This is a genomic window from Trichococcus sp. (genome assembly GCF_055118575.1).
Genome location: NZ_JBSQPW010000005.1, coordinates 1 through 57,671 on the forward strand (window position 1 = coordinate 1; position 57,671 = coordinate 57,671).

Below are 57,671 nucleotides of genomic sequence, written 5' to 3' on the forward strand. Positions count from 1 at the left end.
ACACCCTTGTCATTCGCTAACAGTTCCTACTGCAAAGCCTGTAGTGGACTTTCACCACCAAGTTATCACCCATGCCGGGCGCACATCAAAAAAAGCGGGGATGCATCCCCGCTTTTTTTACAGTTCTAAATTTCCTTAAGTAAATGAAATTGGACAAAAGTCCCAAACCTTATCCTCATCTTTGGCAACCTGCGTGAATGCGCATTACCGGACAGATTCGTCCGATGTCAGTTCGATGGTTTCCCATCCTCTGGTTGCACCATAACGGATATTGAAGTTTTTGACGCGGTTATTGACAGCAAAAATCTGCGTCCGCCACAGCGTAGGGATGACAGGCGCTTCCTCGAAAAGCAACGCTTGCCATTCTTGATAGAGCTGCGTCCGCGCATTTTCGTCCAAGGCAACCGCAGCGTTGAGCTGACCCAACAAAGCATCATTCTTTTCGCTTGTCCAACGGGTATAATTGAGCGCACTGGTGCGGCTGAACATTTTGGTCGGATTGGGATCCATGCCTATCACCCAAGTTGCCTGATAAACATCAACAACAGGACTGTCTGATGCAATCAAGTCATGAAACTTCTGGTATTCAATCAGTCTTCCCGTAGCGAGCGAGACATCCAAACCGATTTTTTGCCATTGTTGGATATAATATGCGACAACCGTCTCAGCCGCGTCTCCCCCCGCAACTGCCGCAAAGCTGATTTCAAGCGGCTCTCCGTTCGGCATTTCCCGAAAACCATCGCCGTCATTGTCCAGATAGCCAGCCTCATCCAGCAAAGCTGCGGCCTTGACAGGATCGTAACTGAAGCTGACCGCCTCATCATCACTGAAGCCTTCGAACACGGGTGGAATCATACCGTTCGCCGGCTGCCGCAGCCCGTCGAATAGGACCATAGCGACAAATTCGTTGTCCAATGCATAAGCCATCGCTTGCCGTAATGCTGCATCCGCCATTTTTGAACTCAGGTTAAGCGCATTATCGCCAGATTCAGCGTCCCGGGATCCTAATTTGAACCCGATATAGGTTGTCGCCAATTCTTCTCTTCCCAATAAGGTTATATTGTCGAAATCTTTATAGTTTTCGTAGGAACTTGTCGGCATGACAGCGACGTCGTAGTTTCCCGCTTCCATTTCGGCTACGATCGTTTCCGAACCGACAACCTCCACAAGGATGTTATCCAGTTTCGGTTTCCCTTTCCAATAATATTCATTGGCTTCAAAAAGGGCTGACTCGCCCGGAACAATCGCCTTGAGCCGAAACGGTCCTGTCCCGACAGGTTGTTCACGCAGTTGGGATGAATGTACCATTTCCGATACAGGGATGCTTTCCAGTTGGTGTCTAGGCAGCGGTTGGTTCCATAAGGCACCTCCCGCCTGCAAGATGGATGGATTCAATTCTTTGAAAGCGATCGTGAGATGCGTATCATCCAGAACCTCGATACCGGCAATTGAAGCGGCAGTGCCTTCATGGTATTCGGTCATGCCCACGACATTCGCAAAAGCCTCTCCATAAAGGGAGCCGGAATAGTCCGGATGGCCGATTACTTCATAGGCATACAGAATATCATCCACCGTAAGCGCAGCTCCGTCCGACCACTTCAGGTTATCCAGCAAAGTAATCGAAACCGTTTTTAAATCGTCATTTCGCACAAAAGTGGCCATTCCATCCTGGGTAAGCTGAAAATTCTCATCATAGGAAAAAATGGGTTCATGAGAAAAAGCCATGAGTTCCTCGTCATAGTCATCTTCAGAAAAAACCGGGCTGAAGATGCCCTGGAAAGAAGATTCGGCAACCAGTGCATATTTCAACATTCCACCGGCGATGGCAGGAGCATCGCTGTTCATGACAGTGTCAAACTCTTGTATGACAGCGGATGTATCAGACAGGTTATCGCCCGATCCCGACAGGACATCCTCGTTTCCGCAACCGGCCAAAAGCACAGCCGACACGAACGAAACAATCATTTTATTCAGCATACTCATCCTCCTTGTTATCCTTGCGTTTGTTTAGCATCTGCCGCACGCCTCAAAGCCTGACCGACATAAATGATGCACAACAAGACTGAAAAGATGAGTGTGGATGCTGGTAACCATACCCATACATAGTTCTCAAAGACGGTCGGGGAAATGGCATAGCGCAGCAGATTGCCTATACTCGGAACGGTGGGTGGTAACCCAAAGCCCAGAAAGCTCAACCCTGTTTCCATCCCGATATTTCTCGCCAATGACATAGTCGTGTTGATGATGACCAGCGAGCTGAAATTAGGCAAGATTTCACGGACCATTATCAGCAAGTCGTTTGTCCCTGCTGTTTTGGAAGCCCGCACATAATCACGTTTTGCCTCCAAACGCGTCCGGTTCCGAAAAACTTTTGATTTTCCCGCCCAACTGAATGCGCTCATAAGCAAAATGAACGTTAAGAGATTGTATTCCGATACGATGGCCATCAGTACGAGAACCAACACGCTTGCCGGAAGTACCATTATGAAATCAATGGAGCGCATAAGCAATCTATCCAGGAAACCACCGTAATAGCCGGACAGCAGACCCAAGCCGATGCCGATGAATCCAGTCAAGACTGTCACAGCGGTCCCGGCCATCAGCGACGTGCGCGCTCCCAGCAACAACTGGCCCAGCACATCCCGGCCCGCTTCATCCGTTCCCAATGGATGACTTTTGCCCGGCGAAGCGTACCTGTTCAACAGATCCACCTGCATGACTTGACTCGTATCAAAAAAAAGCGATCCCACAAAGACCAGCCCCAAGAGCAAAACGAGTGCACCAAAAGCAATGACCGCCAATTTATCTTTACGGAATTCTTCAAGCATGCCGCGGAAATCCACAACCGTTTTGGTTTCCTCATTCACTTCGTGGCTCAAACGATTCTCGCCTGCCGCAACGGAGACTATCTCCGTCTTCAACTCTTCCACTCTTCCTGCTTTCTTTTCTTCTTCCGTATTCACCGTATCCCCCCTTTCCTCTTGCTATCTCATCCTGACGCGCGGATCCGCGATAGTCAAAATGACGTCAGAAACTAATGTGCCAATCAAAGCTGCCAGCCCATAAATCAGCAGCAACGCAACAATGACACTGAAATCACGTGATTCTAAAGAAGTGATGAACAACCGGCCGATGCCCGGGTAGGCGAAGATGTATTCGATAAAAATACTGCTCCCTATGAAACCGGTAACGTCATAACCAAACAGAGCAGTCACCGGCATAATTGCGTTTCTGAAAATGTGCCTCCGATAGACCATACTCTCCGGAACGCCTTTTGAGCGGGCTGTCAGTACATAATCTTCTTGTTTTGCCTCGATGATGCCCGACCTTAACCGTTGGATGTTGCCGGCGGATGCCGAGAGAGCAAAGGCCAGCGCCGGCAACGCTATGTGGTAGAGCCTATTCCAAAGAGAGCTAAATACGCCCTGTGTTTCCGGCAACAAAGGCATCCCCCGCGTGGGAAACAATTTCAATTGAAATCCAAAAAGCCAAACCAGAACCAAGGTAACAATAAATATCGGCAAGGCAAAACTGATGCTGTTCAAAAAACGAATGACCTTGTCTCCCAATGAACCGTTGAAGCGCCCTGCATAAATGCCAAGCGGAACAGCGATCAGATAAGACAACAAAAGCGAGGTCATTGCTAACCAGAGCGTGTTGCCAAGCCTTGCGCCAACCAGAACGGCCACAGGCATACGGTACGTATAACTAAGGCCGAAATCCCCGCTAAACATATTTGTAAGCCAATGCAGATACCGAATGTACCAAGGGTTATCCAGGATCGCATCCGCATGGATCACGTCAAGGCTGCTCTGATCCATCCCCGGAACGACCAGACCAGTCAGCGGATCTCCAGGCATCCATTGCGCCAGTGCAAACATCAACAAACTGAACGCCAACAGTTGTGGGATGATAAAGAAGAAGCGTCTCAGAATTCTGTTCCACATCGCTAACGCTCTCCTTTCGATAGTTTACCGGCAATCCGATGGGTTTCCGACAACGGAATCAAATCCCCGACACGACCGTCCTTAGTCAGATATCCCGCCATACTTTGTTTATATTCTGATTCTATTTCCCGCCGCAAACGCTTGTGTAAATCCCGGTTGCCCGGATCCAGATTCGGAATTACGGAAAGCAGCCTTTTCGTGTAGATGTGCTGCGGATTGAGATAGATGTCCTGCTTGTTTCCATATTCCACGAATCTTCCTCGATACATGATTGCCAGCTCATCACACATCTGCTTCACGACACCTAGGTCATGGGAAATGAAAAGATAGCCGATTCCGTATTGTCCCTGGATGCGTTTCATGTAATTCAGCACTTGTGCCTGAACGGAAAGATCCAATACCGAAACGGGTTCATCAGCTATTACGAATTTTGGCCGCAGCGCAACCGCTCTTGCCAAAGCGATGCGTTGCCTCTGGCCACCGGTGAATTCGTGAGGATACCTCTGGAGTGTATCTTCCGGTAAACCTACCATTTCCAAGAGTTCCAGAACCCGTTTTTTCTCTTCCTGCAGGGAAACATGCTCAAAATTACGCAAAGGTTCAGAAATGATCTGGCCGATTTGTTTTTTGGGATTCAAACTCGCACCCGAATCCTGAAAAATCATCTGGACATTGCGTTTGTGGGGTGATTTCCGCTTTTTTATCGAAGCGGTTACGTCCCTGCCTTCGTAAACGATTTGACCTGAAGTGATCCGTTCCAATCCGACGATCGCTCTTCCGACTGTGGATTTTCCGGATCCTGATTCGCCCACCAAACCGTAATTTTTCCCTTCTTCCAGGGACAAACTGATGCCGTCAACGGCTGCAAGTTTCTTCCCGGACAAGAAGCCGCTCTTGACCGGGTAATGAACCTTCAAATCTTTGATTTCCAAAAGTCCCATCTTATTCACTCTCCCCTTCAAAACGGAAGGACTCATGGCACGTGCACCTAACAAAATGGTTTTTAGAAACCTCATGCATTTTTGGCGACTGTTCGTGTGCGGAAAATGGGACCCACGGGATCCGTCCGGCAAAACGACAGCCCTGTTTAGGCAATTGTTGCAAGGAAGGAACATCCCCTTGGATCACATAGAGTTCCCCGGAATCCGAATCGAGCGTCTCATTCGCTTGCGGCATCGACCGCAGCAAAGATCGGGTGTAAGGATGCTTCGGATCCGTGAACAGCTCAACGACACCGGCTGTTTCGACAATTTGTCCCGCGTACATGACGGCCACTCTGTCCGCGACCTCGGCTACAACACCCAAATCATGGGTGATCAAGATGATCCCGGCACCCGTGTCATCCCGCACTTCGCTCAACAAATCCAATATTTGGGCTTGCGCCGTGACATCCAAAGAGGTCGTCGGTTCATCCGCAATGATGATCGGCGGGTCGCAAGCAATCGCAATCGCGATGCCGACCCGTTGGCGCGCTTCTCCGGACAGCTCATGCGGATAGCGGGTTGCTGTTCCTTCCGGATCATCCAGCTTAACTTGGCCCAGCAATTCGCTCACACGCAGTGCACGTTCCTCTTTTGTCAACCTGGAATGGTAAAGCAACACTTCATCTATCTGTTCACCTACCGTCATCAGAGGATTCAGTGCGGATAAGGGATCTTGAAAAATCATCCCGATATCGTTTCCTCTAATGCGATTATAAAGCGTTTCGTTCAAATCGATAAGATTCAGGTTCTGATAAATGATTTCTCCCGAAATCCGGGTATTCACTTTATTATGGAGTCCGACGATCGTAGTAGCGAGGGTACTTTTCCCACAGCCGGACTCACCGACAATCGCCAATATTTCATTCTTTTCCAGACTGAAGGAAACATCATCGACTGCATCATAATAGTTATCCTGCATCCGGAACGCAGTATGCAATGCATTTATCTCCAACAAGGGTCTTCCAAGTCCCATCGTGCGCCTCCTTTCGTGCTTATATAAAAAACTTGAGGAAATATCTCCTAACATTATACGTTTAAGCCCTAACAAAAACAACCGCCATTTCATCCAGTTTTAATCCATTTCATGTTGCTGCCATAATCAGCCCTCTCGGCCTGAAAAAAAAGCAACATTGGCATTGGAGAACCGTCAATGTTGCTTTTGTCGTTAAATTATTGCGATTCTTATTTTTGAGAATCGATGTAGTCCACTGCGTCTCCTACTGTGATTATCCTCTCAGCATCTTCATCGGAAATCTGTACAGCAAAGACATCTTCCAGTTCCATGACGAGTTCGACAATATCCAATGAATCCGCCCCAAGATCGTTTTGGAAAGTCAACTCTCTCGTAACCTTTGCTTCATCGACACCGAATCGTTCAATAACCATCTTGGCTACTCGCTCAAAAGTAGTTGTATCTGCCAAGCGTTACACCTCCATTATCGTTGCATAACCAATTACATCATATTTTCTGGAAATATTTTGTAAAGGCTCACATCTATTTTACCCATACGCTAATCTTTTGTCTATATTTTTTTATTAGTGCTCACTTTGGCTTGCGGGCTTGGCATTCATTTCATCAAAGTGCTTGACGACATCATCAATGACGTGGGAACTGATGATTTTGCGGATCTGCTTCACCGTATGGTAGACAGCGACTTTATCCGCGGATCCATGCGTTTTTACGACCGGCGCCCGCAATCCGAACAGCACAGCTCCTCCATGCTTCGAATAATCCATCGTATCTTTGATTTCCGAAAAAGAGTCCTTGATCAGCATTCCTCCGATTTTTGTCTTCAGACCGCCTGATAGTAATTGGTTTTTTATTAGCTTCAGCAATGACATTGCCGTCCCTTCCATCGTCTTCAGGACAGCGTTCCCGGTGAAGCCATCCGTTACGACGACATCCGCAGCGCCAAGCAAAATTTCACGTGCTTCAACATTACCCGTGAAATTCAGGTTGGCGTCCTCTTCCAACAAGGCGTAGGCTTTTTTGGACAGCTCGCTGCCCTTCGTTGCTTCGGAACCATTATTCAATAAAGCGACCCTTGGATTTTCGATACCTTGTACGAACTTGGCATAATAAGATCCCAACAGGCCGAACTGATAGATGTTTTCCGGTTTGCAGTCAGCGTTAGCACCCGCGTCCATCAACAGGAACTGCTCATTTTCCTTCCCGATGACCGGCAGGATCGGCATCAAGCCGGGTCTGTCGATTCCCTTGATCCGGCCGATGATCAATAATCCGGCCGCCAAGAGTGCACCTGTATTCCCTGCCGAAAACAAAGCATCGGCTTCCTTGTTTTTGACGGCCTGAGCAGCCAAAACCATGGACGCTTGTTTTTTTCTGCGGATTGCCTTGACGGGTTCATCATCGCTGTCGATCTTTTCAGTCGTGTGAACGATTTTGATTTTCCCGCCATCGGTATATTGGTCTCCTAAAGCTTTGCGTATTTTGGCTTCGTCACCGAAAAGCAAAAACTCTAAATCATTAAATTCTTTTGCAGCCATTAAAATGCCCTCTACTATTGCTTGGGGCGCAAAATCTCCACCCATCGCATCGACAGCAATCTTCATAGATGTTATACCTCACTTTTGTTAGTTTCACTGTAATCTCTTTAACTTTTCCTTTTCGCGTTCGACTGCTTCCCGCAAACTTTCGTAGTCCGGATTGTTTGCAAAGTCTTGTTCGCGTGTGATTTGGATGGCGTCATTGTGGGCAATATCCAGGATGACGGCATCCCGCACGATGTCCCCAGATTTGAAATCGGGCAAACCGGACTGTTTGTTGCCGAAAAGATCGCCGGGCCCACGCAATTCCAAATCCCGTTGGCTCAGATAAAAACCGTCAGTCGACTCCACCATGATGCGCATGCGTTCCTTGCCGTTATCGGTTTTCGGATCGGCAAGCAGGACACAATAGGACTCTTTATCCCCCCGTCCAACGCGCCCGCGCAGTTGATGAAGCTGGGAAAGCCCGAACCGATCGGCATCCTGGATTACCATCACCGTTGCATTTGGCACGTTCAAGCCGACTTCGATGACTGTCGTTGATACGAGAATCTGCAGCTCGTTGTTTTGGAAGCGCCGCATAATTTGATCTTTTTCGTCAGACTTCAGACGGCCATGCAACAGACCGATCTGATATTTGCCTTTGTAATAGGCCGTCACAGCTCGATGCACATCTTCCGCATTCTTGACATCCAGCGATTCGGATTTCTCGATCAGAGGTGTGATGATGTACGCCTGTTGTCCATTATCCATCTGTTTCCGGATGAACTCAAGTACATTTTCGATCTTGTCCGATTTATTCCAGATCGTTTTGATCGGTTTTCTGCCGTCAGGCATCTGGTCAAGCACCGAAACATCCATTTCGCCCATCGTGGTTATCGCCAACGTCCTTGGGATCGGCGTGGCAGTCATATACAAAACATTCGGGTTGTTGCCTTTTTCGTTCAGTTTGTGCCTTTGCTGCACGCCGAAACGATGCTGCTCATCGGTGATGACCAAACCAAGGTCGGAAAACAAGACATCCTCTTGGATCAGGGCGTGCGTCCCGATGAGGATATGTAAGTCCCCTTCCGCAAGCCTGCGCAACAATTCTTTGCGTTCCTTTGTCTTTGTGCTGCCGGTAAGCAAGGCAACAGAAACATCGGTGTACTCGAACAGGCTCTGCAGGGTGCGGTAATGCTGTTCCGCCAAAATCTCGGTTGGCACCATAAAAGCCCCCTGATACCCGCCCAGAACGGTAGCGACCAGAGCGATCACCGCAACGATCGTCTTCCCGCTGCCGACGTCCCCCTGCAACAGCCGGTTCATTTCATAGGGTTTGCGCAGATCCCGGCATATTTCGTTGACGACCTTCTTTTGCCCATCCGTAAGTTCGAACGGCAAAGTCGCTATGAATCCCTTGAGCTTGTCCACGTCATAAAGGATCGGAATGCCTCGGTTATTCGTTTTGCGGCTCCGCTGCAGCATCTGCAGGCGCACTTGGTAAAGGAAAAACTCTTGATAGATGATTTGCCGTCTCGCTTGCTCGGATTCTTCATCATTTTTGGGAAAGTGCATCGCCCGGATGGCTTCCCTGTGGGTCATCAGGTGATAAGTCTGCTGCAAATGCTGCGGAAGTATCTCGGGAATGACCGAGGAATAAAGTTCGATCGCCTGTTTGATCAGATTCAGGACGGTCTGCTGCTTGATCGTCTTATTGACGTGATAAATGGCGGCATAATCATCCTGTCCGTTCGAACTGCCGAGGATCTTCATCCCAGCCAAAGATTGGCGTGCGCGTTCCCATTTACCGAAGATCGCAACCTCATCCTCAAGCTGGATTTTTTGTTTCAGGTAAGGCTGATTGAAGAAGGTTACCGAAATGATGGCATCTTCGATGGCTAATTTGAATGATAACCTGCTTTTTTTAAAACCGTAATGGTGTACGACCGGAGCCGTCACGACTTGTCCTTTCAGCGTCACTTTGTCCGAATCCTCGATTTCGTCCAATGTTTTGACTTTTATGTCCTCATACCGGAAAGGAAAATGTGTGATCAGATCATAGATCGTATCGATGCCCAACGAATGCAGCGCCTCAACCCTCTTCGGTCCTACATGGGGCAATTCCCCGACTGGATCATAAATATCCAATTGCTTGTTGTCTTCCGCTTCCATCCGTTCGCCTCCTTTCTTCCGGGAGCAGGACAGTTTCTTTGACCAACCGTTTTTGAAAAAGAAAAGCCGAACAGAGAAACTCGTTCAGCTTTTTCAGATTATTCTACAGAAAGAAGATAACTGTATACCGGTTGATTGCCTTCTTGCACTTCCACTTCCAAAAAGTCATATTCCGCTTCGATGACCGCTGCAATCTCTTTGCTTTCTTTCTCATCGCTGTCTTCCCCGAAGATGATGGTGACGATTTCGCTATCATCCGTGATCATTTTTTTCAGGGTTGCTATCGTTGCGGCTTTTCTGTCCTTGTCGGCCGTCAGGATTTTCCCGTCGACGATTCCCATGAAGTCGTCCTTGGTGATGGCCAATCCATCTATGACTGTGTCGCGCACGGCATTCGTGATCTGCCCGCTGACAACATTTTCCAGTTCGGCAGTCATGTTGGCTTTATTGGTTTCCAAGTCTTCTGATTCATTGAAGGCAAGCATAGCTGTCAGACCTTGCGAGATCGTTTTTGAAGCCACTACTACAACATCCGCATCAGAAACTTCGGCAGCCTGATCTGCAGCCATGAAAATATTTTTATTGTTCGGCAAAATGATTGTTTTTTCGGCATTTGTACTTTCGATCGCCTTGAGGATATCTTCCGTGCTTGGGTTCATCGTTTGTCCGCCATTGATGATTGTGGTGACACCCATGCTCTTGAACAGGGCATGCACACCTTCGCCGGCAGCAACAGCTATCACGCCATAAGGAATTTTTTCAAGTTTTTTGGCAGGCGCATCGGCTTTTTCAAGGACTGCATCATGTTGCATGCGCATATTGTCCACTTTTATTTTCATCAGTGAGCCGAATTTTTGGCCGTAGTTCATGACTTCCCCTGGGTATTCGGTATGTACATGGACCTTCACGATTTCTTCGTCTGCTACGACCAATAAGGAATCTCCAAGTTCGTTCAGATGATTACGGAATGTGTCATAATCAAAAGTGTCCGTAACGGTTTCGCCTTCGCCTAATTTGACCATGATTTCTGTACAATAACCGAATTGAATATCTTCTGACGCAATTGCGTGCGAAACGTTATGATAATTTTCTTGGTGAGCGATTTCGGTGACATCCGCTTGTGAGACAACCTTTTCAGCTGACTTCACTTTTTCTCCGGTCAACGATTCCATAAATCCTTCGTAAATGTACACCAGCCCTTGTCCGCCACTGTCGACCACGCCTACTTCTTTCAGTATAGGCAACAGCTCGGGTGTCTTATCCAACGCAAGCTGCGCCACCTTGAGGACTGTTCCCATCAATTCGATGATGTCATCCGTATGTTCTGCTTTTTTCATACCGGCTTTTGCGGATTCGCGCGCAACCGTCAAAATGGTGCCTTCCACAGGTTTCATGACCGCTTTATAAGCTGTCTCGACGCCGTGGGAAAAGGCCTCCGCAAAATCAATTGTACTCAAAGTTTTTTTGCCTTCGATCGCTTTTGAAAATCCTCGGAATAGCTGAGATAAAATGACGCCTGAGTTCCCTCTCGCCCCCATCAATAAACCTTTAGCCAAGTCCGCTCCTAATTGATCAATTGTCGCAGCATTCGACAGCCTTACGCGTTCAGCTCCAGATGTGAATGATAGATTCATGTTTGTGCCTGTGTCTCCGTCCGGAACAGGGAACACATTCAAAGAATTCACATATTCTGCATTCTCGCTAAGGCGTTCGGCGCCGATTGCGACCATCGCCTTAAAGTCTTCCGCTGTTAATTCAGTTCTCTTCACCTTATAATCCTCCTTCACCATATAACAAATGGTGATCTGTAATCTTTAGTCCTTTAAAACTCTTACGCCTTGGACGAACACATTCACTGTATTTGCGGAAAATCCCAACATCATTTCAAGGTTGTACTTGACCTGCGTTTGCACATTCCGGCAAATTTCTGAAATTTTAGTGCCGTAGAGTACAATGATATAAACATCAACAGCAACTCCATTATCTTCTTGACGAATAACGACACCGCGTGAGTAGTTCTCTTTTTTCAATATTTCACTGATATTATCTCTGATTTGATTTTTGCTCGCCATGCCGACAACTCCATAATTATCTGTCGCGGCTCCGCCCACTACCGTAGCGATCACGTCGTTCGATAAGTCAACCATTCCATATTGTGTTTGGATTTTAACTGCCATTTATAATAGCCTCCTTAATGTATGCACACAATCGTAATTATAAATTATGATAGCATATTTTATACAAAAGAAATAACTTTTTGCGATTAAATTTCTCATTTACGGTCGATTTGCGGCAATTCTTATTGATTTCCCACTGTTTTCCAGTTTTCTTATCCAGCACTAGTGCCTTTTCAATGACAACATAGTACAGACATTTGATGATGACATCATTAAAAAAACAGCTGTCAAGTATTTTTCCTTTAAAACAGTTGCATTCACTTTTAAATTATGATAAATTAATCAAGTGTATGAATTGGAAAGAAGCTTTGCTTCTGTAACAGCAAAGGAGGAAAGAAAATGTCAAAAGAATGTTTCGTAACAGGACGTAAAAGCCGTTCAGGTAATAACCGTTCCCACGCTATGAACTACACAAAACGTACTTTCAAACCAAACTTACAAAAAGTTCGTATCTTAGTCGATGGAAAACCTAAAAAAGTTTGGGTTTCTGCTCGAGCTTTGAAATCTGGTAAAGTTGAAAGAGTATAAAAATATAGATGAGCCCGGGACCATGTCATGATTCCAGCTCATCTTTTTTTATTTCCCATCCTAAAATTAAGGAAAGTGGCCGCAATTGTTGTGGCCACTTTCCTTATTCGCGCTTATCAGAGCTTTGGATGACCGCCAATAGGCCAGATCCAAAAGAAAACGTCATCTCTGTGTCCTTGAATTCATTACTGACCAAAGCTATCGGGTACTCGTAATCTTTTCCGTTCAACGGATAGGCAACTCCAGTCAGCTTCAGTTCTTTGATCGGAGTCATGCCGATGAACGACAAGTATTTTTTCCCCTCTTCTTTCTTTAGCACATAATTACCCGGCAGATAAAATCGCAGCGTATTATGGCGGTCCATTAAACTGACCTTACCCGTCATCTGTTTCACAAGTGGATGGAATGCCAACCACAAATTACTCATCAGATGGTCCAGACGCCCTCCGAAAGCTCCCAAAAGAATGATTTCCTCCGGATTGAACATTTCAATCGCATAAGCAATAGCCGCCTCAGTATCCGTCTCATCTTTTTGTGCCGGGAGTACACGGCAGACAAGACTTTTCTTTTTGATATCTTCCATTTCTGAAGGGGTGACAGAATCAAAATCACCGATTGCCGCATCAAAATGCGGGAGCAGTTCGGCAAGCTTCAAAGCTCCGCGGTCTGCGCCCACCATCCGATGACTTGTCGCATAACGGCGGACCAAAGCTGCGACATCCGTCAGGTCACCACCGACCACGATCACAACTTTCTCAGACTGCATTGTGGCAGGCATCCTTCAGTCTACTGATGGCAGCGGATGGATTTTCATCGTCATAGATGTAAGAACCCGCTACGAATACATCAGCCCCTGCTTTGATGCATTTGACGATCGTCTCGTGGGTAATCCCGCCGTCGACTTCGATTTCGTAATGATAGCCATGTTTTTCGCGCAAGGTAGCTAACTCTTCAATTTTACCCAAGGTGCTTTCGATGAAGCTTTGGCCACCGAAGCCCGGGTTGACGGTCATGACGAGCACCATATCAACATCGCCCAAAACGGGTTTTATGACTTCTACGCTTGTTCCCGGATTGATGACGACACCAGCTGCTATATTTTCATTTTTGATCATCTGGATTGCGCCATGGATATGGTCAGTAGCTTCCACGTGGATCGTTATGATATCGGCACCGGCTCTGGCGAAAGCCGGTATCAATTTTTCAGGTGTACTCACCATCAAATGACAATCCAACGGTAATTTTGTATGCGGTCGGATTGCCTGTACAATATTTGGACCCAAAGTTAAGTTGGCGACAAATTGACCGTCCATTGCATCAATATGAATGTAATCGGCACCCGCTTGTTCGACTAACTTGACATCTCTTTCTAAATTCGCAAAATCAGCACTTAATATGGATGGAGCAATTTTCATGTTCACACGCACCTTATCTCTTATTTTTTTTTATGTACATCGGTTTGCGGCCTACAATTTCCTCATGGAACTGCAGATAGTGTTCGTATCTGTACGGAGCCACTTCTCCGGATGCAACAGCCTCTTTCACCCGGCAATTCGGCTCGTTGATGTGCATGCAGCCGGCGAATCGACATTGATCGCGCAGCGCTTCAAAGTCCGGGAAAAAAGAAGGCAGATCGACCGCTTCAATGTCGATCAAGTCGATTGTACTGAAACCAGGGGTATCGGCAATCAGCGCTTCCCCAACCGGATGCAACTCGACATGCCGCGTCGTATGGCGGCCCCTGCCCAAAGCGGTCGAGATTTCACCTGTCAACAAATCCAATTCGGGCATCAGTTGGTTCAACAAAGTTGATTTCCCGGCGCCTGATTGGCCCATAAAAACAGCCATCCCTTTACCCATGGTCTGGACCAGTTCATCCAAAGAAGAAGATGCATCCGGATAATCCGATAGAATCATCGTATAGCCGATTGCTTCATAATAGGTTTTATACTGAAGCATGTCAGCTTTAGCCTTGTCGTCCAACAGATCTATTTTTGTAACGTAGATGATGGGAATGATGTTATTTGCTTCCAGGTAAACCAAGAAACGATCCACCAAATAGGAAGAAAAATCGGGTTCGATCGCCGACATCACAATGACACCGCAATCGACATTCGCCACCGTCGGACGAACCAATTCATTTTTCCTGGGGTAGATATCCAACAGAACGCCCTCCGTTAAGTTGTCACTTTCGAAATCGACAAAATCCCCAATAAGCGGAGCCATGTTTTTTACGCGGAAGTTTCCTCTCCCTCTCGTCTGATACGTTTGACCATCCACATACACATAATAAAATCCGCTTATTGCTTTCCTGACTTGTCCTTTTTGCAAATCGACAACGCCTCCTAGTTTGATTCTTTCTCTCTATTCTACACTGTTCTACAAAAAAATGACAAACCATTTTGATGTTTGTCATTTTTTGTAACCTATACAATTCTATTGCGTCAATTCAGAAGCTTCGCTGATGACTTCGCCATCTCTTTCGATCCGGTAGGAAGCGGAGCTGCCTTCCAGAATGCGGAAGTTTAATGTCACAACTTCATCTGCTGAAATATCGAACTCACGGAATACGTCACTGAGTGTATGATCTTCATCCTGCACATAAATGACTATATGGTTCGGCTCGTTGGAAGTACTGCTGACATTCGCATTGCTGTTGGCATTTTCACTACCTTGACCATTGTTGCTCTCAGAAGCGGATTCCGATACGGCTGCCGCGAGATAAGGAATCGTAATGGTACGGCTGAAGGAAACCACTTTCGGCTCTTCAGGGCCTCTCGAAATCACCACACTCAAGGCATCACCGGATACAAACGCGGATCCGCTGGCAAGACTTTGGCTTACAACCAAGCCTGCTGCAACCGTACTTGAGTAAGCTTCCGTGATCGTCAACGAAAGCCCGTATTGCCCTGCATAATCCTCGACGCTTTTTCTCGTGTATCCCGATAAATCGCGCATCGTATAGGACTCATTTCCGTCGCTCACCAGAAATGACAGCGTCGTTTCGCTAGGTTTTACCTCCGTGCCAGGCTCAATGTTTTGGCTGATGATATTGCCTTCTGCTACTTCGCTGCTGAATTCATGCGTCCTTTCGATTGTGAAGCCTTCTTTACGCAAGTCTTCGAATACACGTTCATATTCTTGGCCCTCATAGTCGAGCAGTGTGAACAATTCCTCTCCCAGACTGATGATAAGGTCGATTTCATCTCCGGCTGCAACGGAGGAACCGATTTTTGGTGATGTTTCAATGACAGCATCTTCTTCTATTTCATCGCTGTATTCTTCCGTTATATTTCCTAATACCAACCCGACATCTTCCAAAGCAAGGCGTGCGCTAGCTTGGTCCATATTGGACACATCCGGCACAGTCACGGCATCTGCTTCCTGGTTATTGTAAAAGAAAAGGAAAAAACTGCCAATCAGGCCCAAGAGGAACACCGTAATAAGAAAAAATAGCCACTTCTTTCGTTTTTTCTTGCCTCCAGCTGCCTCTCGCCCTGGCTCGAATTCGTGGATTGCTTCAGCTTTCACACTCTGTGGTGGCGAAATGATCGTTTTTTCGATATCCGCTTTAGCCACTGCTTCAGCGGATAAAGGCGTAAGCACTTTGGTTTCCTGTAACAGCGATACCGGCATAAAAGGTGCTTCATTTCTACGCTCCTCGCTCAAACAGGTATCAAGGTCCGCCATCATTTCTTCACAAGTTGCGTAACGATCGAGCGGTTCTTTGGCTGTGGCCTTCAGGATAACATTTTCAAGGCTCTGCGGTATTTCCGGATGACTTTCCCTGATGGATGGCATCGGTTCTTGAAAATGCTTCAGAGCGACACTGACAGCCGACTCTCCATCGAAAGGGACTGATCCGCTGAGCAATTCATACAACACCACGCCCAAAGCGTATATGTCCGATTTGGAAGTGGCCATACTGCCTCTGGCCTGCTCCGGGGACAAGTAATGAACGGATCCCAACAGCGTATTCGTCTGAGTGATTGATGTTTCCGACAACGCGACTGCAATACCAAAATCAGTAATTTTGATGCGATCCTGATTATCGATCAGAATATTTTGTGGCTTGATGTCCCTGTGAATAATCCGATTTTTATGTGCCAACGCCACAGCCGACAAAACTTGGTGCATGATATGGATCGCTTTTTCCGGCAAAACACGTCCTTGGATGTCGATGTATTTTTTCAGATCCGTGCCATCGATAAATTCCATCACGATGTACTGCAATTCATCTTCTTCATCTACGTCATATACACCTACAATATTCGGATGAATCAATTGCGTGGCCGAGAGAGCTTCACGCTGGAAACGACGTAGAGCGTCCGTGTTGTTACGGAAGTCAAATCGCAACACTTTGATGGCTACTGGCCGATCCAGAATCAGATCGTGTCCCAGATAAACGTTCGCCATCCCACCGCTTCCGATATGCCTGACAATTTTGTAGCGGCCGCCTAATTTCTTTCCTGCCTCCACAACGGTTCCCCCTCTCTATCCGTAAAATCAGCCAAAAGCACTGTGATGTTGTCCAGGCCGCCAGCAGCATTCGCTTTATCGACCAAGGAAAGGACTTTTTCTTCAAGAGGAAGCCATTCCTTCAGCATTTGGGCGATCTCTTCATCATTCATCATGTTGGTCAGTCCATCGGAACATAGCAATAACAGGTCCCCCTGCACAAGCGGCATGGCGATGATATCGATATCCAGTTTTTTGGAAACACCCAAGGAGCGGGTCAAAATGTTCTTTCTTGGATGGTGCTGCGCTTCTTCCGGGGTTATTTCACCTGACTTGATGAACTCATTCACCAAAGAATGGTCTTCTGTAATTTGGCGGAGTTTATAATTTCTGTAGACATAAGCCCGGCTATCCCCGATATTAGCAAAAACGATTTCCTTGCCTACGATGGCTGCGGCTACCAAAGTCGTTCCCATCCCGTCCAGATCGCTGTAATCCAATGATTTCTGAAAAACCAGATCATTGACGCGCTGAATATTGGCGATCAGCCAACGGGACAAGTCTTCGCTGTTCGTGAAACGGGATCCTTTCCAGGCGGCCCCCAGATGGGATACTCCCATTTCACTAGCGACGTCACCAGCCTTATGGCCACCCATGCCGTCACATACGATCATGAGTGGCTGTTGGGCCTCATTCACGAAATAACTCACATAATCTTGATTGATTGCTCTATTTTGGCCTCTATCACTTTTGAAGGCTATCTGCATTCTTTCCCCTCAATTCTTTCTTATCGTTTACCTTTTAACCATACAGCTGATGAAAAATCCATCAGTTCCATAATCATGCGGATAAATCTGCACAAATCCTTCAGGTGTGAAAGATTTTTTGTCCAAATAATCGGAGAGTATCGGGACGATTGCAAACTCAGCATGATGTTCAATGAATGTCTGGACGGTCATTTGATTCTCTTCTTTAGTTAGTGTACATGTACTGTATACCAAACGTCCACCTTTTTTTAGCAACGGACTGACGGAGTCCAGGATCCGAAGTTGTTCTTGATGCAAGTCCAAAAAGTCCTGTGCATTTTTCACATATTTGATTTCCGGTTTCCTGCGCATCAATCCCAACCCCGAACAGGGCGCATCGACATAGATGACATCAAAAGATGCAGGCGCAAAGGCTTTACCTGCTTCTTTCGCATCCAACACCCGGGTTTCGATGCGATCGGACACATGCAGACGCTCGGCATTTTGGTTGATCAAGCTTATCTTATGCTCATACATATCCAAAGCGATGACTTTGCCGTTTTCCGAAGCCGAGAGGTAACTGGCCATGTGCGTCGTTTTTCCACCCGGTGCGGCACAGCTGTCCAAAACCAGAAAATCCTTTTCCAGTTCCCCGACCGGTGCGACCAATTGGCTAGATTCATCCTGAATCGTAAGCATGCCGTCTTTGAATAGCGGGGAGTCAACGATTTTCCCACCGTGGATCCGGATGCCCACAGGAGAAACAGGACTCGCGACCACATCATAACCTTCCGCTTTGAGCAGTCCTATAGCCTCTTCCCGTGAGATTTCATTTGACTGCAACCTGAGTGAGACAAACGGATCCTCCAATAAGGAGAACGCCATCTTTTCGGTTTCCTCGATACCGATCCTTTCGATGAAATAAGCGACGAGCCATTTCGGCATGCTGGCCCCTACGCTGATGCGCTTCTTGGCGTTGCTGATTGTTTTCCAGTCGCGAAGCCCATTGCGTTGCACATTCCGCAGCACGCCGTTCACATAACTGGCGATGCCGGCATGGCCCTTAACTTTCGCTATTTCTACGGCATCGAAAAGGACAGCGTGATCCGGAATCTTCGTCAAATAGACCATTTGATAGGCGGAGACACGCAGTAAGTTGTTGAGCCAAGAAAGCTGTTTTTTGGGATCTTTGATGTATGACGAAAGACCATAATCCAAGGTCATTTTCCGCTGGATGACGCCGTAGACAATCTCGGTCAACAGGCCGGCATCCTTAGGCGACAACTTTTCGGATAGAATGACTTTATTCAGCAGAAGATTGGAATACGCACCCTCATTCTCCACGCTCTCCAATATATCGACAGCCAGGTAACGGACTGTGTCTTTGATTTTATTTTTCAGTTTATTGTCCATCCGTTTCAAACCTTGTGCCTTCATGAATTTCGCAAGCGCTGCCCCGCAGGTAGTCTGCCGCTGACATGCGTTTTTTCCCGGCAGGTTGGAGTTCCGTCATTTTGAAGACGGTGCCTTCCCCACATGCCACATAGAGAGCTTCCTTGTCTGTTGCGAATACTGTTCCCGAGTCATGGGTCGTACTATTTTCGACAGCTTGTCCAGCCCATACTTTGATCCTTTGCCCATCCAAAAGCGTATGCGCCACTGGCCACGGACGCATGCCACGGACTTGGAAGGCCACTTGTGCAGCCGTTTTGGACCAATCGATGCGTTCCTCTTCGCGCTTGATGTTCGGCGAAAAAGTGGCTGCGGATTCATCCTGCTCTTGCGGCACGAGATTGCCTTGGAAAAAATCAGGTAACATTTCGATCAAAAGATTCTTGCCGAGTTCGCTCAACTTCAAAAACATCGTCCCGACATCATCCTGCTCGGTGATGGGGATGGCTCTCTGCGCCAACACAGCCCCTGCATCCATTTTCTTCTCCATGTACATGATGGAGACTCCGGTCTCTATTTCCCCGTTGATGATGGCGTAATGGACCGGTGCGCCGCCGCGATATTTCGGCAATAAAGAAGCATGCACATTGATGGAGCGGAAACGCGGAGCGTTCAGCAGTTTGACCGGGAGAAACTGCCCATAAGCCGCCGTCACAATCAGGTCAGGATTCAAGGCAATCAGCTCTTCCATTTCTGGCGAGCCAGAAATTTTTTCTGGCTGATAAACCGGAAGGCCATGCTTCAGCGCGGCTTCCTTCACCGGAGACGGTGTCAATATTTTCTTTCTGCCTACCGGGCGGTCCGGTTGTGTGACAACTGCGATCACATCATACTCATGCTGCAATAAGGCCTCTAAAATGGGCACTGAAAATTCCGGGGTGCCCATAAAAATGATTTTTTCCATTTGTATACCTCCTAGAAGAAATTGACCGGCTCTGAATCGATCGAAATATAGAGACCGCGTGCATTTTCTTTTTGTGACTCATCCAAAATCTGTTTCAATGCCGGATGTAGTTTAGTTTCCTGTTTATATTTCACTAATATCTGAAAATAATACCGATTGTTCACTCGCGCGATCGATCTCTTTGATGGCCCAAGCATGATCGTGTCAGGCTCAAGTTTTTTTTGAAGGATCTCATGGATTTCATAAATTTTCTTCTGCGCTTTCTTTTCGTCGGGGTTGCTGACAGTTATGAGCGCCGTATAAAAATACGGTGGATACCCTGCTTTATGACGAAGCGACATCTCAGTACGGTAAAAGCCTTCGTAGTTGTGCTGTTGGGCAAACAGAATGGCGTAATGATCCGGATTAAACGACTGTACGATTACTTCCCCGGACAATTCGGCGCGGCCCGCACGACCGCTGACTTGAGTCAACAGTTGGAACGTCCTTTCCGAAGACCGGAAATCAGGTAATCCTAATGAAGTATCCGCGTTGATGACACCAACCAACGTGATGTTCGGAAAGTCCAATCCTTTCGCAATCATCTGCGTACCCAGCAGGATGTCGGCCTCGCCTCTCCCGAAAGCCGAGAGGATAGCCTCATGGCCGCCTTTCTTGCGGGTGGTGTCCACATCCATGCGCAAAATGCGCGCCTCCGGAAAGAGCGTCTGCAGTTCTTCCTCGATTTTCTGGGTTCCTGTTCCGTAATAACGAAAATTGTGGCCTTTGCATTTCGGACAGGTGTTGGGGATTGCTTCTTCGTGGCCGCAGTAATGGCATTTCATCGTTTTGCTGTCCATATGCAAAGTCAGACTGATGTCACAATTCGGGCACTCAAGGACAAAGCCGCAATCCCGGCACATGATGAAAGAGGAATAACCTCTTTTGTTCAGCATCAGCACAATCTGCTGTTTTTTCTGTAGCCGATCCGTAATCTTTTCCTGCAGCAGCATGGAAAAGCTGCTGCGGTTGTTCGCTTTGAACTCATCACGCATATCGACAATTTCGACTTGAGGCAATGCGCGTTGGTTGAAACGCCCTCTCAATTCGACCAAGGTGTATACCTTTTTTTGTGCCCTGGCCCGCGACTCTAATGAAGGCGTCGCACTACCCAGAACAACCGGACAACGGTTATGCTGCCCACGCCAAATCGCTACATTCCGGGCATGGTACTTCGGGTTTTCGTCCTGTTTGTAGGTGCTCTCGTGTTCCTCGTCCATAATGATGATGCCAAGATTCTGAACCGGGGCGAAAATGGAAGAACGCGCGCCGACAACGACATCGGCATCACCGCGGTGAATTTTGCGCCACTCATCGTACTTCTCTCCCGATGACAACGCACTGTGCATCACGGCCACGCGGTTTCCGAAGCGGCTCTTGAAATGGTTGACCATCTGCGGAGTCAAAGCAATTTCGGGCACAAGCATCAGGGCCGTCTTGCCTTGGTTGATCACTTCAGCAATCAGTTGAAGATAGACTTCGGTCTTACCGCTTCCCGTAACGCCTTGCAACAAAAAAACTTCGTGCCGTTCTTCTCTGATGCTGGCAGCCATCATCCGGAAAGCTGCCGTTTGTTCATCGGATAGGGGCAACGCTCCCGTTTGCTTGAACTGTCTATCCTTAAAGGGATCCCGGAGAATTTCCCGGTCCGCTGATTTAAGCCACCCCTTTTCCACTCCTGTCCGGATCGTGCTTGGCCCGATATCGAATTGTTCCTTGTATTCTTTCGATGTCAGCGGAGTTCCGTTCATGGACATGATTGCCGCCAACAGGGCTTGCTGTTGCTTGGCTGATTTTTTCAGGCTGTGGTATGCATCTTCCAGACTGCCCATTTCCAGATCGGAATAATAAACCTGCACCGTTTTTGCCTTCGCCTGGTTTTTGAGGATGTAATTGACTTCAATCTTCCCGGCTCGCTTCAATTCGATCAGTTGCGGCAAAATGCCGCGGTCAACGGCATCTTCCCAACTCATTTTGCTTTTCCCTTGAAAAAGTCCGTAGAAAGTCTCCTCGTCCAATTCATCGACAACCTCAATTTCTTTTTCGTACTTCGCCTTCATCAAAGGCGGCAACATCGTCTGGTAACAATGGATCCGATAGGCATAAACGGTTTCCGCCATTTCCTCGCCCAACAGCAGCAACTCTTCGGTCAATGCCGGCTCGATATCCAATGGTTGGATGATTTCTTTCAGTTCCCCTTCAAAATCGGTGTGATCAGAAATTTCCGTTATGAACCCTTGGATGACGCGAGTGTTGAAAGGCACTTCAACGCGCATCCCTTTGCCCAACTTTTGTTCCATAGCAGGAGGGATCGCATAATCAAAGGGACGATTGGTCTGCATGGCAGGTATATCCACAATCACTTTTGCAATTTGCACGTAAAACCCTCCCATTCCTTTTTCTAACCACTATCTTACTAAATTATACCGATAAAGTCTTCTCGGATTTTTTCGGCATCAAAAAAATAAAACTACTGATTTTGAAGTTCAAAAACAGTAGTCTTTTTTCATTCCTATTCGGTTATCTTTCAGGGATGATGGAATTCGGATCGATTTCCAACTCGCCGGCAACTACTTCTTCCAGCGCACGTCCGACATTCTTGTATGACTGGTAATGATCCAATAAAGGTTCTGAGCGACCATGCAATTCATGCGCTCTTTTGCTTGAAAGAATGACCATTGAATATTTTGAATCCACTTGCTCCAACAATTTATCGATCGAAGGATATAACATCATATTATTTTACTCCCTTTCATCCGCACAGATGGTATCCAGAATCCGTGAGACTTTCAAGTGTTCGCTTTGGATGATGCCAAGCACTTTCTGGACCGCGTTCTCTACTGTGTCGTTTTCTACCGCATAATCATAATACCGCATCAAACTGAGCTCTTCAATAGCCTTTTCCATTCTTTGTTTGATGATCGGCGATTCATCCGTACCGCGATTTACGATCCGTGACTCCAATTCCGTCATATCAGGAGGCGTCAAGAAGATGAATATCCCTTCCGGCATCCGTTCCTTCACTTGCATGGCGCCTTGAACTTCGATCTCCAGAAAAATATCTTTTCCTGTGTCCAATGTTCTTCTTACATAGTCGATTGGCGTACCATAGTAATTCCCCACATACTCGGTATATTCCAACAGTTCATTATCGGCGATCATTCTCTCGAATTCTTCTCTTTCCTTGAAGAAGTAATCTTTGCCATCCACTTCCCCTTCACGCGCTTTGCGGGTCGTAGCGGAAATCGAATAGATGAACTCCCGTTCACCACGAGAAAAAATTGCTTGTCTCACAGTCCCTTTGCCTACTCCCGAAGGTCCGGATAAGACAATCAACAATCCTTTTTCTGTCATTTAATGCCCACCATCCAATTATATTATTATAGCATCGTACAGCCTAATGCGGCGTTCTGTTTATTATTTCATAGTTTAACACAATTTCATCAAGGTTAAAACCTTTACCGGAGTCTTCCGCCAACATTTTATTAGTTATCGTTTTCAGCAGCTGCTCCGCTGAATCGGATACGGTTACCCTGTTGGATGGCCTTAAAGACAAAAGAACAAGACAAGGATATCCCTGTCTTGTTCTTTCTTCATCATGAAACACCCATGTCCTTGACTTTCATCATACGGACGATATTTGAACGCTCATTCTCTTCAAGTTTCATCTGAATATAGCGGATCGTCTCCTGCAACTGCGGAATCATATTGTATTCCAATGCATTTACACGCCTTCTTGTCTTTTCTATTTCATCGGCCAGAAGTTGGCATGTTTTTTCTATTTCCGTCAACTTGAGCAATTTTGGAAGGATTTTTTCGATCTTTTGGATCGCATCATCCAATTCTGCATTCGAGTTCACGTATCCGTATTGCAAATCCGAAGATTTATCATCCTCATCGATAATCGAAAAATTCATCTGAGGGACAACAACGCTCATGATGTTATTCTCTTGGATATCCAACTCTACCGCCGTACCGGGTACCGCAAACAACTCTTCGATGAAGGCTTCATTCAGCAGCGACTTCGCTACCACGAAAGAACGCATCGAAGCAGTCAATTCCTTTTCGACTTCATCCCTCAGGAGGTTGTTTTCGCGGATCAGGTTGATGAATTGACGCATCAGTTCATCTTGTTTGTCCTTCAGCAGTTTATGGCCGCGTGTGGAAAGCACCAGACGCGATTTCAAATTGGACAGTTCCATCCGGGTAGGCTTTACATTCAATCTAGCCATGGACGATCACTCTCCCTTCGGCATAAACTCATCGATCATATCGCTCTTGATTCTCTTAAGTTCCGTCACCGGCAGGATGGACAACAGTTCCCAACCCAAAGCCAATGTCTCTTCGATTGAACGGTTCGTATAGAAACCTTGACTGATGTATTCTTCTTCAAAACGCTTCGTGAACTGAACATACAGTTTATCGGTCTTGGACAATGCTGATTCCCCTAGGATGACAGCCAATTCTTTAGCCTGTTTTCCTTTTGCGTACGCCGCAAACAATTGGTTCATCGTCGGTGCATGGTCTTTTCTTGTCTTGCCTTCTCCGGTACCCTTATCTTTCAGACGGGAAAGCGACGGCAACACATTGATCGGCGGTTTGATGCCGGAATTGTTCAATTCTCGGGAAAGAATGATTTGGCCCTCTGTGATATAACCGGTCAAATCCGGGATCGGATGGGTAATATCATCCTCTGGCATGGAAAGGATCGGGATCTGTGTAACCGAACCTTTTTTGCCGATAAGACGACCCGCGCGCTCGTACAAAGTGGATAGGTTCGTGTACAAGTAACCAGGATAACCACGTCGACCGGGAACTTCACGACGGGCTGCCGAAATCTCACGCAAAGCCTCGCAGTAATTGGTCATGTCCGTCATGATGACCAGGACATGCATATCCTTCTCGTAAGCCAAGTATTCAGCGACCGTCAAAGCCATTTTAGGAGTGGCAATACGTTCGATGGCCGGATCGTTCGCCAAGTTGATGAACATTACAGAACGGTCGATGGCGCCGGTTTTGCGGAAATCCTCCATGAAGTATTCCTTTTCTTCAAAAGTGATTCCCATGGCTGCAAACACAACCGCAAATTTTTCATCGCTGTTCAATACAGTCGCTTGACGGGCGATCTGTGCCGCCAACTCCTTATGGGGCAAACCTGACCCGGAGAATACAGGAAGTTTCTGTCCTCTTACGAGCGTGTTCAGATGGTCGATGGCAGAAATGCCAGTCTGGATAAACTCATCCGGATAGTCACGGGCCACCGGATTGATTGCCTGTCCGTTAACATCCAAACTTGCTTCCGGGATGATTTCCGGTCCTCCGTCTATCGGATTTCCCATACCATCGAATACTCGTCCGACCATGTCTTCAGACACCCCAATGGAAAGGGGTTTTCCACGGAAGCGGACTTTGGTATCTTTGATGTTGATCCCGCTTGGGCCTTCAAAGATCTGCACCATCGCTTTGTCCTTGCTGACTTCCAATACTTGACCATGGCGGATTTCGCCGGTCTGCATCTGGATTTCAACCAATTCGTCAAACTTGACGCCTTCGACTTGCTCTACTGCCATCAATGGACCCACAACTTCAGTAACTGTTTTATATTCCTTAAGCATGATGCGTCATCCCTCCTTCCGCAACAATCTCATGTAATCTTTTCTTCATGTCTGCTTTGATGTTTTCCATTTCAGCAAGCTCTTCTTCTCTGATATATTTGCTTCTTGCGATCCGGTCACGCAGATCAACGGTACCTTCAATAATTTCGTTGAAATAAGCGCCCAAACGCATCGCTTCACGAGCTTCGGTTTCGAAACTCAAAATCAGTTCAAGCATCGCCAATTGCTTTTCACGGGATGTATAAGTATCCACGTCATCGAAAGCGTTTTGCTGCAAGTAATCCTCACGCAACGATTCCGCAATAGCCATGGTCATGCGGTCTTTTTCGGACAATGATTCGATACCGACCAAGCGGACGATCTCTTCCAGTTCCGATTCTTCCTGCAGGAGGTTCATCGCATGCTGGACCATCTCAGACCATTTTGTCTGTAAGGCATTGTTCAGATATTCCCCTACTTCGGTATTGTAAAGAGAATAGGAAGTCAACCAGTTCATGGATGGGAAATGCCTTTTTTGTGCCAAAGTGGCATCCAACGCCCAGAAAACTTTAACAACACGCAAGGTGTTTTGCGTTACTGGTTCAGAGATGTCACCCCCAGGAGGGGATACAGCTCCAATGGCCGTAATGCTTCCTTCACGGTCTTCTGAGCCTAAAGCCAACACTCGGCCTGCACGTTCATAATACTCCGCCACACGGCTTCCTAGATAGGCTGGATAACCTTCGTCACCAGGCATCTCTTCAAGACGTCCTGACATCTCACGCAAAGCTTCTGCCCAACGGGATGTTGAATCCGCCATTATCGCAACGCTGTAACCCATGTCACGGAAATATTCCGCAATCGTTATCCCAGTGTAGATGGATGCTTCACGCGCCGCAACCGGCATATTGGAAGTGTTCGCAATAAGGATTGTCCGCTCCATCAAGGATTCACCGGTGTTCGGATCGACCAATTCCGGAAATTCATTCAGAACATCCGTCATTTCGTTTCCGCGTTCGCCGCAACCTACATAGATTACGATATCCACATCACTGTATTTCGCAATCTGATGCTGCACGACAGTCTTTCCTGCTCCAAATGGACCCGGAACAGCAGCTGCTCCCCCTTTTGTGATCGGGAAGAATGTGTCGATGACACGTTGACCGGTAACCATCGGCGTGTGCGGGTTCATTTTTTGCTTGAACGGACGGCCACGACGGACCGGCCATCTTTGCATCAGAGTCAATTCTTTCAAGCCATTTTCCGTTTCGATGACATAGGCCGTATCTTCCAAGGTGTAGTTGCCGTCCTGGATGGCAGTCAACTTCCCTGAGATGCCATATGGAACCATGATGCGGTGCTCGATAACCTTGGTTTCTTGCACAGTACCGACAATATCGCCGGCTACGACATGATCACCGATTTTCTTTGTGGCTTTGAATTCCCAGACGTTTTCTCTCTTCAGTGAGGGGATATCGGTTCCGCGCACTAAAAAATTGCTTGCTGTTACATCACGGAACGTATCCAGGGGACGCTGAATCCCGTCGAACATTTGTGACAGGATTCCTGGCCCTAATTCGACAGACAAGGCCTCTCCCGTTGTGAGTACAGGTTCTCCAGGACCAATTCCGGAAGTTTCTTCATAAACTTGAATGGATGCGACATCATTTCGCATCTCGATGATTTCACCGATCAGTCCAAGATCGCCGACCCGGCAAATATCTTGGATGTTCGCTGCTTCCATTCCTTCCGCCATAACTAAAGGTCCGGAAACTTTTATTATCTTTCCATTTTTCAAAAAAGTCCCCTCCTAATTATAAAATATTTTGTCCAACTGCTTTTTCTACATTTTCCTGAATACGGTTCTTTCCGATGTTCAGCGACCCCTTATGGTTAGGGATCAGGATGATGGCGGGTTGGACTCTGTTATCATACCTACTGACTGTATCAGGTATTTCTTTAGCCATTTCTTCGGTCAAATAGATGATTCCGTAATTTTCGGCCGCCAAACGGTCGACTGTTTCGCGGGCGGTCTGCGCATTATGGCATGCAAATACATCAAACCCCAAAATCTTGAAAGGAAGGATGGAATCTTTATCTCCCACTACTGCAATATCATGAGCCATATACAGGTCGCATCCTTTCTCTCAAAATCGCTTCATCTATCTGGTTATCTTTTCCAATCAATATCAACCGGATATTCGTGACTTCTTTTTCCTTGGCAAAAAGGTAACCCAACAAAGGGACCGGGCCAAAAGGCTGGTACAATCCTTCCGCAACCAATTCATAAGTATACTCGTCCACAAGACTATCCAGCTTCTGAGTGTCCACCTCATCCGTTTTATCTGAAACCAGATGGAGCAGTTTCTCACCGTAAGGTTTGCTGAAGTAATGCTTCCGCATCACCGCACTGGCTCCATTGATCGATTCTTCGATCAGGTCACGCTTTGCAACAGAACCGGAACTGGATAAGACCGTATGCAGGAACGCACGTGGTTTGTTCTGCTTCAGACTTCTTACCAAGGTCGACAGATTGTAGAGGTCGATCATGCCGTCCACCATTTTGGTGATGCTTGGGTGTTGAATCTCATCGCTGATGGAACGCAGATGTTTGAAATAATAAGTATCCATATAGATCGTAGCGGCTTCAATCCGCTGTTCCTCTTCAAAGTCATGCAGAGCGTGTTGGACACCCTCCACCAAAACCGGATGTTCCTCGCTGCCTTCACCGGTTTCGACCAATTTCTTCAAACTAGCCAAAGAATATTTTCCGATAGGAATCAATAAATGTTCGAGCTCTTCACCTGAAAAGCGTTGTTTCAGCAACACCTTCAGATTATGGTAAGTATAGCGCAATGCAAACAGTTCAACGACTTCCTCAGCTGGCGTTGCCGTGAAGAATTCATGATAGATTTCCGCCAAATGCTCCATAAGGAACCCTTCGAAGTTCTTATTGGCCAAAACTTCTTTTTCATCAAACGCATAACCGGTGCCTTTCAGAACATCCAAAGCATCTTTTAAAGAATGGGCTTTTAGCATCCGATCGTAATCCGCTTCCGCCAACAGCTGCAATTCATAGGTGCGAAGTACCGTATTGACGCCTTTGTAGTCAATCTCTTGCATGATGCCCCTCCTTTACTGTTCTTCTTTGAATGCGATTACCGCTAATTTTGCTGAATATTCTTTCTTCACTTCTTCAATCAACTCATCGAAGCAGTAGTTGTAGTCGACGCCGCCCTCTTGAAGGATAAATCCAGCTCTGTTCGGCAGCGTCTCTTTTGCCACTTTCACAGCAGGGTAACTTTTCAGCAGCTTCTGCATCGATTCCCCTTGGAAATGCTCGATCGATTTTGCTCCCGGAACGATCGTATAAGCCGTTGAGCTGTCGAATCCGGAAAGTACACCTTGCACAAAGTTTGCGAACTGATTTTTATCCCAAGCGTACATCGTTTCCAGCGAACGCTTGAAGACTGATTTCAGAATTTGCTGTTTTTCCAACAATACCGCATTCCGCTCTTTGTTCTTCAATGTTTGACGTTCGCGATCGAAATCATTGGCGATTTTTTTCAGGACAGCTGCTTTGCGAGCTTTTTGCTGTTCAACTAATTTCAGTCTGCTTTCTTCTATCTTGGCGATAGAAACTTTTTCGGATTCTTCCAGTTTGCTTTGCCCTTTGGCTTGCGCTTGTTTCAGAATCTGTTCAGACAAGGATTGTAGGTCTTTCACGCGTTTTCATCTCCTCACTTTTTTCTTAAGCCCCCTGGAACTCAAGAAAATTAAGCGTTCAATACCAACAAGAATGATGTTACGAAACCAAGGATGGCATACGTTTCAACCATGGCGGAGTAGATGATCCCTTTTGTGTTCTGATCTTCTCTTTTTGCCAAAATTTGCATAGCTGCAGTCGAAACACGCCCTTGTGCAATACCTGAAGTCAATCCGGTGATTGCGATCGGCAAGCCGGCCATCAAGTAATACAACCCTTGTGAAACACTCATCTCTGGAGACATTTGCAGATAGATCAAGAAGCCGATAACGAATCCGTACAAACCTTGCGTACCTGGCAAAAGTTGCAGAATCAATGATTTACCGAATTTTTCAGGTTGCTCTTTCGTCAAGGCTGCTGCAGCTTCACCTGTCATACCCACACCTTTTGCGGAACCCGTACCTGCTAAACCTACTGCGATTGCGACGCCTAGAGCGGCGAACATCATGCCACCGCTATTTTCGATGAAATATTGTAACCATGTCATATTTTCCATTATTTAATTCCTCCCATTACTATGCTTTTTTTATTTTTTTAAATTGATATATTTTTCTTCCGTCTTCAAAGGATTCAATGCTTTGCCGCCGCCTTCATAGAACTTACCGAAAAATTCGACGAAAACCAAACGGGCTCCGTGCACGTACGCGCTCAGCATGGACAATCCGAAATTGATTGTGTGCAGCAGGACAAACAATACAGCACCGATTGTGATTCTGGCCCAAAACGGCAGAAAATTGATGATCATGTTGAAAGCAACCGCGATACTGCCGCCTGAAACCCCCAAAGCCATCAAACGCGTATAACTTACCATATCCCCGATATAACTGGTTATACCGTAAAGATTATACAAACCTGCTCCGACTCCCAAAGCTTTGTTTTCAGAGGCCATTGCAGTCGCCAGAACGATCGCCACCGCACTTGTGATGGCCATTGCAGCTCCCACCGTCACCAAAACTTGGCTCGGGAACAGCATCATTCCGAATAGGATAAAGATGATTCCGATAATGATCCCCAACCAGCCGATGCTGTCCGAAATGGCACCTAATGGATTTTTATCACGAAGCGACAAGAATGCTTTGATACCTAATCCGAACATAATCTGCACAACACCAAAGACTACAGAAATCAATAATATCGTGTTGGCATCCTTACTCGTTGACAACAGCGAAACCGGCAGTTCGATACCGAAAAAGGATCCGTACACCAATCCCCATAAAATCGATGGATAAGCTAAAATATGAAAGAATTTGATATTTTTGCGCAATCCTTTATCGATGTTCAGGAATTTCAATGCTAAAAAGGTTCCGATGAACAGCACCAATCCATACCCGACATCCGCTATCATCATACCGAAGAACAAAAGATAGAATGGCGTAAGCAAAGGTGTCGGATCGATTTCGTTGTATTTCGGCAAACTGTACATGGCAGTGACACTCTCGAAAGGAGTGACAATGCTGTTGTTCTTCAAAACTGTCGGAATGTCGGATAGATCCGATTCTTCTGCGTCATCCACCAGCAAAGCGTATTCATCTCCAGACGCCGTATCGGTTAAAGTACGTTTTATTTCCTCTACTTTATCCTCCTCGAGCCATCCTTGGATAACGAAAAGATGCTTCTCATTCACCAACAACTGTTGACTCTTTTCCCGTTGCAGTTTTGCGTAATAATATTCGGACAGTAGCATCAACCGCCACTCCTCAGCTTTCATACCGGAAAGATCATTCATCAGCTGTTTTTGCTCTTCACGGTTTCTCTTGATCAATTCCTGAACTTCAACCAAAGCCTCTGCTGGCGGCAACTCATAATTATAGAGCAACACTTGAAAGTGATTGCTGTCCAATAACTCTTTCACATCCGCTTCAATGATCGGATCATAAAAAATCGCGGCACCATATGATTCTTTATTTTGGAATATTTCTTCCGTGTAAACCAACAGGCTGGAAGTGACATTCTCAATATAATCATTGCTGAGCGTTTGAGGGATTGTCCCGACTTTGACGGAAATATGATCAAACGCTTCTGCGTTTTTAGGATTGAATGATAACTTTTTCCACTGGATCAAGAAGTTTTCCTGTTCATACAAATCTTTTCTTGTGTCTTCGAGTTCTTTAAGCCGATTCTTCAGAGACAACACCGCCGTCACCCGATCATCCTCCGAAAATTCTGAGGTTGCTTTCTTCAGCTCTTCCAAAGACATGGACTGTTTAGGTGCCGTATATCTTTTCAGCAAGGCCTCTTTTTTTAAATAAGGCTGCAGGAAAGAGAGGGCGTCCGTGACATTTTCCAGATAGCCTTCGGTCTTCTTGATGCTTTGTTCAATTGACTCTCGTTCTTTAGGCGATAAGGATTGTAAATTTTCTTTTGCAGCAGGCAAATCGATGACTTCTAAGCTTTGCAATGTCTGGATAGCCGTCAATAACTGCTCTTTTTTTTCGTGAAAAGAAATGAGAGTAACTTTTTTCATTTTAGCGATTGCCATATTTCCTCATCACCTCCCCAATTACGGCATTCACAAGTTCTTCTTCTTTCGCTTTAAACCGAGTTTGCAACTTCTCGATTTCCGATTTTTCACTTTCTGCGGAAGCGTTCTTAAGAATTGCCAGTTGTTCTGATTTTTTCGCAAGTTCTTCGGATTGAAAAGTAGCTAATTCCTTTTCGATATTCCTTTTCATTTCGCCTATTTTATCTTGCGTGTTCTGTTCCAGTTTGCGCAGCTTATTCTGGTAATCCAATTCCAGATCAGCTGCTTCCTGCTCAATCTTTTTTACTTCATCAAATATTTGCATCTTTCATTCCACCTCCGTCCTTCATTTGATTCTCCTTAGGAAAAAAACTTTCCGGTCAGTATTTTCATTATACAGTTAATGTAAAGGCCGTTCAAATCTATTTATACGCAATTCCCAGTGGTTTCAACAATCATTACAGTTTCATTAATAGGAAGAAACTTTCTGAAATTTCTTCAAAAATATTAAATGAACATTTTGTGAACAGCACTCTCCAAGCACGCTGCACCGATCCAGAACCTTCTTGGAGAGTCTTTTATATAGCCTATTTTTCGATAATTCCGCCGGATAATAGATGTAATTTTCCCCTCGCCTGCAAAATTAATGTGCTCCCGACACGTTCTTTTCCATACTACTACTTTACTCGAAAATGCAAGAAATAGGGGCATTTTCGGCCGATATGACATAATTGTGGGTGGAGTTACATATCTGCACTCCCAAATTTTTGTTCGATCGCAAAATAAAAAGCTTGCAAACAAGAACAGATGTTCTTATAATAAAGACACAAGACAAACACACGTTCGGAGGAACATACATGCAAAATTACATCTACCCAGTATCCACTAATAATGAGAATCCTTCAAATAAATCATACTTGCGCCCGCTCTCATCCGTCCATTCCATCAATGAAGCCATCTTGGACAAAGTAATGCCGATTCATCAAGTTATCCGTTTTGCTAACCAGGCTTTTGAAAATAACAACCCTGTGTATGTCGTGATTGAAGAAAAGCATGGACCGAAATCGTATACCAGATCACTCGTTTGGGGTTCTTTCAATTCCCGCGTAACTCCAAAAAGACAAATCATGTTCACAACTGCCGATAAAAAAGTGACTTATCTACTGAACATCAGTCAAGTCTTGGCTATCCAACTTGGTTAAATTCAATCAGTTGGTGGCATACCCATCTATAGAAATCAGGAGTACAAGGTAAAGTCATTAACGTAAAAAACTATGACAACTGAAACAAGCGAGAATGCATCTCACACAATTGCATTCTCGCTTGTTTTGACTGCTTGTGGGCCTTTCTTCTGAATTCTGATTGTCGATCTATTTCCATACGCTTTCGGTCTACAGTATCGGTGAAAGTAATCTGGAAAAAGCTTGCTTGAATTTCCGCCACTTCGACTGTTTTGCGAAATAATCATGGGTTGCACGGATGCAATTCTTCTGATCTTCATCAAAATTTGCGATTAATTCTTCAGCTACGTCACGATCGTAAATAAAAGCGTTGATCTCAAAATTCAATTTGAAACTGCGCACATCCATATTTGCCGTGCCTACCGATACAATTTCATCATCGACCACCATCACCTTTGAATGCAGGAAACCATTCTGGTACATATAGACTTCCGCACCGTACTCGACGATGTCTTTGGCAAAATACTCCGTTGCCCGATAGACGAAAGGATGATCCGGCTTCGAGGGTATCATGATTTTGACTTTTACACCGGATAGAACTGCGATTTTGAGCATTTCATGCAGACTCTCGTCAGGTATAAAATAAGGAGTCTGTATATAAATGGATTCTTTAGCTTGGCTGATCATCTTCAAGAAACCCATCTTGATCGTCTGATCTTCGTCATCCGGTCCACTTGTCACAATTTGCATGGCCGTGTTACCTTTTTTATCGGCGATCGGGAAATAGGCTTCTGCATAATCTTTCCTGTTCTTTTCTTTGGCAACCGCATTCCAGTCCATGAAGAAACGGCTCTGAAGCGTCAAGACTGCATTGCCTTCTATTTTCATATGCGTATCCCTCCATTCGCCGAGTTCCCCTTTCCCTAGATACTCATCGCCTATATTGAACCCGCCGAGATAAGCAACTTTTGCATCCACTACCATTATTTTGCGATGATTCCGATAGTTCATCCGCAAATTAACGAAAGGTATTTTTGAACCAAAAAATACTTCCGTCTTTCCGCCTAATTTTTCAAGATTATTGAAAAATCTCGGATCATTCCCTCTGCAGCCCATTGCATCGTAAACGACCAGAACCTCAACGCCAGCTGCCGCCCTGTCTTCCAACGCCGCCAGAATCCGCTTCCCCAAGTCGTCCGAGCGAAAAGTATAATAAAGCATATGCACATGATTTTCTGCTTTATAGATGTCCTGCACAAGGGAATCGAAAAGATCTGCGCCAGTTTTGAATATTTCAACTTTATTCCCTTTCGTCAAAATGGATTCATCACTTTCCAGGAACAGGATAGCTGTTTTTTGTGCATAGTCGGTTTCGACCAAACCTTGCGCCAGATCCTCATCCTCCAACATTTCAATCTGGACCTTCGCCAACTGGGACATGCCCAAGCTTTTTTGCGTGCGCATATCATAGATGTTTTCTTTTGACATCTTTTTCCCTATAAAGAGGTAGATGATGAAACCCACCACCGGCAAGAGGTTTAACGTCAACAGCCAGGCCCAGGTGGCAGCGACATCTCTTTTTTCTTTAAAGACGGTGATGATTGCACCAATTGTATTTAAAACGATGATTGCCGTAAATATCATTGACCAAATACCCATAAGACCACTCCAAATCAATAAAATGACAAAACATGTTACCTACATATCATAGCACACGAGCCCACAAAAACAGAAAGGCGAAGACCGGATAATTCAAATCCGTCCTTCGCCTTCTATTTTTTAATCATTTAATAGTTTCGATTTTTCTTTTCTGCTCAGGAAACGGCTGCCTTTTGGAATGTACGCTTTAGGAGCGAATTTTGCAATCAACACCAGAACGACTGCGCTGACGGCAAAAGTAGCCGCAAACGATAGCGCTTGTCCCGGAAGAAAATGCGCAAAAGCAGAAACACCAGCTGGAACTGCTTCCTCACTGAGGAATATGTCCGAGATCAGCACCCAGACAAAATAGACAAGCGTTCCGAAAAAGGATGCCGTCAGTATATTCAAGGCTGCATTCGGGAAACGTTTATTGTTCAATGTGCGTTGCGTGAATTTCGCGAAAAAACCGGCGATGCCCACGAAAACGAACGGTGCGGCTTGGTTCAGGATATCTGCAGCAACATCCGCTCCCTCTCCTTTGAGCGCAAACAAAACGAGGCCGGTCAGTATTCCAGAAACCAGTCCAAGCAATATTCCTCTGCGGAGAGAAATGAAAAGCAACGGCAACAAAGCAAAAACAATAGTGTATTCTCCAAATGGCATGGCCACATATGCCAAGGCGATTGCGAGGACAGCAAACAGAGCTGCCTCGATCCAAGCCTTCGTACTATTAGAACCCATAAAGATGAATCTCTCCTTTTCAACAACGATCCGTTTCATTGCCTTTACGGCAAACGGGCATCAGCTCTTCTTCTGATAATTGGATGCTTCCATGATGATCGGTAAAATGACCGGTTTGCGCTTCGTCTTTTCAAAAAGATAACGGCTCAACGAATCACGTATCTCTTGTTTTAACTTGGCCCAATCAAAGTCTTTCGTGTGCAGGTTATCTTCCACTACTTCCCGGACGATATTCGAACTTTCTTTGACAAGCTCTTCGCTCGCCTTCATATAGACGAAGCCACGCGAAACGATTTCCGGACCCGACAAGATTTTGTTCAGTCTTCTGGAGATCGTCACAACGACAACGAAGATGCCATCCTCCGATAATAGTTTGCGGTCGCGCAAGACAATGTTGCCGATATCGCCAACCCCGATCCCATCGATCAGAACATTCCCGGCTGGGACCTGTCCCGTCATGTGCATACGGCCTTTGGCATATTCGATCACGTCACCTTTACCAGGGATGAAAATATTTTTGAACGGAATGCCGACTTCATTCGCCAATTGGGCATGTGCAGCTTGCATTCGGTACTCACCTTGGACAGGCACGAAATAAGTAGGTCTCAGTAGGTTGATCATCAATTTCAGATCGTTCGGCGAAGCATGTCCCGATGCTTTGTATGTTCCGGATATTTCACGCACGGACGCACCGGCACGATAAATCAAATTTTTGGTTTTTGCGACTGTCGTTTCCATAGCTGTTGAAGGTGTAGTCGTGATGTAAACCAAATCACCCTCTTTAAGGTTCACTTGCTTGTGTCTGCCTTTGGACATCCGCTGCAAAGCTTCCAAGGGTTCCCCACTGTTGCCGGTTTCCAGAATCAACACTTGACCATCACGGTAATCATTGATGTTCTTCACATTCACAAGCAGATCTGGAGTCGGCAAGACCAGTTTCCCCAGTTTCATGGCGACATCGACTGTTTCAACCAAAGTCGGTCCTGTCAAAAAGATTTTACGATTCGCTTGGAGAGCGACATCAAAAACTTGCTGGATGCGCAAAATGTTGCTTGCAACACAGGAGACGATGATACGGCCTTCAGCGTTGATGAAAGTATCCAGCATTTCTTCTTCAATCTTGCGGTCACTGACGTTTTCCGTAGTCGATTCGGCATCACCGGAATCGCTCAACAGCGCCAATACTTTGCCTTCTCCGATATCCGTAATTTTGCCGTAATCGGTCCGATACATCGGGGATGCACTTTGATCAAACTTGAAATCACCTGTATAGACGACACTGCCTTCTTCCGTCTTCACACAGATCCCGACAGAATCAGGGATGGTATGCGTGGTTCTGAAGAACCGGACACTGGTGTTTTCGAATTCAATTTCGGTGTTCTCATCGATAACGTGATAATCCTCAAATCCCGTAGCCAATCCGGTGGAATCGACCGCCAATTTAGCCAACGCAATCGTCAATCCTGTACCGAACACGGGTGCATCGATATTCTGCAACAAATAAGGCAACGCTCCTACGGCATCCGCATGACCATGCGTCAGGAAAATACCCGCTATCTTATTTTTGTTTTCCTCCAGGTACGTAAAATCAGGGATGACGACGTCAATTCCCAATAATTCATTTTCCGGATAAAGAAGACCGCAATCCAATACAAAAATTAAATCATCCACTTCCACTAAATACATGTTTTTACCGCTTTCTCTCACACCTCCGAGAGAAATTATTCTTACTTTACTCATTGTACCACCTCTTATTTTTCAGCTTTCTATGCTGTTATCTATGTTGATCGTTTGAATGCCTTCCTCCGTATTTTCGTCTCTCAAAATCAGCACAGCTACTTTGCCGCATTATCTTCAGAGTCTACAAGCGAATGCGTTTTCTTCGCATCCGGCTAAACGTGACCGATATCCTCTCTGTTATATTATACATGATTATTGGCAAAATTGTAGCATTTGCTTCAGTTTCTGTTCCGGTTTTCTGAAAGTGTGAGAAAAGCGGGACAAGCCCGGTCTGCCTCGAAAGAAATTTAGGAAATCTGGCCCTGAATGAGCATCGCAGAGCGCAATGGGTCAGATTTATCTAATTTCCGAGAGGCAGGCTTGGACCGCTAGACAATATCTTAGATGCATCAAACATTTTGCAAGTGTGTGGAACACTTACATTGAAGCACTCTACAAGTTAAAATGTAAAATAAATTTCTGCACGAAAAAAGACCTGCCAAAAGGAACGGAACGGGAACGAGGTTTAACCAAACACCCTTCCCAGTCCATCCTTTGACAGGCCCAGTCCTATCAGATTCTTCAGTTGACGAAGCTTTGCTCCTCCGTATTCAAAAGTTCTACAGTAGACCCATCTCGATCATTTTTTCAGCGATTTGCACAGAGTTCCAAGCAGCGCCCTTCAACAGGTTATCGGAAACAACCCACATATGGAAACCATTGTCGACATCCACATCCTTACGGATACGTCCGACAAATGTTTCATTCTTTCCAACGGATTCGCGGGCGGTAGGATAGACTTGATTAGCTGTGTCATCCCGAAGCACAACTCCTGGAGCATCTTTCAGCACTTCCCAGATATCTGCGACAGTAACGTTTTTATCGTCCACTTCAAAATAGACGGATTCCGAGTGTCCGGACATTACAGGGATGCGCACGCATGTTGCAGAGACTTTGATGTCCTGGTCGCCCATGATTTTTTTGGTTTCATTGATCATTTTCCACTCTTCATATGTGTAGCCGCCTTCGCTGAACACATCGATTTGCGGTAAAGCATTGAATGCGATCGGGAAATGCTTCTTATCGCCACCACAAGGTAAAATATTCGCAACCGGCTCTTCACCGTTCAGGACAGCTTGGGTTTGAGCTTTCAATTCTTCCAAAGCATGCAGGCCAGCTCCGCTTACCGCTTGGTACGTGGAAACGATGACGCGATCCAAACCAAATTTTTCGCGGATCGGTTGCAATGCCACCACCATCTGAATAGTGGAGCAGTTCGGGTTAGCGATCAGACCTTTGTGTTTGCGCAAGTCTTCCGGATTCACTTCAGGAACGACCAATGGCGTTTCCGGGTCCATACGAAAAGCACTCGTATTGTCGATGACGATGGCGCCAGCTTTGATCGCTGCAGGGGAGAATTGTTTCGTGATGCCGCCTCCAGCGCTGAATAAGGCAATATCGATGCCTTCAAATGAGTCATCAGTCGTTTCCTGAATCTGCAGTTCTTGTCCTCGGAATGTCTTGACTTTCCCAGCAGAACGTTTAGAAGCCAACAACTTCAGACTTTTTATCGGAAAAGAAGCATTCTCCAACAAGCCCAGCATTTTTTCTCCAACGGCACCCGTAGCACCTACAATGGCAACATTATACTCTTTCATCATTGATCCCTCACTCATTCATTTTCTGTATTAACTATTTTTTAGGATTTAAAGATCCTTCACTTAAGCATTTTACCACACTTTATTAGAATTTTTTAATCTATTTTTTAATTACGTAAAAAACATTCCAATCAGAGTCCCTATCGAAGGTCTCTGATTGGAATGCGAAATGGTTACTGATTTATTTTTATCCGTTTAGACGCTCATAAGCTTTGCCTTTAATTATCCAACTCGAAAATAAGGGGTGTTAATCCAAACGTACTCTCCCATCCTCCTGCAGAATGGATTCGATTTTTTTCTGGATTTCTTCCCTGGTGTGTACATTCTTATTTTCACATTCGAAGGCTTCATCCCCACAAATCATGCACTTTCTCGGTTCATAGCCGATTTCCATTCGCTGCACCTCGATCATCTTGCCTTCTTCGAGATAGAATACATTGATCGTGAACAGTTGCCCGAGTAAACTGCCGTCTTCTATCATGATGGCGGCTTGCTTCACGGCTGTTGGATAGGTATCAACGACAACAAAGTATTCTGGTCCTGTATCCAAATCCATCAATTTTTCATAAGTAACTTTCCATTTATTCTTTTGGATTGCATTTTTAACTTCTTGGATACCGATTTCAGAAATCTGTCTTACGATGGCATTATATTTGACGGGTCCAGGAATATTGCATTTAAGGGAAATCAATGTCTGATTTGCGTTCGTCTTGCTGATTTCCTCTTCAAAAAAGGCACGTTGTTCCCTTGAAGCCAACACTTCTTTAAGCGTCGGCATTTGACCTTGCGAGAAAATAGATTCTGGCACCATTGCACTCATCCTTTACTGTTTTGTTGTTGTTCCCTTCTGTCAAACGGAAGCGGATCAGCCACTTTGCTGCTTTCTGCGTTTGATTTCTCTGCTTCTTCGCGCTGTCCGAGTATCGATTTTGTGCTTATTTGTGATTGAGCAACGGGTTTTTCGATAATATTGATGATACCATTCTTTGTTATAAAAACTTACACAGAAGCTTCACGAACTACATAAAAAATTTAAAAGCGCTTACATTTACGAGGACGATATAAGTAAAAAAATATATCTGTTTACTGTTGGCGTAAAAATATGTTTCTCTTTACCTAATAATAACGCTTTTATGAAAAAAATTCATTAATTTAATATTAAAATCTATAATTAATCAACATTACTCTATAAGTCAGGATTATTAGAATAATTATGGCAAGCTTTCCCACGGGAAAGGACCTTAACTACCATCAACAAAAAGAACAGGCATCGCCTTTTTGTGAAGGTTATGCCTGTTCTTTGCGTGCAGTATTATTCTGTTATGAGCAGTTTACTTTTCTTCCTTAGTCAATAGTGCTTTACGGGAAAGATTGATTCTGCCTTGTCTGTCGATTTCGATGACCTTGACTTTGACTTTGTCGCCGATGGCTAGGACATCTTCGACTTCTTTGACACGCTCGTTAGCCAATTCAGATATATGGACCATACCGTCTTTGCCTTTTGTGATTCCAACGAATGCGCCGAATTTTTCGATACGTTTTACAGTACCCTCGTAGATTTCACCGACCTTCACTTCATGCGTCAACTCTTCGATGATTTGTTTAGCGCGGGCGATCATCGCAGTATCAGCTGAAGCGATGCTCACGTTACCTTCTTGATCGATGTCGATCTTCACGCCGGTTTCTTCGATGATGCTGTTGATTGTATCTCCGCCCTTACCGATGACGACTTTGATCTTATCTGGTTTGATTTGCATCATTTCGATCTTCGGAGCATACTGGGACAGTTCTTCGCGTGGGGCTGCAATCGTGCTGGTCAGCTCAGCAAGGATTTCCATCCGCGCTTTCTTCGCTTGCATCAACGCTTCAGTAAGGATTTGTTCTGTGATCCCCTGGATTTTGATGTCCATCTGCAACGCAGTGATACCTTCGCTTGTTCCGGCAACTTTGAAGTCCATGTCGCCCAAGTGATCTTCAAGTCCTTGAATGTCCGTCAAAACTGTATAGTTTTCGCCTTCCATCACTAAGCCCATAGCGATACCCGCTACCGGTGCTTTGATCGGCACACCCGCGTCCATCATTGCCAGCGTGCTGGCGCAGATGCTTGCTTGTGAAGAGGACCCATTGGATTCCAATACTTCCGAAACCAAACGGATTGTGTAAGGGAACTCGGCTTCTGTCGGGATAACTTGCTTCAACGCACGTTCACCCAAAGCACCATGGCCGATTTCGCGGCGGCCAGGACTTCCTGCTCTGCCGGTACTGCCGACCGAGAATTGCGGGAAGTTGTAATGGTGGATGAATCGCTTGCTGTCGACCATGCCGAGGCCGTCGATGATCTGATGTTCGCCCAGCGGAGCCAATGTACAAGTGGACAACGCTTGCGTCTGTCCACGCGTGAACAAGCCGGAACCGTGTACGCGCGGTAATAAGCCGACTTCGGAAGCCAACGAGCGGATTTCATCGATTTTACGGCCATCTGGACGGATTTTGTCGACTGTGATCAAACGGCGCACTTCGTCTTTTTCCATGTTTTCCACGATTTGGCGTACTTCTTTGGAGATTTGGGCAAAGTTGGCATCATCCAGATACTTTTCATTGAAGAACAAGATCGCTTCAGCTTTCACTTCTTCAATAGCGGCTTCACGCGCCAGTTTTTCTTCTGTCATGATGGCTGTCGTCATTTTTTCACCGTAAGCAGTGGTCACTTCCGCCACAAGTTCAGGGTTTAAAGTCAAAAGCTTGACGGTCATTTTTTCCTTGCCGACCTCGGCTACGATTTTATCTTGGAAATCGCATAATTCCTGGATTGCTTTGTGGCCGAACATCAATGCCCCAAGCATATCTTCTTCATTAACCATCGCAGCGCTACTCTCAACCATGTTGATGGCAACTCTCGAACCGGCTACGGTCAACTCGATGTCGGATGCTTCATTTTGTGGAGCGGTTGGATTCAAAACATATTCGCCGTCTACACGGCCAACATTCACTCCAGCGATCGGTCCGTAGAACGGAATGTCGGAAATCGCCAATGCCAACGAGGAACCGAACATGGCAGCCATTTCCGGTGCGCAATCCTGTTCAACGGACATAACAACGTTTGTGATCTGCACTTCGTTGCGGAACCCTTCAGGGAACATCGGACGGATCGGACGGTCAATCAAACGTGCAGTCAATGTTGCGTTTTCACTTGGGCGGCCTTCACGCTTGATGAATCCTCCAGGTATTTTACCGACTGCATACATTTTTTCTTCATAGTTCACAGTCAATGGGAAGAAATCGGTATCTTTTGGTTCTCTTGAACCGACAGCAGCCGTCAATACGACAGTATCCCCGTATCTGACCAATACCGCACCATTGGCTTGCTTAGCCAATTGGCCGATTTCGACTTGCAGCAAACGACCTGCCCAGTCCATTTGGAACACTTTTTTTTCTGACATGTTATCATTCTCCTTTTGCGATGCTTCCCATCTACCAACTACTAAACAAATGTCAACCTACCGACGCTTATAAGCTCACATTTGTATAGTAGCGGTCTGTAGAGCGGGAGCCTCATTCCATTATAGCTGATTGCTCAGCATTTTTGCACTCATTGTCCGAAAAATCCCAAAAAATAAGCGAGATTCACAGTGGAATCTCGCTTAATATGTCTTAGCCACGAAATTAACGACGCAAACCTAATCTTTGGATCAGTTCACGGTAGCGTGCAACGTCTTTGTTGCGCAAGTAAGCCAACAAGTTACGACGGTGTCCAACTTTTTTCATCAAACCACGGTAAGAATGGTGGTCTTTTTTATGAACGCGTGCATGCTCGTTCAAGTGGTTGATTTCATACGTAAGAACTGCAATTTGCACTTCAGGGGATCCAGTATCTCCTTCGTGAATAGCGTATTCTTTGATGATTTCATTTTTAAGTTCTTTTGAAATTGCCATTTTTTTCACCTCTTTCATAAAGTTACCTTTAACTGAGTAGAACGTTGGTGAATCGTTTAACCAAGTTGAAGGTCGTATGTATAATACAAGAAACAGTTTATCGTAATTCCTTACCGATTGCAAGTGGAAATCACTTTTTTCATAAACCTTTGTATTCAGCCTTCAGTTCCAATACCATATCACGGATTTCTGCCGCTTTCTCGAAATTGAGGGCTTTGGCGGCTTCCCGCATCTCCTTATCCAATTGATCGAGCGCTTCGCGGCGTTGTTCCATCGTCATCGCTTTATAGACGCTCAGGATGCTGACATCCCCTTCGGCATCTTCAGGTGTGTGCGAGATGCTGATGCGGTCACGGACTTCCTTGATGATCGTTTTCGGAGTGATTCCGTGCTCAATGTTGTAGGCCTCCTGCGTCGTGCGACGCCTGTTCGTTTCATTAATGGCCCGCTCCATTGAATCCGTTATGCGGTCTGCATACATAATGACTTTCCCGTTCTCGTTCCGGGCAGCCCGGCCGATCGTCTGGACAAGCGAGCGTTCGCTCCGGAGGAACCCTTCCTTGTCGGCATCCAGGATGGCGACAAGCGATACTTCAGGAACATCCAGCCCTTCCCGCAATAGGTTGATACCAATCAGCACATCAAATTCCCCCAGTCGGAGGTTACGGATGATTTCCGCGCGCTCCATCGTTTTGATTTCGCTATGCAGATAATTCACTTTGATGCCGACTTCCTTCAGGTAATCCGTCAAGTCTTCGGACATTTTCTTCGTCAAAGTAGTGATGAAGACCCGCTCATTGCGTTCGACGCGCAGATTGATTTCACTGATCAGATCATCGATCTGACCCTTGATCGGCCGCACTTCCACAATCGGATCCAACAAGCCTGTCGGACGGATGATCTGTTGAGCGACGTACGGACTTTGTTCATACTCGTATGGGCCAGGGGTCGCTGAAATATAAATGATCTGGTTGACCCGCTCTTCGAATTCCTTCAACGTCAACGGTCGGTTGTCCAGAGTGCTCGGCAGACGGAAGCCATAAGCCACCAACTGTTCCTTCCGCGAACGGTCACCGTTGTACATGCCGCGGATTTGGGACATAGTGATGTGCGATTCATCTATGACGGTCAAATAATCATCCGGAAAAAAATCAAGCAACGTGTAGGGAGGTTCTCCGGGAGCACGCCCATCCATATGTCTGGAATAGTTTTCGATGCCGTTGCAGTATCCCATTTCCATCAACATTTCCATATCGTAGTTGGTGCGTTGCTCCAACCGTTGGGCTTCCAACAGTTTATTTTCAGCGCGCAGCACCTTAAGGCGATCCTTCAATTCTGCCCGGATCATGTCAACTGCATGCAAGGTCTTTTCTTCATTTGCCACGAAGTGAGTGGCGGGAAAAACAGGGAAATGTTCGACGTCATTCTTGATTTCTCCGGTCAGCACATCCACTTCCCTGATCCGGTCGATTTCATCCCCAAAAAATTCGACACGGATGGCCTCGTTGTCGCGGGATGCCAGAAAAATTTCAACAACATCCCCGCGCACTCGGAACGTACCGCGCCGAAAATCGATATCATTGCGTTCAAACTGCATTTCCACCAACCTGCGCAGCAACTCGTTCCGTTCCATTTCCATCCCTTGTCTGAGGGATAAGGTATGCTCTTTATAGTCCAAGGGATTTACCAGACCATAGATGCAGGATACGGAAGCGACCACAATCACATCCCGCCTTTCGAGCAAAGAACTTGTGGCAGAATGACGCAGTTTATCGATTTCATCGTTTACGCTGGATTCTTTTTCTATGTAAGTGTCACTTGAGGGAACATAAGCTTCGGGTTGATAATAGTCATAGTAGCTCACAAAATATTCGACGGCATTGTTGGGAAAAAACTCCTTCAATTCGCCATACAGTTGCCCTGCCAGCGTTTTATTGTGCGCGATGACGAGCGTTGGCTTGTTCACTGACTGGATTACGTTGGCTACCGTAAAAGTCTTGCCGGTCCCAGTAGCTCCCAACAAGGTCTGCGCCCGTCTGCCCAGATTCAATCCGCCGACAAGCTCCTTGATGGCTTCCGGCTGATCACCGCTGGGTTTGTATGGGGAAACTAATTCAAATTGATCTTTCATAATAGATGATTCACCTCTTTACTGACTGTTACAACTATTTTACCACCCAAACATACTTTCGTACACTTTGGAGCTTTTGGCATAGCTTTGCACGATTTTGACCCAAAAATTTCAAAATATGTGGGCCTAAATTCCGGGCAGCAATGATTAAAAAGGCAATCTCTTTCAATTTTTATTGCACAACCCTCTAAAATTATGTATAATATGGCATGTTGGCAAAACAGCCTAATAGTTATAGAAATAAGGAAAGAGGGGTGAACCCAATGCCAAATATCGATTCAGCAATCAAACGTGTTCGCACTAGCGAAAAAGCTAACCTACAAAACAACGCTCAAAAGAGTGCTATGCGTTCAGCTATCAAGAAATTTGAAGCTGCATTAGCAGATGGCGCTGAAAATAGCGAAGAATTATTGAAAGCAGCAGTTAAATCTATCGATTCAGCAGCTTCTAAAAACTTAATTCATCAAAACAAAGCGTCTCGCGATATTTCTCGTTTAACTAAAAAATTAGCAAAATAATTTTTTTATTTAAGAGACTTCAAAACGCAAGGCCGAAGATAGACCAGTCCAACTGGTCCGTCTTCGGCCTTTTTTGTATACGTAGGAAACGTTGCGAGGCCAGATTTCCTAAATTGTCATGACTCTTGCGATTTCAATCGCTTAGAGGCATGATACGCTTGACCGATTAGGTCACAGTGTTTCCTTAATCAGGGCAGAACGAACCCGTTCAGCTTTTCTTATTTGAATGTTCATTCGGCAGCAAAAGTTTGCTTCTGATCATTTTATTGTTTGGGCATTGCGTTTGCGTATCGGATCAAAAACAGCTCGAATTGGATTTCTTTCAGTCCCTGCCCCGTCTTCATGTTATACTCCGTCTCGACCAATCCCTGAAAGGCATCCGCCAAGACCTTTTCGGAAAGGTTCCGCACTTGTTGGAAAGCAAGTTTGACACGATAAGGATGGACCTTCAATACTTTGGTGATGTCGGTTTGTTGATACCCACTTTTTGAAAGCAGCTTTACTTGCAGCAACAGGCGGAATTGTCCCAAAAGGATTGCGTTTATTTTGATCGGCTCCTCTTTTTGGAGCAACAGATCCCGATAGATCTGGATAGCCAGATATGTGTTCTTGTTCAGCACTTGCGTCACCAATTCAAAAATATTCTGTTCCAGATTGCGCGGAATCAAATCGATCACCATTTGTTTGGTGATTTTTTTGTCTTCAGATCCGGCTAAAAATAACTTAGGCAACTCCCGCATTCCCCGCGACAGTTGGTTTTCGATCCGCTCATAAAACAATTCCAGAGCATCACGGTTCATTTGAAAGCCTTCATTTTTTATCATGTCCCCTAAAAATTTGCGGGCTTCTTTTTCAGCTAGCGGAGCAACATCCACAGTGACAGCCTTCTTGGCCACGAGTTTCGATATTTTTTTTCTGCTGTCCAATTTTTCATAAGGCGCAAAAATAGCCAGAATTGTTGAGGGCGACGGGTTTTCCAGATAACCCTCCAGCCAACCAAGATCATGCTCCAGTCCATTTTTAGGCTTTTCGGCCGTCAAAAATAGCGGGTTTTCGATGATGACCAAACGCCTTTCCCCAAAAAAAGGCAGCGACTCCGCATCTTCAAGGGCCCGATCCAACACCGTCTCATCCATATTGAATATGCCGACATTCAGATCCTTGTCGGCTTCATCAACTACCGTTTGCAGCAATAGCTGCTTCGCTTCTTCTATAAAAAAATCTTCTTTGCCCAAAAATAAATAGACTGGTTGAAGCTGACCTTTTTTTATTTTGGACATCTCCGTTGTATAATTCACGCTTGGACCACCATTCATCATTTATATTTTTTGTTCGCCAAAATGGTTCGCCATTCTGTTTTCTCTGATCCGTACAGAAAGTGGATAGCACCCTGTTGATCCGTGCGGAATATCGAAATATCCCGCAATTCCAGACGCTCCAGTATCTTCCCATCAGGATGCCCGTACCTATTCGCTTTCCCGACGGATATCATGGCCAATTCAGGTTGGATCTGATCCAAGAAGTCTTCCGAACTGGACGTTGCGCTACCGTGATGGCCGATTTTCAGTATATCGGTCTTCAAATCGGGGTAAGTGCGCATCAGCAACTCTTCCCCTTCTTCTTCGAGATCGCCCGTGAACAGCCAATCCAAGCCGCCTATGCTTGTTTGAATGACCAAAGAATCCTCATTTCCGCCATCGCCGGGGGATAAAGGTGCCAGGATGCGAAAAACAAAGTCAGCGCCAATCTTGACATCAACCTTCCCCAATACAGGGTAAAGGGTCACGTGTTGCTGATTTTGCAGCTCAAGCAGCACTGCTGCCAACGCCACATTCCCCTCCGCTCCTTTGGGGAAATAAATTTTATCGATTGGCATCCCTTCGGCTAATTCCCGCAATGAACCGACATGGTCCTGATCAGCATGCGTCAGAAAAACCATATCCAATTTTTTCACGCCTTCTGCTTTTAGGATCGTCACCAGCTTTTCGCCGGAAGTGGCTGCTGTTTCGCGGACTTGCCATGCTTCTTTTTCGAAAGTGAGCATGCCGCCCGTGTCTATCAGCACCGCACGACGATGAAAAGGCGCTATGATCAGGATGGCATCACCCTGCCCTACATCAAGCATGACGACTTTCCCGGAAGGCGTCAGCTGGTGGGCGAACGAAAACAAGCCGACAGCAACAATAAGGAAACAGAGCACGCGGATATCCCTTCGTTTTTTTTCAACACGCAGCAAGAGCAGCAGCAAAGCGACCCAGACCAGCGCAAAATAAAAGGCAGGCGGACGCCCAGTAACGACTGACGCAAAATTCAAATCAGCTGCTGCACTGGCGAAGTTCTCCAACAAGGTGAGCAAGTTGTCGGACACGGTGCAAAGCACGCCCAACACCGGTGTTTCCGGGAAAAAGAGCACTGTAAAGAACAAAAACCAAAAAATTGGAAAAAGCAACCAAGAAAAAAAGAATGAGAAGATGACATTCACAAAGATTCCGATCCAGGAAACCTCAAAAAAATGATAAGCTACAATAGGAAAGGAAACCATCGTCATCAGCGCCGTCAAGCAAATATCTTTCAGCAGTCCGTTCAGTTCCCATTCCGCACTTACCGGCGCAAGGAAATACAATACCCCTGCCAAAAGATAGCTCAATTGAAAACTTGCCGTATAGATCAGCAGGGGATTGTATAAAACAGCAGCCATCAATGTAAACGCAAAGGCGTCTTTCGCCTCTACCCGATGGTCGGTGATTTTGCCCACCAAAAGGATAAAATGCGTACAGATAGCCCGAAAGACCCCGATTCCCCACCCGGTCAACACGCCATAAGCGATCAAAAATACAACCAGCAGCTTATTCGTGCTCTCATGGCTGACTTTCATCCGTAGCAGGACAAACCGCAACTGGGTCAGCAACAGCTGAATATGCATGCCGGAAATAGAGAAAAGATGCAATAACCCGATTCCGCGATAGGCATCCAAAGTCTCTCCCGCAATAGCATGCGACTGATTGAATAACATGGTTTGGATATAGTCGGTCGTCTGGACTGCAGGCAATTTTTCCAGCATCAAAATGAGGGATCTCCTTAAGCTGCTTGGCAAGGACCAGACTGAACGATCCTCGCTCCGGAGCTGCATCGCTTCGATCGTTACGATCCAATGGATGCTTTTCGCATTCAGATGGTTTTCAAAATCAAATTGGTACAGATTCCGCTCAGCTTCCGGCTCTTCCAAACGGACTTCAGCAATGATGTGCTGCGGAAATCGCTTTTGTTCCCAGTCGACCTTTTCTTCTTCGGTTCCGATCGTGTAATGAAAATAAACTTTCTCTTCCTTGCCTTCCGTTTGCATCGAGGCTTCCCCTGTCAGCAAATCGCCGTTGATCCGCATATCATTCGGATCCAACCGCAACACAGCTGTTTTGACCGACTCCGCTTCCTGAGCAGTGAACGCAGATACATTTGACCACTGGTGGATCAGCACGCTCGATATGGTTGCGATCACTACCACGGCAGCAATAATATCCAAAACCTTCGCTTTCATAAAGAAAAGGCGCGCAAAAATGACAAACAACAGTATCCATGCAAAGAAATTATTTTTGTCAAACCCAATAATGGTTACCGGGAAGACGAGCAAGGCAGGCAAAAGCAGATAGCCTTTAATGGTCAGTCGTCATGATGACCGCAACAAGCAGTAGAGCCATCATCTGATTGTTCTTTTCGTTTCAGCAATTGATAAAAATAATCCGGGTCGAGGGGGACTTGTTCATACGGAATATCCATTGCATCCAAAAGATGGATCGCGTAGGAGTCGTTATGATAGTCTTCCAAATAGTAGATTTTCTTGATGCCTGCTTGCAGAATCATTTTCGTGCATTGCAGGCAAGGGAAATGTGTCACATATATTTCAGCATCCTCGGTCTGGACGCCGAATTTGGCGCACTGGAGGATTGCGTTCATTTCCGCGTGGATGGTGCGGACGCAGTGCCCGTTCACGACATAACAGCCTTCATCGATGCAGTGGACATCGCCGGAAACACTCCCGTTGTATCCTCCGGCTATGATACGTTTGTCTCTAACGATTGTGGCACCTACCTCCAAACGTTTGCAAGTGCTCCGCAGCGAGAGCAACACGCTTTGTGCCATAAAATATTGATTCCAAGGAATTCTTTCCATGCAGTAGTAACCTCCATCCATATATAAAATTAAGTATACAAGAGCCGCTCCCCTGTTTCAATTTTATTTTGCTCCGACCGTAATTAGATCTTTAAACCCCTCGAAGGTTTTTTCACCGATTCCTGAAACGTCCATTATTTCCTCGATCGTCTGGAAAGAGCCGTTCTCTTCACGGTATGCGATGATGAGCGCAGCTTTTTTTTCACCTATCCCGTTCAATGTCTGGAGCAGATCAGCATCTGCCGTATTGATATCCACTTTCTTGGTTTCAGCCTCCTCGTTTCCGGTTTCTTGTCCGTTCAGGCTATTTTCCGGTACTGCAATCAGCTGATCGTATCCTTCCCCCACTGCAGGAATATAAATCACCATCTGATCCTTTACACGCTGGGACAGATTCACTGTGTCGGCATCCGCTGTTTCACTAAAACCACCCGCCAAATCAATTATGTCAATGACGCGCATGTCAGCTTCAGCTCGGTATACACCCGGCTTTTTTACGGACCCTTTGATATCGACGATGATGATTTCCCGGACTGGCTCCTCTTCTTCCGGCTGTGTTGACGAAACATTCGCTTCAGCAGAGCTTGCTGCCAGATAAGTTTCATCCAGCAACAACTCCCCAGGGTTGGTTTCTGCAGGATTGCCGTACATCAATCTGCCTAATCCCAGCAGACTTACGGTGAAAAACAAAAGCACAACAGAAAATCCGATTACTTCCCGTTTATGGCAAGCAACCCATTCCCGAATAGCGTCCAAGCTACCCCTCCTTTCACATCCATTCAAAACATACGCGAAAAGGCCCAGAAACATTCAGTCGCCCGAAATATTTTTTCACGAAGCCACGCCTAAAAAGGTTGGGCAAGGAACCATGGGTTCCTTGCCCAACCTTATGCAAAAATTCGTTTCATTCCATTCATTAATTCCCCTTGAACGCGCTGTCTTTGAACTTCTGAAGGATAGCGCCGTTGATGTTGGCCGGGACCAAACTAGATACATCCCCGCCGAACATCGCAACTTCTTTGATCAGACTGGAACTGAGGTACCGATAATTTTCCGAAGACAACAGAATCACGGTTTCAAGATCCGGAGCCTGCAATTTGTTCATCGAGGCAATGCTGTGCTCATATTCGAAATCCTTCACGTTTCGTACCCCACGCAAAAGGGCGCAAGCACCGACATCCCTTGCCATTTCGATCGTAAGCCCGCCCGTGTGGCGAATGACACGGACCTGAGGAAAGTCCCGCAAAGCCTCGGAAACCAGCTGAATTCTTTGTTCTCCATCAAACAAAGACTGCTTGGATGTATTGGTCGAAACTGCAACAACGATTTCGTCGAAAACGATAGTTGCACGGGAAATCGTATCGATGTGCCCGTTTGTCAAAGGGTCAAAACTCCCCGCAAATAGTGCTATTTTTTTCATGGAATCACCCTTCCTGATTGTAGTCGAACATTTCGATGGCGATTGTCCCATAAACAGCACGCTTCCACCTTCCGTATGGGCCGATCTGTTCCGGCAATGTGTTTTCCTTTGCCATTTCGCAGACAAAAACCGTTTCCTCATTGACCAACTGCAAGTCGATCAGTTCAGTGATGTCAGAGACTGTCTTCTCTTCGGCATAGGGCGGATCAAGAAAGACCAAAGAAAATTGCGTATTCGGATTTTCTGAGGCGAAGACACGAAGATTTTTTCGCGCATCCCCCGCATAAAGGCTGAATTTCTCTGTTTCCTTCGTGATTGCGATGTTTTCCTTGATCGTATCGAGCGCTTTTCGGTTCTTTTCGAACAACACCGCCCGTTCGATGCCGCGGGAAACCGCTTCGATTGATAAGCCACCGCTGCCCGCGAACATATCCAGGCTGACTCCGCCATCAAAGAACGGACCGATAATGTTGAACAAGGACTCTTTGACCTTGTCCGTCGTTGGCCGTGTATTGCTGCCAGGAACGCTTTTCAATCTGCGTCCTTTGTATTCTCCTGCGATAACCCGCATCTGTCCTCACCCACAAACAAGTATTTTTTATTTCCGAACAAAACTAAAAGGAATAGGTCTTCGTTTCAAAAGCGGACTCGTTGAATTCCGCTTCAGGATTATTACGGTCTTTCCTGTCGGGAAGAGCATTCTTCAGGGTCATGTCGATGTCCGGACGATGCGACAATTCCACTTTCCGGACAAAATGCAGACTGTTCAATTTTTCTGCCGTGGCTTGCGCCTCCGCTTGATCGACGTACAATAAGACATACTTCATTCTGTTGGAAACATAATGGATATAGCCGTATCTTTTCAAATTTTTTATCTGTCTCAAGGTATAGACCCAGACGACAATGCCCTGTCTTTTGGTCACTTCTAAGCTCATATGTTTACCCCCTACTGGAAATATGTATCTGACAAGCTGCAGGCATGTTTGAATCCCCTGTCTGAAAAAATGGGTCCCCTGCAGAAACCAATATATTCGGTGAAATGGCATGCGCCAATCGCTCGGAAACCCTGTCCAACAGCACCTGCAATTCACGTTCTGCGGTCCGGAAACGATAGACGGCTTCATCCAAGTCCATGATTCGCTTTGCTTGGTAAACGCGTTGTTTGATTTTCGCATAATCCGGTGCAAAATCTGGATAGGCTTCTACTCTTTCATATACCTCTTTTGCTTCATTGAACGCCCTTATCTTAGCGTTGGCCTCTTCATTTTGCGCAAGAAGGCGCTTTGCTTCCTTATAAGATGACATAGTTTCTCCGCTGCAGATTGCTTCCACAAGCCGGAATGTTTGGTCTTCCAATGCAAAGTACTCTTCATTGATGATCATCTGCTTCCCCTGCCTCATATGTGTTGATGATGTCCACTTTTTAGTATAGCCTGAATTGACGGACGACTCAACCGTTATTTATGGGTCTACAGACTGCTCACTCAAAAGGATCAATTGATAATGTTCATTGGCTGCGACGGCGTAATGCGTCAGATATTCATCGAAAATCACATTGTCCGCTTGCAGCAGCTCCAAAAAGAACGAAGGAATACTGTAGAATTCTTCAGCAAAAACAAAGGCCGTTCGCCTGTCCGGGACAACTTCCGTTAATTTTTTCTCGATGCGCAGATCCGATAAAGTGAAGGTTGCCGTAAAATCATTGATGTCCGTTTCACTCGGCATAAGCTCGCCGGCAGCCGTAACCAGCTCTTCGGATTCCTGCAATAGCGGCAGTCCCCCACGTTCCCGCAGAACGCCCAAAATGTTTTTGATCTGCAGGACATTTTCTTCATCCGCAGCCACATTGCGTTCCCAATCGTCACGCCCGAGTTCATAATCCTCGTCTGATACGACAGAATAGTATCCCAAATCCAACAGCGCCTCATTCGAAAGAAAATACATCCCATAAACCGTTTTCGTCACCTCATCGAACAGCAACATCACAAAGCTATCATTCTCGAATTGAATCAATGGTGTCCTTTCTATCTGTTTCTTCGAAAGAGCCAACTCATATGGCGTGTCTCCGGCAGAAAGCTGAAAATTCCGTGCCAAGTAGCCCTCATCGAGTACATTTTCCTGCGTCATGCCGATTGTGAACATGCCCACTTCGATTTTGTTTCCCAAAATATAGAGGGAGCGGATGATATCATCCTTGACGCCTATCTGGATGTAGTCCGCTGCATTGGTGCCGAATACCCACCATTCGCTGCCACCGTAGGCTTTACCGACGCGAATCGGATCCCCATGCTTGGCTGTGTAGGCGGCAATGGGCTGACCGATGTAGGATTCATAGCCGGTCACAGGCAAAGGATACCCTTCATTTTCATCAATGGATGCTTGTTCGTTCCTAGCGATGCTCGAAGATGGCGCCGTTCGTTCCCCATTGTCCACGTAGAGAGGGAGTGCATAAGCTACGAAAATAAACAAAATGAATAATGACACTACTTTGATGGAAAATTTCACGCTTATCCCTCCTTGCGACTTCTGATTTTTTAATATGGCAAAGAATGCCAGGATACATACCATTATACTCTATTTTTGCTCGATGAGAAAAGCTTTCCGGCAGCTCATATCCGCATCCGCGCAATCGAAGCTATCATCAAAAAAGAGCCAGGAACCCGGCTCTTTTTCGATGCTTATTTTGGTAGTTTGGAAATCTGATCGTTGATATACATATTGTTGACCAACCCGATCGATACAGCAGATACCAACAAACTGGATCCTCCGTAGCTGACGAAGGGAAAGGTGACTCCAGTCAACGGCATCAAGCCCGTCGCACCACCAACATTGATCACTCCCTGGGCCAGGAACATCGTGCCGATTCCGATGCAGACAAGCTGGGCAAACGGATCTTTGATTTTGATGGCATTCTTAAAAATACGGTAAACCATATAGAAGAACAACACCAAAACAAACAATACGCCCATCAGGCCCAATTCTTCCCCAACGATGGACAATATGAAATCGGTATGGGGTTCCGGCAGATAACCGGATTTCTGGATGCTTTCACCGATGCCCACACCAAAAAGTCCACCCCTGCTTAAGGCATAATAAGAGTTCACCACTTGGTAACCGGAATCCTGGATGTCCGCGAACGGGTCGATGAATGATGTGATCCGTTCCATCTGATAAGACTGGAAGAACGGAATTCTGCTTCCGAATGTTTTCACCACTGCAATGATCAGTCCGTATAACGCTCCGATTGCACCAAAAGTCATTACCCCATACTTGACTTTGACGCCGCTGTGCAGGAACAGCACAAGACAGATGAAGGCGATGATGGCAGCTCCGCCGAGATCGGGCTGCAAGAACACCATCGCTACTGCGGCTGCCGTTATCATAAGCGGTTTTTTCATCGTTTCGTAAAAACCCTCATTGATGCGGGACTGGTGTTTCGAAATGAACCAGGACAAATACAGGATCAGATTCAATTTCATGAACTCGGCGGGTTGGAACCCGATGGATCCAAAATAAATCCACCCGCGGGCCCCTTTTGTAGCCGTACCCGGCCATAGCAAAAGATAGGCCAAAATTCCGAAAAGGCCAAGCAACATGTACGTCAGCAGTTTGTCGTTCTTGAAAACACGCTTCGAGAGAAAGGAAACGATCAAGGCACCGAACAGACCCAAAGAGGCGAAAATGATTTGCTTATAAAAGAAATATTCCGAATTATTGTAATCCGTCATAGCGCGATAACTGCTGGAACTGTAAACCATCAAAATCCCGAAACCCGACAGGATGATGTACGGAATCAGTAGACGCCAATCCATATAGGAGAATTTTTTCTTGATTGTATTTTTAATCATGTAGACAACTAAACCCCTTTGTCGGCGGAATCGTTTTTCGATTGATCAAAATAGTTCGTGTACATGGCGTTCAAAGACGCTTCCAGATCACTCAAAATCTTGTGTCCCTCTTCTTTCGAGATGATCCCCAATTTCACGGCATATTCGACTTCACGGGAGAATCCGTACATTTGCGTATCCACCACATCCTCGAAGGCTGGACAGTTCGCAAAGCAGAGGTGTTCCTTTTGGCTATTGATCAGTTTGTAGATCTTTTCAGCATCCTGCATCAAGATTTCCAAAGCAGTATTTTTATTGATGCTATCCATCTTAATTCCTCCCCTCAAAAGTTATCTCATTATACCAAACAAATTGGCTGACGCCTACCATCATTCATCTGCTGCTTGCCCATCAGACTTGTCCTTATTATGTTTGATGGCTGGGTATTTCGGGCGGATTGAAGAGAAAAAGGCCCGAGGCAATGGTTGCCAAGGACCCTTTTCCAGCATTCATTATAGGATTATTCTGCTTTTTTCTTACGTTTAGCAGCTTTTTCGCGTTCGTTTTTATCCAGGATTTGTTTGCGCAGACGTACACTTTCAGGTGTCACTTCGCAATATTCATCTTCTCCCATGAATTCAAGTGATTCTTCCAGCGTCAATGTGCGCGGACGTTTGATCACGTTAGTGGAATCTTTGTTTGCAGAACGGATATTCGTCATTTGTTTCGCTCTTGTGATGTTGACAGCGATGTCGTTGTCGCGGGCGTTTTCGCCGACGATCATACCTTCGTAGATATCCACACCAGGTTCGATAAAGATCGTTCCGCGGTCCTCTACGCCCATGATGCCATAAGTTGTTGTTTTTCCTGTTTCAGTAGAAACAAGCGCGCCTTTGCTGCGTCCGCCGATTTTGCCTGGCAACTCCGGCAAATACGCTTCGAACGTATGTGCCATGATGCCATAACCGCGAGTGATGGATAAGAATTCAGTAGAGTAGCCGATCAACCCACGTGATGGAACAAGGAAGATGATACGGACTTGGCCGTTGCCGCTGTTTTGCATATCCTGCATTTCAGCTTTGCGTTGGCTGATCGTTTCGATTACGGAACCCATATATTCTTCAGGGGTGTCGATCTGAACACGTTCGAATGGCTCACATCTTACGCCATCAACTTCTCTGATGATAACTTCCGGACGGGATACTTGCAATTCGTAGCCTTCACGACGCATGTTTTCGATCAGGATGGACAAGTGCAATTCGCCACGACCAGAAACGATCCAAGCATCAGGAGAGTCGGTAGGATCAACACGCAGAGATACGTCCGTGTGCAATTGTTTCATCAAACGCTCTTCGATCTTACGGGAAGTGACCCATTTACCTTCACGGCCTGCGAAAGGAGAGTTGTTTGTAAGGAAAGTCATTTGCAATGTAGGCTCGTCGATATGCAGAACCGGCAAAGCTTCACGATGGTCGACAGGAGTCACTGTTTCTCCGACAAAGATGTCCTCCATACCGGAAATGGCAATCAAATCGCCTGCTTTTGCTTCTTCGATTTCGATGCGGTCCAAACCGAAGTAACCGAACAATTTTGATACACGGAAATTCTTGAATGAGCCGTCCAATTTAAGTAAGGATACTTGATCCCCAACTTTGATTGTGCCACGGAATACGCGTCCGATACCGATACGGCCAACAAAGTCACTGTAGTCAAGTAAAGCTACTTGGAATTGCAATGGTTCAGCAGAGTTGTCGATTGGAGCCGGGATGTGTTCGATGATTGCATCAAAAACATTATCCATTGTGTCTTCTTGATCAGTTGGATCATCTGACATGCTTGAAGTACCGTGCATTGCAGAAGCATAGACAACCGGGAATTCCAATTGTTCATCATCAGCGCCCAATTCGATGAATAATTCCAGAACTTCATCCACGACTTCAGCTGGTCTGGCAGTCGGTTTGTCGATTTTGTTTACAACGACGATAGGAATCAATTTTTGCTCCAAGGCTTTTTTCAATACGAAACGCGTTTGCGGCATTGTACCTTCGTAAGCATCGACAACAAGCACTACACCATCAACCATACGCATGATACGTTCAACTTCTCCACCGAAGTCCGCGTGTCCTGGTGTATCCATGATGTTGATGCGCGTACCTTTGTATTGCACGGCTGTATTTTTCGCCAAAATCGTGATTCCGCGTTCTTTTTCAAGATCGTTGGAGTCCATTGCACGTTCCATAAGCTCAGTTCTAGCGTTCAATGTATCCGATTGTTTCAACAATTCATCTACTAATGTTGTTTTACCATGGTCAACGTGGGCGATGATTGCAACATTACGAATATCTTTTCTAAATTCCATTTGTTGTTTTCCTCCAAAATGTTTACTTGTTTTTCACTGCTGTTTGATATGCCAACTGCTACTGCCATTATATAGTCGATCACAATTCTGAATTTGAACTTCCCATCAGTTTCCGTGTAAGGAACAGGTGAAAACCCGCTGAAAACTCATGAAGACAACTATCAACTTGTCCAGTCTATCACCTCCGGAACCATTTGGAAAGAAAAAAGTTCAATGTAACGGCTTTCTTGAAAAAGTTTTTCTTCCGGATGTCACTCCGCGGCATCTGCCGCAGCCAGTATGGATTCGCGGTGTTGGATCCTTTATGGGTCATTCCGCAAAAAGAGACATAATCCAGAATGATTATGTCCCGATAGTTTGATTGGTTCTTACATGTTCTCGATGACCAGTTCCGCAAATCTGGAGCAGCTGACTTTTTGGGCAGCTTCGTCCTTCATCAGATAATAGAAATCGCGTGTCACTGTTTTGTTGGCAATCGTCTTCTCGATGCCACTGGTAATCAGGTCACTGACTTCATTCCAGCCGATGTAGTCGAACAGCATGGCTCCGGACAACAACACTGATGAAGGGTTCAATTCATCCAAACCGGCAAATTCCGGTGCAGTGCCGTGTGTTGCTTCGAAAATGGCATGGCCTGTGTTTTGGTTGATGTTTGCTCC

The 57,671-nt window shown here is 45.9% G+C and carries 53 protein-coding genes (1 of these 53 running past the window's edge); 3 read left to right on the forward strand and 50 right to left on the reverse strand.

Going from position 1 to position 57,671, the window contains the following annotated elements:
- Positions 1-204: 204 nt before the first annotated feature.
- The 10 genes from ACTCCX_RS02045 to ACTCCX_RS02090 form a co-directional block, all read right to left on the reverse strand.
- Positions 205-1,977: an oligopeptide ABC transporter substrate-binding protein gene (locus tag ACTCCX_RS02045; protein ID WP_463274501.1), complete on the reverse strand. Its 1,773-nt coding sequence runs from the start codon at positions 1,975-1,977 to the stop codon at positions 205-207.
- 14 nt (positions 1,978-1,991) lie between these two features.
- Entirely contained in the window at positions 1,992-2,867 is an 876-nt protein-coding gene (locus tag ACTCCX_RS02050; RefSeq protein ID WP_463274550.1) for an ABC transporter permease, read from the reverse strand.
- Between the two features lie 117 nt (positions 2,868-2,984).
- On the reverse strand, positions 2,985-3,947 hold the full coding sequence (locus tag ACTCCX_RS02055; RefSeq protein WP_463274502.1) for an ABC transporter permease: 963 nt from the start codon (positions 3,945-3,947) through the stop codon (positions 2,985-2,987).
- A gap of 2 nt (positions 3,948-3,949) precedes the next feature.
- Positions 3,950-4,888, reverse strand: coding sequence for an ATP-binding cassette domain-containing protein (locus ACTCCX_RS02060; protein WP_463274503.1), 939 nt, complete (start codon positions 4,886-4,888; stop codon positions 3,950-3,952).
- A gap of 1 nt (position 4,889) precedes the next feature.
- Entirely contained in the window at positions 4,890-5,903 is a 1,014-nt protein-coding gene (locus tag ACTCCX_RS02065; protein WP_463274504.1) for an ABC transporter ATP-binding protein, read from the reverse strand.
- A gap of 209 nt (positions 5,904-6,112) precedes the next feature.
- On the reverse strand, positions 6,113-6,352 hold the full coding sequence (acpP, locus tag ACTCCX_RS02070) for an acyl carrier protein (protein ID WP_086941651.1): 240 nt from the start codon (positions 6,350-6,352) through the stop codon (positions 6,113-6,115).
- A 114-nt stretch (positions 6,353-6,466) separates the two neighbouring features.
- The gene (gene plsX, locus ACTCCX_RS02075; protein ID WP_463274505.1) at positions 6,467-7,504 is read right to left on the reverse strand and encodes a phosphate acyltransferase PlsX; all 1,038 of its coding nucleotides are present in this window, start codon (positions 7,502-7,504) and stop codon (positions 6,467-6,469) included.
- Between the two features lie 27 nt (positions 7,505-7,531).
- Positions 7,532-9,592: an ATP-dependent DNA helicase RecG gene (recG, locus tag ACTCCX_RS02080; RefSeq protein ID WP_463274506.1), complete on the reverse strand. Its 2,061-nt coding sequence runs from the start codon at positions 9,590-9,592 to the stop codon at positions 7,532-7,534.
- Between the two features lie 98 nt (positions 9,593-9,690).
- Complete coding sequence (locus ACTCCX_RS02085; RefSeq protein WP_463274507.1) at positions 9,691-11,361, reverse strand: DAK2 domain-containing protein; 1,671 nt, start codon at positions 11,359-11,361, stop codon at positions 9,691-9,693.
- Between the two features lie 45 nt (positions 11,362-11,406).
- Positions 11,407-11,769: an Asp23/Gls24 family envelope stress response protein gene (locus ACTCCX_RS02090; protein ID WP_068562154.1), complete on the reverse strand. Its 363-nt coding sequence runs from the start codon at positions 11,767-11,769 to the stop codon at positions 11,407-11,409.
- A gap of 339 nt (positions 11,770-12,108) precedes the next feature.
- Here ACTCCX_RS02090 and rpmB point away from each other — a divergent pair, with 339 nt between their 5' ends.
- Positions 12,109-12,297, forward strand: coding sequence for a 50S ribosomal protein L28 (gene rpmB, locus ACTCCX_RS02095; protein ID WP_068562155.1), 189 nt, complete (start codon positions 12,109-12,111; stop codon positions 12,295-12,297).
- A gap of 103 nt (positions 12,298-12,400) precedes the next feature.
- On the opposite strand, the gene ACTCCX_RS02100 is transcribed toward rpmB, so the two are convergent.
- From ACTCCX_RS02100 to ACTCCX_RS02190, 19 genes are all read right to left on the reverse strand, one after another.
- Complete coding sequence (locus tag ACTCCX_RS02100; protein ID WP_276647386.1) at positions 12,401-13,063, reverse strand: thiamine diphosphokinase; 663 nt, start codon at positions 13,061-13,063, stop codon at positions 12,401-12,403.
- On the reverse strand, positions 13,053-13,712 hold the full coding sequence (rpe, locus tag ACTCCX_RS02105) for a ribulose-phosphate 3-epimerase (RefSeq protein ID WP_068562157.1): 660 nt from the start codon (positions 13,710-13,712) through the stop codon (positions 13,053-13,055). Before rpe ends, ACTCCX_RS02100 begins: the two co-directional genes overlap by 11 nt.
- 13 nt (positions 13,713-13,725) lie before the next feature.
- Complete coding sequence (rsgA, locus tag ACTCCX_RS02110; RefSeq protein ID WP_086988412.1) at positions 13,726-14,628, reverse strand: ribosome small subunit-dependent GTPase A; 903 nt, start codon at positions 14,626-14,628, stop codon at positions 13,726-13,728.
- Between the two features lie 105 nt (positions 14,629-14,733).
- Entirely contained in the window at positions 14,734-16,776 is a 2,043-nt protein-coding gene (gene pknB / locus ACTCCX_RS02115; RefSeq protein ID WP_463274508.1) for a Stk1 family PASTA domain-containing Ser/Thr kinase, read from the reverse strand.
- Positions 16,755-17,522: a Stp1/IreP family PP2C-type Ser/Thr phosphatase gene (locus ACTCCX_RS02120; protein ID WP_463274509.1), complete on the reverse strand. Its 768-nt coding sequence runs from the start codon at positions 17,520-17,522 to the stop codon at positions 16,755-16,757. Before ACTCCX_RS02120 ends, pknB begins: the two co-directional genes overlap by 22 nt.
- A 27-nt stretch (positions 17,523-17,549) precedes the next feature.
- Positions 17,550-18,914, reverse strand: coding sequence for a 16S rRNA (cytosine(967)-C(5))-methyltransferase RsmB (rsmB, locus tag ACTCCX_RS02125; RefSeq protein WP_463274510.1), 1,365 nt, complete (start codon positions 18,912-18,914; stop codon positions 17,550-17,552).
- On the reverse strand, positions 18,904-19,857 hold the full coding sequence (gene fmt, locus ACTCCX_RS02130) for a methionyl-tRNA formyltransferase (RefSeq protein ID WP_434351127.1): 954 nt from the start codon (positions 19,855-19,857) through the stop codon (positions 18,904-18,906). The genes rsmB and fmt overlap by 11 nt, the downstream gene beginning before the upstream one ends.
- Positions 19,858-19,868: 11 nt before the next feature.
- Complete coding sequence (gene priA / locus ACTCCX_RS02135; RefSeq protein ID WP_068562162.1) at positions 19,869-22,289, reverse strand: primosomal protein N'; 2,421 nt, start codon at positions 22,287-22,289, stop codon at positions 19,869-19,871.
- 127 nt (positions 22,290-22,416) lie between these two features.
- Positions 22,417-22,632, reverse strand: a complete 216-nt coding sequence (gene rpoZ, locus ACTCCX_RS02140) for a DNA-directed RNA polymerase subunit omega (RefSeq protein ID WP_068562163.1) — start codon at positions 22,630-22,632, stop codon at positions 22,417-22,419.
- Positions 22,633-22,638: 6 nt separating this feature from the next.
- On the reverse strand, positions 22,639-23,250 hold the full coding sequence (gmk, locus tag ACTCCX_RS02145; RefSeq protein WP_068562164.1) for a guanylate kinase: 612 nt from the start codon (positions 23,248-23,250) through the stop codon (positions 22,639-22,641).
- 242 nt (positions 23,251-23,492) lie between these two features.
- A complete protein-coding gene (locus ACTCCX_RS02150) occupies positions 23,493-24,128 on the reverse strand; it encodes a V-type ATP synthase subunit D (protein WP_319470754.1) in 636 nt (211 codons plus the stop codon).
- 6 nt (positions 24,129-24,134) lie between these two features.
- Entirely contained in the window at positions 24,135-25,511 is a 1,377-nt protein-coding gene (locus ACTCCX_RS02155; protein WP_463274511.1) for a V-type ATP synthase subunit B, read from the reverse strand.
- A complete protein-coding gene (locus ACTCCX_RS02160) occupies positions 25,504-27,288 on the reverse strand; it encodes a V-type ATP synthase subunit A (protein ID WP_463274512.1) in 1,785 nt (594 codons plus the stop codon). The genes ACTCCX_RS02155 and ACTCCX_RS02160 overlap by 8 nt, the downstream gene beginning before the upstream one ends.
- Before the next feature lie 16 nt (positions 27,289-27,304).
- Complete coding sequence (locus tag ACTCCX_RS02165; protein ID WP_463274513.1) at positions 27,305-27,616, reverse strand: V-type ATP synthase subunit F; 312 nt, start codon at positions 27,614-27,616, stop codon at positions 27,305-27,307.
- Complete coding sequence (locus ACTCCX_RS02170; protein WP_319218975.1) at positions 27,606-28,613, reverse strand: V-type ATPase subunit; 1,008 nt, start codon at positions 28,611-28,613, stop codon at positions 27,606-27,608. Before ACTCCX_RS02170 ends, ACTCCX_RS02165 begins: the two co-directional genes overlap by 11 nt.
- Positions 28,614-28,625: 12 nt before the next feature.
- Positions 28,626-29,216, reverse strand: a complete 591-nt coding sequence (locus ACTCCX_RS02175) for a hypothetical protein (RefSeq protein WP_463274514.1) — start codon at positions 29,214-29,216, stop codon at positions 28,626-28,628.
- 50 nt (positions 29,217-29,266) lie between these two features.
- Positions 29,267-29,743, reverse strand: a complete 477-nt coding sequence (locus ACTCCX_RS02180; RefSeq protein ID WP_463274551.1) for a V-type ATP synthase subunit K — start codon at positions 29,741-29,743, stop codon at positions 29,267-29,269.
- 39 nt (positions 29,744-29,782) lie between these two features.
- Positions 29,783-31,735: a V-type ATP synthase subunit I gene (locus tag ACTCCX_RS02185; RefSeq protein WP_463274515.1), complete on the reverse strand. Its 1,953-nt coding sequence runs from the start codon at positions 31,733-31,735 to the stop codon at positions 29,783-29,785.
- Positions 31,722-32,042 (reverse strand): hypothetical protein, encoded by a 321-nt coding sequence (locus ACTCCX_RS02190; protein WP_068562173.1) that lies wholly within the window; start codon positions 32,040-32,042, stop codon positions 31,722-31,724. The genes ACTCCX_RS02185 and ACTCCX_RS02190 overlap by 14 nt, the downstream gene beginning before the upstream one ends.
- 532 nt (positions 32,043-32,574) lie before the next feature.
- On the opposite strand from ACTCCX_RS02190, the gene ACTCCX_RS02195 reads away from it, so the two are divergent.
- On the forward strand, positions 32,575-32,919 hold the full coding sequence (locus ACTCCX_RS02195) for a hypothetical protein (protein ID WP_068562174.1): 345 nt from the start codon (positions 32,575-32,577) through the stop codon (positions 32,917-32,919).
- A gap of 189 nt (positions 32,920-33,108) precedes the next feature.
- Here ACTCCX_RS02195 and cls read toward each other — a convergent pair whose 3' ends face one another.
- From cls to uvrB, 8 genes are all read right to left on the reverse strand, one after another.
- Positions 33,109-34,557 (reverse strand): cardiolipin synthase, encoded by a 1,449-nt coding sequence (gene cls, locus ACTCCX_RS02200; RefSeq protein WP_463274516.1) that lies wholly within the window; start codon positions 34,555-34,557, stop codon positions 33,109-33,111.
- Between the two features lie 120 nt (positions 34,558-34,677).
- Positions 34,678-35,280 (reverse strand): energy-coupled thiamine transporter ThiT, encoded by a 603-nt coding sequence (locus tag ACTCCX_RS02205; protein ID WP_463274517.1) that lies wholly within the window; start codon positions 35,278-35,280, stop codon positions 34,678-34,680.
- Positions 35,281-35,340: 60 nt separating this feature from the next.
- Entirely contained in the window at positions 35,341-37,020 is a 1,680-nt protein-coding gene (locus ACTCCX_RS02210) for a ribonuclease J (RefSeq protein ID WP_321432866.1), read from the reverse strand.
- 599 nt (positions 37,021-37,619) lie between these two features.
- Positions 37,620-38,660, reverse strand: a complete 1,041-nt coding sequence (locus ACTCCX_RS02215; RefSeq protein WP_463274518.1) for an aspartate-semialdehyde dehydrogenase — start codon at positions 38,658-38,660, stop codon at positions 37,620-37,622.
- A 244-nt stretch (positions 38,661-38,904) separates the two neighbouring features.
- Positions 38,905-39,468 carry a citrate lyase holo-[acyl-carrier protein] synthase gene (gene citX / locus ACTCCX_RS02220; protein ID WP_068562179.1) on the reverse strand — a complete coding sequence of 188 codons (564 nt, stop codon included), beginning with the start codon at positions 39,466-39,468 and terminating at the stop codon, positions 38,905-38,907.
- 520 nt (positions 39,469-39,988) lie between these two features.
- Positions 39,989-42,097, reverse strand: a complete 2,109-nt coding sequence (pnp, locus tag ACTCCX_RS02225; RefSeq protein WP_463274519.1) for a polyribonucleotide nucleotidyltransferase — start codon at positions 42,095-42,097, stop codon at positions 39,989-39,991.
- Between the two features lie 223 nt (positions 42,098-42,320).
- A complete protein-coding gene (gene rpsO, locus ACTCCX_RS02230) occupies positions 42,321-42,590 on the reverse strand; it encodes a 30S ribosomal protein S15 (protein ID WP_068562194.1) in 270 nt (89 codons plus the stop codon).
- A 139-nt stretch (positions 42,591-42,729) separates the two neighbouring features.
- Positions 42,730-44,721 (reverse strand): excinuclease ABC subunit UvrB, encoded by a 1,992-nt coding sequence (uvrB, locus tag ACTCCX_RS02235; protein ID WP_463274520.1) that lies wholly within the window; start codon positions 44,719-44,721, stop codon positions 42,730-42,732.
- Between the two features lie 263 nt (positions 44,722-44,984).
- Here uvrB and rpsT point away from each other — a divergent pair, with 263 nt between their 5' ends.
- A complete protein-coding gene (rpsT, locus tag ACTCCX_RS02240) occupies positions 44,985-45,239 on the forward strand; it encodes a 30S ribosomal protein S20 (RefSeq protein ID WP_463274521.1) in 255 nt (84 codons plus the stop codon).
- Positions 45,240-45,502: 263 nt separating this feature from the next.
- Here the strand turns inward: rpsT and holA are convergent, their stop codons facing one another.
- The 13 genes from holA to icd form a co-directional block, all read right to left on the reverse strand.
- Positions 45,503-46,537, reverse strand: coding sequence for a DNA polymerase III subunit delta (holA, locus tag ACTCCX_RS02245; protein WP_463274522.1), 1,035 nt, complete (start codon positions 46,535-46,537; stop codon positions 45,503-45,505).
- A gap of 17 nt (positions 46,538-46,554) precedes the next feature.
- Positions 46,555-48,774 carry a DNA internalization-related competence protein ComEC/Rec2 gene (locus ACTCCX_RS02250; RefSeq protein ID WP_463274523.1) on the reverse strand — a complete coding sequence of 740 codons (2,220 nt, stop codon included), beginning with the start codon at positions 48,772-48,774 and terminating at the stop codon, positions 46,555-46,557.
- A 122-nt stretch (positions 48,775-48,896) separates the two neighbouring features.
- Positions 48,897-49,406 carry a ComE operon protein 2 gene (locus tag ACTCCX_RS02255; RefSeq protein ID WP_463274524.1) on the reverse strand — a complete coding sequence of 170 codons (510 nt, stop codon included), beginning with the start codon at positions 49,404-49,406 and terminating at the stop codon, positions 48,897-48,899.
- Between the two features lie 63 nt (positions 49,407-49,469).
- Positions 49,470-50,162, reverse strand: a complete 693-nt coding sequence (locus ACTCCX_RS02260) for a helix-hairpin-helix domain-containing protein (RefSeq protein ID WP_463274525.1) — start codon at positions 50,160-50,162, stop codon at positions 49,470-49,472.
- A gap of 160 nt (positions 50,163-50,322) precedes the next feature.
- On the reverse strand, positions 50,323-50,826 hold the full coding sequence (coaD, locus tag ACTCCX_RS02265; RefSeq protein WP_463274526.1) for a pantetheine-phosphate adenylyltransferase: 504 nt from the start codon (positions 50,824-50,826) through the stop codon (positions 50,323-50,325).
- 4 nt (positions 50,827-50,830) lie between these two features.
- Complete coding sequence (gene rsmD, locus ACTCCX_RS02270; RefSeq protein WP_463274527.1) at positions 50,831-51,397, reverse strand: 16S rRNA (guanine(966)-N(2))-methyltransferase RsmD; 567 nt, start codon at positions 51,395-51,397, stop codon at positions 50,831-50,833.
- A gap of 43 nt (positions 51,398-51,440) precedes the next feature.
- Positions 51,441-51,761 carry a YlbG family protein gene (locus tag ACTCCX_RS02275; protein WP_463274528.1) on the reverse strand — a complete coding sequence of 107 codons (321 nt, stop codon included), beginning with the start codon at positions 51,759-51,761 and terminating at the stop codon, positions 51,441-51,443.
- A 4-nt stretch (positions 51,762-51,765) separates the two neighbouring features.
- Entirely contained in the window at positions 51,766-52,209 is a 444-nt protein-coding gene (locus tag ACTCCX_RS02280) for a YlbF/YmcA family competence regulator (RefSeq protein WP_463274529.1), read from the reverse strand.
- Between the two features lie 78 nt (positions 52,210-52,287).
- Positions 52,288-53,331 (reverse strand): CAP-associated domain-containing protein, encoded by a 1,044-nt coding sequence (locus tag ACTCCX_RS02285; RefSeq protein WP_463274530.1) that lies wholly within the window; start codon positions 53,329-53,331, stop codon positions 52,288-52,290.
- A 173-nt stretch (positions 53,332-53,504) separates the two neighbouring features.
- Positions 53,505-54,674, reverse strand: a complete 1,170-nt coding sequence (ftsW, locus tag ACTCCX_RS02290; protein WP_463274531.1) for a putative lipid II flippase FtsW — start codon at positions 54,672-54,674, stop codon at positions 53,505-53,507.
- A gap of 8 nt (positions 54,675-54,682) precedes the next feature.
- Positions 54,683-54,982, reverse strand: a complete 300-nt coding sequence (locus ACTCCX_RS02295; RefSeq protein ID WP_463274532.1) for an Fpa/YlaN family protein — start codon at positions 54,980-54,982, stop codon at positions 54,683-54,685.
- 191 nt (positions 54,983-55,173) lie between these two features.
- On the reverse strand, positions 55,174-57,012 hold the full coding sequence (gene typA, locus ACTCCX_RS02300) for a translational GTPase TypA (RefSeq protein WP_463274533.1): 1,839 nt from the start codon (positions 57,010-57,012) through the stop codon (positions 55,174-55,176).
- 368 nt (positions 57,013-57,380) lie between these two features.
- Positions 57,381-57,671, reverse strand: the 3' portion of a protein-coding gene (icd, locus tag ACTCCX_RS02305; protein WP_463274534.1) for an NADP-dependent isocitrate dehydrogenase. The gene runs 984 nt beyond the window's last position; 291 of the gene's 1,275 nt are visible here — the last part of the coding sequence; its start codon lies beyond the right edge, outside the window; its stop codon occupies positions 57,381-57,383.

Bases quoted from the DNA above. Each gene is read 5' to 3' on its own strand.
- ACTCCX_RS02045 (WP_463274501.1), bottom strand. From the start codon at position 1,977: ATGCTGAATAAAATGATTGTTTCGTTCGTGTCGGCTGTGCTTTTGGCC.
- ACTCCX_RS02055 (WP_463274502.1), bottom strand. From the start codon at position 3,947: ATGTGGAACAGAATTCTGAGACGCTTCTTCTTTATCATCCCACAACTG.
- ACTCCX_RS02060 (WP_463274503.1), bottom strand. From the start codon at position 4,888: ATGGGACTTTTGGAAATCAAAGATTTGAAGGTTCATTACCCGGTCAAG.
- ACTCCX_RS02065 (WP_463274504.1), bottom strand. From the start codon at position 5,903: ATGGGACTTGGAAGACCCTTGTTGGAGATAAATGCATTGCATACTGCG.
- plsX (WP_463274505.1), bottom strand. From the start codon at position 7,504: ATGAAGATTGCTGTCGATGCGATGGGTGGAGATTTTGCGCCCCAAGCA.
- recG (WP_463274506.1), bottom strand. From the start codon at position 9,592: ATGGAAGCGGAAGACAACAAGCAATTGGATATTTATGATCCAGTCGGG.
- ACTCCX_RS02090 (WP_068562154.1), bottom strand. From the start codon at position 11,769: ATGGCAGTTAAAATCCAAACACAATATGGAATGGTTGACTTATCGAAC.
- rpmB (WP_068562155.1), top strand. From the start codon at position 12,109: ATGTCAAAAGAATGTTTCGTAACAGGACGTAAAAGCCGTTCAGGTAAT.
- ACTCCX_RS02100 (WP_276647386.1), bottom strand. From the start codon at position 13,063: ATGCAGTCTGAGAAAGTTGTGATCGTGGTCGGTGGTGACCTGACGGAT.
- rpe (WP_068562157.1), bottom strand. From the start codon at position 13,712: ATGAAAATTGCTCCATCCATATTAAGTGCTGATTTTGCGAATTTAGAA.
- ACTCCX_RS02120 (WP_463274509.1), bottom strand. From the start codon at position 17,522: ATGCAGATAGCCTTCAAAAGTGATAGAGGCCAAAATAGAGCAATCAAT.
- rsmB (WP_463274510.1), bottom strand. From the start codon at position 18,914: ATGGACAATAAACTGAAAAATAAAATCAAAGACACAGTCCGTTACCTG.
- fmt (WP_434351127.1), bottom strand. From the start codon at position 19,857: ATGGAAAAAATCATTTTTATGGGCACCCCGGAATTTTCAGTGCCCATT.
- priA (WP_068562162.1), bottom strand. From the start codon at position 22,289: ATGGGAGGGTTTTACGTGCAAATTGCAAAAGTGATTGTGGATATACCT.
- rpoZ (WP_068562163.1), bottom strand. From the start codon at position 22,632: ATGATGTTATATCCTTCGATCGATAAATTGTTGGAGCAAGTGGATTCA.
- gmk (WP_068562164.1), bottom strand. From the start codon at position 23,250: ATGACAGAAAAAGGATTGTTGATTGTCTTATCCGGACCTTCGGGAGTA.
- ACTCCX_RS02150 (WP_319470754.1), bottom strand. From the start codon at position 24,128: ATGGCTAGATTGAATGTAAAGCCTACCCGGATGGAACTGTCCAATTTG.
- ACTCCX_RS02155 (WP_463274511.1), bottom strand. From the start codon at position 25,511: ATGCTTAAGGAATATAAAACAGTTACTGAAGTTGTGGGTCCATTGATG.
- ACTCCX_RS02165 (WP_463274513.1), bottom strand. From the start codon at position 27,616: ATGGCTCATGATATTGCAGTAGTGGGAGATAAAGATTCCATCCTTCCT.
- ACTCCX_RS02170 (WP_319218975.1), bottom strand. From the start codon at position 28,613: ATGCAAGAGATTGACTACAAAGGCGTCAATACGGTACTTCGCACCTAT.
- ACTCCX_RS02180 (WP_463274551.1), bottom strand. From the start codon at position 29,743: ATGACATGGTTACAATATTTCATCGAAAATAGCGGTGGCATGATGTTC.
- ACTCCX_RS02185 (WP_463274515.1), bottom strand. From the start codon at position 31,735: ATGGCAATCGCTAAAATGAAAAAAGTTACTCTCATTTCTTTTCACGAA.
- ACTCCX_RS02190 (WP_068562173.1), bottom strand. From the start codon at position 32,042: ATGCAAATATTTGATGAAGTAAAAAAGATTGAGCAGGAAGCAGCTGAT.
- ACTCCX_RS02195 (WP_068562174.1), top strand. From the start codon at position 32,575: ATGCAAAATTACATCTACCCAGTATCCACTAATAATGAGAATCCTTCA.
- cls (WP_463274516.1), bottom strand. From the start codon at position 34,557: ATGGGTATTTGGTCAATGATATTTACGGCAATCATCGTTTTAAATACA.
- ACTCCX_RS02205 (WP_463274517.1), bottom strand. From the start codon at position 35,280: ATGGGTTCTAATAGTACGAAGGCTTGGATCGAGGCAGCTCTGTTTGCT.
- ACTCCX_RS02210 (WP_321432866.1), bottom strand. From the start codon at position 37,020: ATGAGTAAAGTAAGAATAATTTCTCTCGGAGGTGTGAGAGAAAGCGGT.
- ACTCCX_RS02215 (WP_463274518.1), bottom strand. From the start codon at position 38,660: ATGATGAAAGAGTATAATGTTGCCATTGTAGGTGCTACGGGTGCCGTT.
- citX (WP_068562179.1), bottom strand. From the start codon at position 39,468: ATGGTGCCAGAATCTATTTTCTCGCAAGGTCAAATGCCGACGCTTAAA.
- pnp (WP_463274519.1), bottom strand. From the start codon at position 42,097: ATGTCAGAAAAAAAAGTGTTCCAAATGGACTGGGCAGGTCGTTTGCTG.
- rpsO (WP_068562194.1), bottom strand. From the start codon at position 42,590: ATGGCAATTTCAAAAGAACTTAAAAATGAAATCATCAAAGAATACGCT.
- uvrB (WP_463274520.1), bottom strand. From the start codon at position 44,721: ATGAAAGATCAATTTGAATTAGTTTCCCCATACAAACCCAGCGGTGAT.
- rpsT (WP_463274521.1), top strand. From the start codon at position 44,985: ATGCCAAATATCGATTCAGCAATCAAACGTGTTCGCACTAGCGAAAAA.
- ACTCCX_RS02250 (WP_463274523.1), bottom strand. From the start codon at position 48,774: ATGAAAGCGAAGGTTTTGGATATTATTGCTGCCGTGGTAGTGATCGCA.
- ACTCCX_RS02255 (WP_463274524.1), bottom strand. From the start codon at position 49,406: ATGGAAAGAATTCCTTGGAATCAATATTTTATGGCACAAAGCGTGTTG.
- coaD (WP_463274526.1), bottom strand. From the start codon at position 50,826: ATGAAAAAAATAGCACTATTTGCGGGGAGTTTTGACCCTTTGACAAAC.
- rsmD (WP_463274527.1), bottom strand. From the start codon at position 51,397: ATGCGGGTTATCGCAGGAGAATACAAAGGACGCAGATTGAAAAGCGTT.
- ACTCCX_RS02275 (WP_463274528.1), bottom strand. From the start codon at position 51,761: ATGAGCTTAGAAGTGACCAAAAGACAGGGCATTGTCGTCTGGGTCTAT.
- ACTCCX_RS02280 (WP_463274529.1), bottom strand. From the start codon at position 52,209: ATGATCATCAATGAAGAGTACTTTGCATTGGAAGACCAAACATTCCGG.
- ftsW (WP_463274531.1), bottom strand. From the start codon at position 54,674: ATGATTAAAAATACAATCAAGAAAAAATTCTCCTATATGGATTGGCGT.
- ACTCCX_RS02295 (WP_463274532.1), bottom strand. From the start codon at position 54,982: ATGGATAGCATCAATAAAAATACTGCTTTGGAAATCTTGATGCAGGAT.
- typA (WP_463274533.1), bottom strand. From the start codon at position 57,012: ATGGAATTTAGAAAAGATATTCGTAATGTTGCAATCATCGCCCACGTT.